Origin of the sequence: Branchiibius sp. NY16-3462-2 (genome assembly GCF_001594145.1) — a bacterium.
In the GTDB taxonomy this organism is placed as follows: domain Bacteria; phylum Actinomycetota; class Actinomycetes; order Actinomycetales; family Dermatophilaceae; genus Branchiibius.
Map to the genome: position 1 here is coordinate 1 of NZ_LVCF01000032.1, position 55,353 is coordinate 55,353.

64 protein-coding genes and 1 pseudogene (1 of these 65 only partly in view) are annotated in these 55,353 nt (G+C 65.4%); 34 read left to right on the forward strand and 31 right to left on the reverse strand.

The features are described from left to right. Positions 1-99: 99 nt before the first annotated feature. The 4 genes and pseudogenes from AZH51_RS08355 to AZH51_RS08370 form a co-directional block, all read left to right on the forward strand. Positions 100-573, forward strand: a pseudogene (locus AZH51_RS08355) (ImmA/IrrE family metallo-endopeptidase); the annotation flags it as partial. Then, complete coding sequence (locus AZH51_RS08360; protein ID WP_291523195.1) at positions 573-881, forward strand: bifunctional DNA primase/polymerase; 309 nt, start codon at positions 573-575, stop codon at positions 879-881. The pseudogene AZH51_RS08355 and the gene AZH51_RS08360, both read left to right, overlap by 1 nt. A gap of 716 nt (positions 882-1,597) precedes the next feature. Continuing rightward, positions 1,598-4,144, forward strand: coding sequence for a hypothetical protein (locus AZH51_RS08365; RefSeq protein WP_291523197.1), 2,547 nt, complete (start codon positions 1,598-1,600; stop codon positions 4,142-4,144). Then, a complete protein-coding gene (locus tag AZH51_RS08370; protein WP_291523199.1) occupies positions 4,144-5,679 on the forward strand; it encodes a hypothetical protein in 1,536 nt (511 codons plus the stop codon). Before AZH51_RS08365 ends, AZH51_RS08370 begins: the two co-directional genes overlap by 1 nt. Before the next feature lie 17 nt (positions 5,680-5,696). Here the strand turns inward: AZH51_RS08370 and AZH51_RS08375 are convergent, their stop codons facing one another. Continuing rightward, complete coding sequence (locus tag AZH51_RS08375; protein ID WP_291523201.1) at positions 5,697-6,662, reverse strand: toll/interleukin-1 receptor domain-containing protein; 966 nt, start codon at positions 6,660-6,662, stop codon at positions 5,697-5,699. Positions 6,663-6,815: 153 nt separating this feature from the next. On the opposite strand from AZH51_RS08375, the gene AZH51_RS08380 reads away from it, so the two are divergent. The 4 genes from AZH51_RS08380 (at position 6,816) to AZH51_RS08395 (ending at position 10,562) form a co-directional block, all read left to right on the forward strand. Beyond that, complete coding sequence (locus AZH51_RS08380; RefSeq protein ID WP_109685118.1) at positions 6,816-7,157, forward strand: WhiB family transcriptional regulator; 342 nt, start codon at positions 6,816-6,818, stop codon at positions 7,155-7,157. A 117-nt stretch (positions 7,158-7,274) separates the two neighbouring features. Beyond that, positions 7,275-8,363: a hypothetical protein gene (locus AZH51_RS08385; protein ID WP_109685116.1), complete on the forward strand. Its 1,089-nt coding sequence runs from the start codon at positions 7,275-7,277 to the stop codon at positions 8,361-8,363. 105 nt (positions 8,364-8,468) lie between these two features. Then, positions 8,469-9,005 carry a hypothetical protein gene (locus tag AZH51_RS08390; protein ID WP_291523204.1) on the forward strand — a complete coding sequence of 179 codons (537 nt, stop codon included), beginning with the start codon at positions 8,469-8,471 and terminating at the stop codon, positions 9,003-9,005. A gap of 474 nt (positions 9,006-9,479) precedes the next feature. Next, positions 9,480-10,562 (forward strand): hypothetical protein, encoded by a 1,083-nt coding sequence (locus AZH51_RS08395; RefSeq protein WP_291523207.1) that lies wholly within the window; start codon positions 9,480-9,482, stop codon positions 10,560-10,562. Positions 10,563-11,343: 781 nt separating this feature from the next. Here the strand turns inward: AZH51_RS08395 and AZH51_RS08400 are convergent. Beyond that, positions 11,344-12,165, reverse strand: coding sequence for a hypothetical protein (locus AZH51_RS08400; RefSeq protein WP_291523209.1), 822 nt, complete (start codon positions 12,163-12,165; stop codon positions 11,344-11,346). A 141-nt stretch (positions 12,166-12,306) separates the two neighbouring features. On the opposite strand from AZH51_RS08400, the gene AZH51_RS08405 reads away from it, so the two are divergent. From AZH51_RS08405 to AZH51_RS08460, 12 genes are all read left to right on the forward strand, one after another. Next, a complete protein-coding gene (locus AZH51_RS08405) occupies positions 12,307-14,091 on the forward strand; it encodes a cell division protein FtsK (RefSeq protein WP_291523211.1) in 1,785 nt (594 codons plus the stop codon). Next, entirely contained in the window at positions 14,085-14,498 is a 414-nt protein-coding gene (locus AZH51_RS08410; RefSeq protein ID WP_146202530.1) for a hypothetical protein, read from the forward strand. Before AZH51_RS08405 ends, AZH51_RS08410 begins: the two co-directional genes overlap by 7 nt. Next, a complete protein-coding gene (locus AZH51_RS08415; RefSeq protein ID WP_291523214.1) occupies positions 14,495-15,124 on the forward strand; it encodes a hypothetical protein in 630 nt (209 codons plus the stop codon). The genes AZH51_RS08410 and AZH51_RS08415 overlap by 4 nt, the downstream gene beginning before the upstream one ends. Positions 15,125-15,142: 18 nt before the next feature. Continuing rightward, a complete protein-coding gene (locus AZH51_RS08420; RefSeq protein WP_291523216.1) occupies positions 15,143-16,237 on the forward strand; it encodes a hypothetical protein in 1,095 nt (364 codons plus the stop codon). Between the two features lie 94 nt (positions 16,238-16,331). Further along, positions 16,332-17,288, forward strand: coding sequence for a hypothetical protein (locus tag AZH51_RS08425; protein ID WP_291523218.1), 957 nt, complete (start codon positions 16,332-16,334; stop codon positions 17,286-17,288). A gap of 33 nt (positions 17,289-17,321) precedes the next feature. Beyond that, complete coding sequence (locus AZH51_RS08430; RefSeq protein WP_109685097.1) at positions 17,322-18,155, forward strand: hypothetical protein; 834 nt, start codon at positions 17,322-17,324, stop codon at positions 18,153-18,155. A gap of 118 nt (positions 18,156-18,273) precedes the next feature. After that, the gene (locus AZH51_RS08435; protein ID WP_109685095.1) at positions 18,274-18,939 is read left to right on the forward strand and encodes a hypothetical protein; all 666 of its coding nucleotides are present in this window, start codon (positions 18,274-18,276) and stop codon (positions 18,937-18,939) included. Continuing rightward, positions 18,936-19,808 carry a hypothetical protein gene (locus tag AZH51_RS08440; protein WP_109685093.1) on the forward strand — a complete coding sequence of 291 codons (873 nt, stop codon included), beginning with the start codon at positions 18,936-18,938 and terminating at the stop codon, positions 19,806-19,808. The genes AZH51_RS08435 and AZH51_RS08440 overlap by 4 nt, the downstream gene beginning before the upstream one ends. 118 nt (positions 19,809-19,926) lie before the next feature. Further along, on the forward strand, positions 19,927-20,847 hold the full coding sequence (locus AZH51_RS08445; RefSeq protein ID WP_109685091.1) for a hypothetical protein: 921 nt from the start codon (positions 19,927-19,929) through the stop codon (positions 20,845-20,847). Between the two features lie 109 nt (positions 20,848-20,956). Next, complete coding sequence (locus AZH51_RS08450; protein WP_109685089.1) at positions 20,957-21,616, forward strand: hypothetical protein; 660 nt, start codon at positions 20,957-20,959, stop codon at positions 21,614-21,616. A gap of 19 nt (positions 21,617-21,635) precedes the next feature. Further along, a complete protein-coding gene (locus tag AZH51_RS08455; protein ID WP_291523223.1) occupies positions 21,636-22,514 on the forward strand; it encodes a hypothetical protein in 879 nt (292 codons plus the stop codon). Positions 22,515-22,541: 27 nt separating this feature from the next. Beyond that, a complete protein-coding gene (locus tag AZH51_RS08460; RefSeq protein ID WP_291523225.1) occupies positions 22,542-23,579 on the forward strand; it encodes an ImmA/IrrE family metallo-endopeptidase in 1,038 nt (345 codons plus the stop codon). A gap of 7 nt (positions 23,580-23,586) precedes the next feature. On the opposite strand, the gene AZH51_RS08465 is transcribed toward AZH51_RS08460, so the two are convergent. The 4 genes from AZH51_RS08465 to AZH51_RS08480 all read right to left on the reverse strand — a co-directional run bounded on the left by AZH51_RS08465 (position 23,587) and on the right by AZH51_RS08480 (position 26,807). Next, entirely contained in the window at positions 23,587-23,958 is a 372-nt protein-coding gene (locus tag AZH51_RS08465; RefSeq protein WP_291523227.1) for a hypothetical protein, read from the reverse strand. Between the two features lie 43 nt (positions 23,959-24,001). After that, entirely contained in the window at positions 24,002-24,463 is a 462-nt protein-coding gene (locus tag AZH51_RS08470) for a hypothetical protein (RefSeq protein WP_146202527.1), read from the reverse strand. Between the two features lie 111 nt (positions 24,464-24,574). After that, positions 24,575-25,384 carry a hypothetical protein gene (locus tag AZH51_RS08475; RefSeq protein WP_109685081.1) on the reverse strand — a complete coding sequence of 270 codons (810 nt, stop codon included), beginning with the start codon at positions 25,382-25,384 and terminating at the stop codon, positions 24,575-24,577. 124 nt (positions 25,385-25,508) lie between these two features. Further along, the gene (locus AZH51_RS08480) at positions 25,509-26,807 is read right to left on the reverse strand and encodes a hypothetical protein (RefSeq protein WP_109685079.1); all 1,299 of its coding nucleotides are present in this window, start codon (positions 26,805-26,807) and stop codon (positions 25,509-25,511) included. 683 nt (positions 26,808-27,490) lie between these two features. On the opposite strand from AZH51_RS08480, the gene AZH51_RS08485 reads away from it, so the two are divergent. Next, positions 27,491-28,858 (forward strand): transposase, encoded by a 1,368-nt coding sequence (locus tag AZH51_RS08485; protein WP_291523229.1) that lies wholly within the window; start codon positions 27,491-27,493, stop codon positions 28,856-28,858. A 34-nt stretch (positions 28,859-28,892) separates the two neighbouring features. On the opposite strand, the gene AZH51_RS08490 is transcribed toward AZH51_RS08485, so the two are convergent. Genes AZH51_RS08490 through AZH51_RS08500 form a run of 3 tightly spaced genes read right to left on the reverse strand, consistent with a single transcriptional unit; the run spans position 28,893 to position 29,849 of the window. Further along, complete coding sequence (locus AZH51_RS08490; protein WP_109685075.1) at positions 28,893-29,093, reverse strand: hypothetical protein; 201 nt, start codon at positions 29,091-29,093, stop codon at positions 28,893-28,895. Positions 29,094-29,125: 32 nt separating this feature from the next. Further along, positions 29,126-29,539, reverse strand: a complete 414-nt coding sequence (locus AZH51_RS08495) for a hypothetical protein (RefSeq protein WP_109685073.1) — start codon at positions 29,537-29,539, stop codon at positions 29,126-29,128. Beyond that, entirely contained in the window at positions 29,532-29,849 is a 318-nt protein-coding gene (locus AZH51_RS08500; RefSeq protein ID WP_109685071.1) for a hypothetical protein, read from the reverse strand. Before AZH51_RS08500 ends, AZH51_RS08495 begins: the two co-directional genes overlap by 8 nt. Before the next feature lie 250 nt (positions 29,850-30,099). Between AZH51_RS08500 and AZH51_RS08505 the strand changes: the two genes are divergently transcribed. After that, positions 30,100-30,825 (forward strand): M15 family metallopeptidase, encoded by a 726-nt coding sequence (locus AZH51_RS08505; protein WP_291523232.1) that lies wholly within the window; start codon positions 30,100-30,102, stop codon positions 30,823-30,825. A gap of 21 nt (positions 30,826-30,846) precedes the next feature. Here the strand turns inward: AZH51_RS08505 and AZH51_RS08510 are convergent, their stop codons facing one another. From AZH51_RS08510 to AZH51_RS08535, 6 genes are all read right to left on the reverse strand, one after another. Next, a complete protein-coding gene (locus AZH51_RS08510; protein WP_109685067.1) occupies positions 30,847-31,602 on the reverse strand; it encodes a nucleotidyltransferase domain-containing protein in 756 nt (251 codons plus the stop codon). Continuing rightward, a complete protein-coding gene (gene dprA, locus AZH51_RS08515) occupies positions 31,599-32,474 on the reverse strand; it encodes a DNA-processing protein DprA (protein WP_109685065.1) in 876 nt (291 codons plus the stop codon). Before dprA ends, AZH51_RS08510 begins: the two co-directional genes overlap by 4 nt. A 389-nt stretch (positions 32,475-32,863) precedes the next feature. After that, positions 32,864-33,103, reverse strand: coding sequence for a hypothetical protein (locus AZH51_RS08520; RefSeq protein WP_109685061.1), 240 nt, complete (start codon positions 33,101-33,103; stop codon positions 32,864-32,866). Positions 33,104-33,206: 103 nt separating this feature from the next. After that, positions 33,207-33,854 carry a hypothetical protein gene (locus tag AZH51_RS08525; RefSeq protein WP_291523237.1) on the reverse strand — a complete coding sequence of 216 codons (648 nt, stop codon included), beginning with the start codon at positions 33,852-33,854 and terminating at the stop codon, positions 33,207-33,209. Positions 33,855-33,856: 2 nt separating this feature from the next. Then, on the reverse strand, positions 33,857-34,111 hold the full coding sequence (locus AZH51_RS08530; protein WP_291523239.1) for a hypothetical protein: 255 nt from the start codon (positions 34,109-34,111) through the stop codon (positions 33,857-33,859). A gap of 29 nt (positions 34,112-34,140) precedes the next feature. Next, positions 34,141-34,887 (reverse strand): HNH endonuclease family protein, encoded by a 747-nt coding sequence (locus AZH51_RS08535; RefSeq protein ID WP_291523241.1) that lies wholly within the window; start codon positions 34,885-34,887, stop codon positions 34,141-34,143. 147 nt (positions 34,888-35,034) lie between these two features. Here AZH51_RS08535 and AZH51_RS08540 point away from each other — a divergent pair, with 147 nt between their 5' ends. Beyond that, the gene (locus AZH51_RS08540) at positions 35,035-39,948 is read left to right on the forward strand and encodes a type ISP restriction/modification enzyme (RefSeq protein ID WP_291523243.1); all 4,914 of its coding nucleotides are present in this window, start codon (positions 35,035-35,037) and stop codon (positions 39,946-39,948) included. Between the two features lie 431 nt (positions 39,949-40,379). Here AZH51_RS08540 and AZH51_RS08545 read toward each other — a convergent pair whose 3' ends face one another. Genes AZH51_RS08545 through AZH51_RS08555 form a run of 3 tightly spaced genes read right to left on the reverse strand, consistent with a single transcriptional unit; the run spans position 40,380 to position 42,814 of the window. Then, positions 40,380-42,206 carry a hypothetical protein gene (locus tag AZH51_RS08545; protein WP_291523244.1) on the reverse strand — a complete coding sequence of 609 codons (1,827 nt, stop codon included), beginning with the start codon at positions 42,204-42,206 and terminating at the stop codon, positions 40,380-40,382. A 45-nt stretch (positions 42,207-42,251) separates the two neighbouring features. After that, positions 42,252-42,635 (reverse strand): hypothetical protein, encoded by a 384-nt coding sequence (locus AZH51_RS08550; protein ID WP_291523245.1) that lies wholly within the window; start codon positions 42,633-42,635, stop codon positions 42,252-42,254. Further along, complete coding sequence (locus AZH51_RS08555) at positions 42,635-42,814, reverse strand: hypothetical protein (RefSeq protein WP_291523247.1); 180 nt, start codon at positions 42,812-42,814, stop codon at positions 42,635-42,637. The genes AZH51_RS08550 and AZH51_RS08555 overlap by 1 nt, the downstream gene beginning before the upstream one ends. A gap of 122 nt (positions 42,815-42,936) precedes the next feature. On the opposite strand from AZH51_RS08555, the gene AZH51_RS08560 reads away from it, so the two are divergent. From AZH51_RS08560 to AZH51_RS08600, 9 genes are all read left to right on the forward strand, one after another. Further along, positions 42,937-43,152, forward strand: coding sequence for a hypothetical protein (locus tag AZH51_RS08560; protein WP_291523249.1), 216 nt, complete (start codon positions 42,937-42,939; stop codon positions 43,150-43,152). A 4-nt stretch (positions 43,153-43,156) separates the two neighbouring features. Beyond that, complete coding sequence (locus AZH51_RS08565; protein ID WP_291523250.1) at positions 43,157-43,591, forward strand: hypothetical protein; 435 nt, start codon at positions 43,157-43,159, stop codon at positions 43,589-43,591. Next, positions 43,588-44,013 carry a hypothetical protein gene (locus AZH51_RS08570; RefSeq protein ID WP_291523252.1) on the forward strand — a complete coding sequence of 142 codons (426 nt, stop codon included), beginning with the start codon at positions 43,588-43,590 and terminating at the stop codon, positions 44,011-44,013. The genes AZH51_RS08565 and AZH51_RS08570 overlap by 4 nt, the downstream gene beginning before the upstream one ends. Positions 44,014-44,200: 187 nt before the next feature. Next, positions 44,201-44,560, forward strand: coding sequence for a hypothetical protein (locus AZH51_RS08575; protein ID WP_291523254.1), 360 nt, complete (start codon positions 44,201-44,203; stop codon positions 44,558-44,560). Continuing rightward, on the forward strand, positions 44,557-44,775 hold the full coding sequence (locus AZH51_RS08580; RefSeq protein ID WP_291523256.1) for a hypothetical protein: 219 nt from the start codon (positions 44,557-44,559) through the stop codon (positions 44,773-44,775). Before AZH51_RS08575 ends, AZH51_RS08580 begins: the two co-directional genes overlap by 4 nt. Positions 44,776-44,779: 4 nt before the next feature. Then, the gene (locus AZH51_RS08585; RefSeq protein ID WP_291523259.1) at positions 44,780-44,944 is read left to right on the forward strand and encodes a hypothetical protein; all 165 of its coding nucleotides are present in this window, start codon (positions 44,780-44,782) and stop codon (positions 44,942-44,944) included. Positions 44,945-45,888: 944 nt separating this feature from the next. Beyond that, a complete protein-coding gene (locus AZH51_RS08590; RefSeq protein WP_291523261.1) occupies positions 45,889-46,524 on the forward strand; it encodes a hypothetical protein in 636 nt (211 codons plus the stop codon). A gap of 433 nt (positions 46,525-46,957) precedes the next feature. Further along, on the forward strand, positions 46,958-47,539 hold the full coding sequence (locus AZH51_RS08595; protein ID WP_291523263.1) for a hypothetical protein: 582 nt from the start codon (positions 46,958-46,960) through the stop codon (positions 47,537-47,539). 187 nt (positions 47,540-47,726) lie between these two features. After that, positions 47,727-48,176: a hypothetical protein gene (locus tag AZH51_RS08600; RefSeq protein WP_291523265.1), complete on the forward strand. Its 450-nt coding sequence runs from the start codon at positions 47,727-47,729 to the stop codon at positions 48,174-48,176. A gap of 40 nt (positions 48,177-48,216) precedes the next feature. Here AZH51_RS08600 and AZH51_RS08605 read toward each other — a convergent pair whose 3' ends face one another. The 9 genes from AZH51_RS08605 to AZH51_RS08645 all read right to left on the reverse strand — a co-directional run bounded on the left by AZH51_RS08605 (position 48,217) and on the right by AZH51_RS08645 (position 53,109). Next, positions 48,217-48,660 (reverse strand): DUF4406 domain-containing protein, encoded by a 444-nt coding sequence (locus AZH51_RS08605; RefSeq protein WP_291523267.1) that lies wholly within the window; start codon positions 48,658-48,660, stop codon positions 48,217-48,219. Beyond that, positions 48,657-48,941 (reverse strand): hypothetical protein, encoded by a 285-nt coding sequence (locus AZH51_RS08610; protein ID WP_291523269.1) that lies wholly within the window; start codon positions 48,939-48,941, stop codon positions 48,657-48,659. The genes AZH51_RS08605 and AZH51_RS08610 overlap by 4 nt, the downstream gene beginning before the upstream one ends. An 18-nt stretch (positions 48,942-48,959) precedes the next feature. Continuing rightward, positions 48,960-49,487 carry a hypothetical protein gene (locus tag AZH51_RS08615; RefSeq protein WP_291523271.1) on the reverse strand — a complete coding sequence of 176 codons (528 nt, stop codon included), beginning with the start codon at positions 49,485-49,487 and terminating at the stop codon, positions 48,960-48,962. 4 nt (positions 49,488-49,491) lie between these two features. Beyond that, entirely contained in the window at positions 49,492-50,037 is a 546-nt protein-coding gene (locus AZH51_RS08620; protein WP_291523272.1) for a DUF1643 domain-containing protein, read from the reverse strand. A gap of 129 nt (positions 50,038-50,166) precedes the next feature. Then, positions 50,167-50,463, reverse strand: coding sequence for a hypothetical protein (locus tag AZH51_RS08625; protein ID WP_109685021.1), 297 nt, complete (start codon positions 50,461-50,463; stop codon positions 50,167-50,169). After that, positions 50,460-50,759 carry a hypothetical protein gene (locus AZH51_RS08630; RefSeq protein WP_291523274.1) on the reverse strand — a complete coding sequence of 100 codons (300 nt, stop codon included), beginning with the start codon at positions 50,757-50,759 and terminating at the stop codon, positions 50,460-50,462. The genes AZH51_RS08625 and AZH51_RS08630 overlap by 4 nt, the downstream gene beginning before the upstream one ends. After that, a complete protein-coding gene (locus AZH51_RS08635) occupies positions 50,756-51,736 on the reverse strand; it encodes an ATP-grasp domain-containing protein (protein WP_291523276.1) in 981 nt (326 codons plus the stop codon). Before AZH51_RS08635 ends, AZH51_RS08630 begins: the two co-directional genes overlap by 4 nt. Positions 51,737-51,741: 5 nt before the next feature. Further along, the gene (locus AZH51_RS08640) at positions 51,742-52,788 is read right to left on the reverse strand and encodes an RNA ligase (ATP) (RefSeq protein ID WP_291523278.1); all 1,047 of its coding nucleotides are present in this window, start codon (positions 52,786-52,788) and stop codon (positions 51,742-51,744) included. Between the two features lie 21 nt (positions 52,789-52,809). After that, positions 52,810-53,109: a hypothetical protein gene (locus AZH51_RS08645; RefSeq protein ID WP_291523280.1), complete on the reverse strand. Its 300-nt coding sequence runs from the start codon at positions 53,107-53,109 to the stop codon at positions 52,810-52,812. A 34-nt stretch (positions 53,110-53,143) separates the two neighbouring features. On the opposite strand from AZH51_RS08645, the gene AZH51_RS08650 reads away from it, so the two are divergent. Beyond that, positions 53,144-53,347 (forward strand): hypothetical protein, encoded by a 204-nt coding sequence (locus AZH51_RS08650; protein ID WP_291523281.1) that lies wholly within the window; start codon positions 53,144-53,146, stop codon positions 53,345-53,347. On the opposite strand, the gene AZH51_RS08655 is transcribed toward AZH51_RS08650, so the two are convergent. Further along, positions 53,328-53,834 carry a class F sortase gene (locus AZH51_RS08655; protein ID WP_291523283.1) on the reverse strand — a complete coding sequence of 169 codons (507 nt, stop codon included), beginning with the start codon at positions 53,832-53,834 and terminating at the stop codon, positions 53,328-53,330. The genes AZH51_RS08650 and AZH51_RS08655 overlap by 20 nt on opposite strands. 40 nt (positions 53,835-53,874) lie before the next feature. Between AZH51_RS08655 and AZH51_RS08660 the strand changes: the two genes are divergently transcribed. After that, the gene (locus AZH51_RS08660) at positions 53,875-54,195 is read left to right on the forward strand and encodes a hypothetical protein (protein WP_170119799.1); all 321 of its coding nucleotides are present in this window, start codon (positions 53,875-53,877) and stop codon (positions 54,193-54,195) included. Between the two features lie 4 nt (positions 54,196-54,199). Here AZH51_RS08660 and AZH51_RS08665 read toward each other — a convergent pair whose 3' ends face one another. The 3 genes from AZH51_RS08665 to AZH51_RS08675 form a co-directional block, all read right to left on the reverse strand. After that, entirely contained in the window at positions 54,200-54,532 is a 333-nt protein-coding gene (locus tag AZH51_RS08665) for a hypothetical protein (protein WP_109685007.1), read from the reverse strand. Positions 54,533-54,652: 120 nt separating this feature from the next. Further along, the gene (locus AZH51_RS08670) at positions 54,653-55,138 is read right to left on the reverse strand and encodes a RusA family crossover junction endodeoxyribonuclease (protein ID WP_291523288.1); all 486 of its coding nucleotides are present in this window, start codon (positions 55,136-55,138) and stop codon (positions 54,653-54,655) included. Beyond that, positions 55,131-55,353, reverse strand: the end of a protein-coding gene (locus tag AZH51_RS08675) for an N-6 DNA methylase (protein ID WP_291523289.1). 515 nt of this gene lie beyond the right edge of the window; 223 of the gene's 738 nt are visible here — the last part of the coding sequence; its start codon lies off the right edge, out of view; it ends in the stop codon at positions 55,131-55,133. The genes AZH51_RS08670 and AZH51_RS08675 overlap by 8 nt, the downstream gene beginning before the upstream one ends.

Consider the following 55,353-nt stretch of genomic DNA (forward strand, 5'->3'; position numbering starts at 1 on the left):
TTTGCACATGCTCAACGAGTACTGTTGAGTATGCAAACCCACCCTTGGGGTGGACTACATGAATGCCTTGCCGGTCGCGAAGGGAAGGGGGTCGCCGCCATGACCGACTATGAGGCGCGCTCGGTGGCGGTGCGGGAGAACATGGACCCTGCTGCGCAGGTCAAGACGCTCGCGCACGAGCTGGCGCATGTGCTGATGCACGATCCCGACGATGAGGAGGCGCGGCAGCATCGCGGCATCCGCGAGGTCGAGGCCGAGTCCGTGGCTCTGATGGTCGGTGCGGCGCACGGCATGGACACTGCCGGGTACACGATCCCGTACGTCTCGACCTGGGCCGTCCGCGTGGACGGCCAAGAGCCCGTCCAGGTGGTGCAGGCCACCGGCGAGCGGGTGCGGAAGACCGCGCTGGCGATCCTCGACCAGCTCGACACGCTCCAGGTCGGCGACGGCACCCCGACCGGCCTCGAACGCGACAACGCCAGTCCGCGCACCTCCCGCACGTCTGCGCCTGCGGTGGAGACCGATCGTCCGCGTGCTGCGCAGGTGCCAGCTCTGGCAGGGCGGGGGCTGTGATGACCGAAGCATTCGATGTCCTGGCGGCGCTCATTCGCGTGGATCGCTCACCACACCTCGGGGTAGCGGCTCGGAGCCTCGCGGGGGCTGGCGTGCACGTGTTTCCGTGCGTCGTCGAGGGGAAGCGTCCGCTGACCCGCCGCGGGTTCCTCGAGGCGAGTAGCGACCCGGAGCAGGTTGCCGCATGGTGGTCGCGCACACCGAACGCGAACATCGGCATCCCGACCGGCGCTGCATCGGGCGTTGTCGTCGTAGACGTCGATGTCCAGCCCACGCCAACAACGTTGGCGTCCGTCGGTAGGCGGTAGCAACAGCCGACCGACCTGGCCAGCCGGCAGCAACTGACCGCTGTGAGCCTTCGGCCTTCGGCCTCGGCGGTCTTTTCGTGTGGCTGGTTGGTTCGCTGCTTGTTCGTCTGCTGTTCGGAGTTCTTGTTGTTGTTCTGTTCGGTGCCCTGGTTTTCCCTGGGTCTGCTGCTGGGTTGTCTCGTTGCGCTTGGTTTGCCGGTGTTCTTCTCGTGGGTCTGTTCGGTGTTCTGCCTGGTTGCTTCTCGGTGTTCTAGTCGTTGTTCTTCTCGGTGTTCTGCTTCCTGCCTGCTCTGGTTGTTCGGTACTGTCAACACGTCGTCCCCGAGCCTGTCAACTTTTCTACGTTTGCTGCGACCTGGTACGTCTGAAACTCGTGAGGCGTCTGTTTGATACTTCCAATGACGCTTACTGTCGTTTAGTACCTTTCGATGCCATCCACTGCTTGTAACTGTTCCCTGGTTGCACGTTCACTCATCCCTTACCCACCTGCTGCACACCCCACCAACTCCGCCGCAACCACCACCACAACCGTTCAACACCCACCAACGCCACCACCAACACCCTCCTGCCGGAGGCACGCGGGGTCGAGCGTGGTTGCGCCGTTTCCCGGGGACTCACTGCTGCCGCTCGGAAAATTGACCGAAAAATTGCGCGTTGTTGCTGGTCAGAGCGTTCCTTAACCCTGGTCGCCGCCAACCTGGCCCATGTAGAGATGCGTGAACGTCTCCGCCTTCAAGGTCCGCCCGACAGCTTCCAAGCAGGTTGACCCTGGGATTTACGTGCAGCGTGCCAAAGCGTTCGAGTCGTCGCTGCGTTCGGTCAAACAGGCGACGTTGCTGGCTGTGACCGGCGACGACGGCACGCTTGACGCCTTCCTGGTGACGCCGCCAACCAGTAAGAGAGCGGGGCGCGGTGCTGCGTCGTTGGCGGCGAACTTGGCCGCGACGATCGACGCTGTGGTCGAGCCGTGCGATGACGTTCCGGACCTGTTGGCGGGGTTGGGGGATCGCCCCTGTTTGGTGTCGGCGCGGGTGCGGTTGGAGTCGGTCGCTGGACGTGACACTGCTGCCGGTGCGGACCCTGCGGAAGTTGCCAAGGTGATCTGGCGGGCGAACGTTCGCCGGGCGTGGGTGGCGTTCACGATGCGCACGCCTCGCCCGGCCGAAGTGTCGGCGTATCGGAGTTGGGTCAGTTCCCGCGGCGGCAACGAGTCGCACTATTCGCGCGGTGGGGAACTCCTGGCGACCAGCATCCTGGTGGGCGCCCCGGACCGGTCGACCGCTGACGACTTGCTGCGCCAGGTGGTCGCGGCGATGCCTGGGTTGGACATCACCGCGGACCCGGTCGTGGTGGGCTCGGGCACGCTGCCGTGGTTGCTGGGCGCTGGCAGCGCGGGTGTTTACGGTGCGCAGGTTGCTGGTGTTGTCCCTGCTCTGGGCTCGGTGTCTGACACTTGGCCGTTGGCGCTGGGGTTGAGTGTTCCTGCCGCGCTGGGAGCACACGCGGCGTTGCGTCTGGCTGGGCGTAACCGGCTGCTGTCGCGGCTGGACGGCCTGGACTTTCCGGCGCCGCGCCGGTCGGCCGCTAAGCACCAGCGTCGACCAGCCACTGACTCTGGTGGCGTGCCGCGTACCGCCCGGGTGGTCTACCCGTTGGATCGCAGTGTGCTGCTGTGTGCGCCGCACATGCTGACGGGGTTGGCGGTGCCGCCGGGAGGTTCGGCTTCGGGTCCGGCGACGGCGTCGTCGCGACTGGTCCCGGCAAGTTTGCGGGCTCCGATCGGTCCGATGCTGGGCGCTGACGCCGACGGTAACCCTGCCCATTTGTCCGCCGATGACCTGTACGGCGGAGTTGGACTGCTGGGCGTGCCCGGTTTCGGCAAGTCCGTGGCGATGCGCGTGTGCTTGGGCTGGGTTCTGGCACGGCGCATCGTGGATGACCGGTCGTGCGTGATCGTGTTCGAGAACAAGGGCGACGGCGCGACCGCGTGCCGGCGGATGGCACAGAGCGTGACCGGTGATCCGGATTCGATGCTGTTGATCGACCTGGCGGACGCTTCGACCCCGGCGATCGACGTGTTCGCTTTTCCGGGAACTGCGAGCCAGAAGGCGGCACGGTTTATCGAGGCTGCCCGGTACGCGTTCGGCGAAGGCACTCTGGAGAACGCCAGCATCGAAGCGTTGAACGCTGTCCTTCCGGCGGCTCTGTGGTTGTCCGATCACGGGCACGGCAACCCGATCGCGTTGACGCACCGCCTGCTGGGTGGGTTCGGTGACACCTCGGCGACGGAACTGTCGTCGGTGGTGCGGGCGGCTGCCGTCACGGACGAGTCTGCGGTGGAGGCGGCGCAGTACACCGAGATCCTGTTCGGTGCGAACGTGTCAGCTTCGACCCGCCGCACCCAGTCCCAAGCTGCCCGCAACAAGTTGGCGCAGTTGGCCGAGATCGAGACGTGGTGGGACGCCGGTAGGTCGCGAGTCAGTTGGGAGGACGTCCTGGCCAACCATGACGCGGTCGTGGTGAACCTGGGCACGGCCGCCGACGGCACCCAGGTCAGTGACCGGCAGACCCAGTTACTGAGCAGTCTGCTGTTGTTCCAGCTGCGCGAGGCGATCGGGCGTGTGTGTGTCGGCTGGCAGGACCAGGGCCGCCAGGTGAACATTTTTGCTGACGAGCTGTCGGTGCTGGCCGGGTCCAGCCCAGAGACCGTGACGTGGCTGCGCGACCAAGGTCGCAGTTACGGGGTGCGCCCGTTTTTCGCCACACAGTACCCGCAGCAGTTGCACGAGCGTGTGCGTGATTCGCTCCTCGGGTTCGCCACGATGTTGTGGTTCGGGCAGAACAACCCGGAGATCGTTAAGAGTGCCGTGTCGGACCTGACGCTGGACGGCTCGGACTTCACCGGCGCTGACATCGCCGCCATCCCGCGCTACTTCGCGGTGCTGCGCACGACCGTCGCTGGCGTGCGTCAGACTCCGTGCCTGATCGGTATTGGCGACTGGGAGATGCGAGGCGATTGGGCCCGGTTCCTGACCGATCAGCAAGCGGCCACTGGCGAGAGCTACGGCGATGTGGTTGAGCGCGTCCCGGAGCACCGGGGCTGGGTGAAGCCTGGTGTGCAGCCGGCAGGTTCGGCGGGCGATGCGTATGACGACTCGACTGTCGCTGCGCCGGTGCAGGCTATGGCGGTGCCGAACGATCCGGACCGGTTCAGCCCTGACCGATTCAACCGGCCGATCCCGAACGATCCGCAGGACTGGTGATGGCAGGCTGGTGGCGGCCCCAGCCGCACGGGTTCAAGGACGTGTACGCGCCGGCCGACGACGACCCGAGCATCACTCGGTTCGAGCCGCGGGCAAACAAGCATCTGACCGAGCGCGGCATGCCTGGTCAGTTCGGCCCGTACGTGCCGTTGACCTCTATGCGTAGCCGCGCACCGAAGGCTCACCGGTCGGCGTATCGCACGGAGCCGCTGTGGTCGGGCATGTGGAACGGCCCCGCGACGGCGGCTTGGGCGCAGCGGCGCGAAATCACCCGGCTCATCCAGGACGGCCGGATGCACCGGACGACCGTCGACCCGGCGCTGTTGAAGCCGCCGCAGCCGCACTCGTTGTTTTCGCCGAGCGCACCGAACGGGTTGCTGCGCGCCCGGATGGTGGCGGCGACCATGATGTGGCGCACCTTGACGACGGAACAGTTGGCGGCCTTCACCGGCGACCCTGACGCGACCGGGCACCGCGGCGACTACCTGCCGAAGCGGGTGAAGAACCTGATTGCGGCGGACCTGCTGCAGTACGGGGTGCTGGCCCGGTTGCTGGATCCGGTTCCGGCGCTGGTCCGCCGTACCGACATGCCGCGCTGGGATTCTCAAAGCCGGTACTTGAGTTTCGGTGACTGGTTGAGCGTCACCGCGGGGCGGCGCGTCGCGGACGGCGGCGCCAGGTTCGAGAGGCACGCGGTGATGCTGAACGAGTTGTCATTGCGGGCCGCTGAGTTCACCGACCTGCAAGCGGTGCTGGGGGAGTCGCTGTGCAAAGTGGGTGAGTTCATGCCGGTGGAGTCGACCCGTACCGCCGACGCTCTATGGGTGCGTCGTGACGGGTTCCAGATCGCCATTGAGATGACGACCGGACTGAACGCGAACGTCGACGAGAAGGTTGACGCCTGGGCGAAGGCCCTGGCGGCAGACCCGACGCGCGGCACTGCGGTGGTGTTCGTATGTGCCCGACAGAACACCGCCAAGGACCGCATCGTGCCGCGCGTGCAGTCGGCGATTGCCCGCGCGGCCACGGCCAGCATGGACCGGATGACTGCGAAGGTGGCGCAACGCATGTTCTACGTGGACTGGTCCGACTGGTTCCCACGCGGCGGGTTGGTGTCCAGTCGGTTCCCGTCTTTGCCGGTGTTCGCGCTGAACAAGCACGTCACGTCACCCACCGACAGCGACTTGTGGCGCACGCTGCGGATCGGTGATCCGACTGCGACGCCGTGGGCTCCCGCCACCAAGGAGCACGCTGAGCAGGTCGCTCACCAGATGCTGGCGTTCAACCAGTTGTGGGGGCAGCCGTACTGGATGCGCGACCACCTCCTTGCTGCGGAACTGAATCGCCGCCTGGACTTGTGGACGATCCGCAAAGCGGCTGGATTGACCCAGCCGGTGTCGATGCCGTTCGCCCGTCCGGATCGTTACGGCGACGGGCAGGCTGTGGTCCCGCCGGAGATTGCCTACGCCCGTTGGCATCCGGGTCCGGTGGACGTGCAGAAGGTTGAGAGTAGGCGGCGCCGCACCGCCGGGTGAGTGGGGTCGTGTGGACGTCAACCGAGCAGAGCTCGCCTGGCGAGAGGACTCACATCAGTCACGACCAGCTCGCTATCGCGGACGACTGAGAACCGCAGCACTCGTTGAGCCTGCAGGATCTGCAGCACGGCCTGAACTGTCCGGAATGAGGCTCCGTACGTGGCCGGTTCGATCTTGCGGATGTCCTGGTTCACAACGTCAGAAAGGATCTTGGTGCGCAGTCCCTCAACGTCCACCCCTTTCGAGGCTTCGAGGTTGAGCCACGTGCCGTTAGGGATTCCGTTGATGATGAATCGAGTGCTCCCGGTCATGAAGGTCACGCTCACCTGGCCGGCGGACGCGAGGGCATGCACGCTCTCGATGAAGGAGGGTTCGGTCAGACCTAGCTCCATCGCACGATCCCTGACGGCATCGGAGAAGAGGACAGCATTCGCGCTGTCGTGCGCTTGCAGGTGCTTGAACAGCAACCGCAGTACGGTCTCGTCGGCAGGCGTCTGTGTCTGATGAACGGGCTCGGCGGCGAAGGCCGGTGGTGCGCCGAGCGGCGGCTTTTGATCCACCCCGTACAGATTGTTGACCACTTGCTGGACGGCCCCATCGAGTCCCACACGAGGGACTGACACCCAGAGAAGGTGTTTCAGCGCGCTTGGCACGTCGACATCCTCGTCGAGCACGATCGGGATGAGCTTGGTCTCCCGCTCGGTCGTAATCCGCCTGACGACGCTCGCGTGGAGTTCTTCGGTCACCCACGGCTTGCCAACGCTGACATGTGACAAGACGACCACGATCGCGTCGGCCCGAGGAATGCCCTCATCGAAGATCCGATGAACGAGGCTGTCGCCCGCCCTGATCTCCCACTTATCGACCCAGGCGTCGATCCCCTTCTCGCGCAGCGCGGTCGCGAAGGGCTCGACGAATCGCTCCTTGTCCTCAGTGGCGTGGCTGATGAACGCCTTGATCGGGGGCCGAGCTTCGGTGGTCACGGTCCAACTGTCTCAGCCATTGCGCCGCTGGGACGAGTTTGAGCGGTGCGGCGGCGTCGGCGCGTCGCAACGGTACGTGACGGAAGCTTGCTCGTGTCGTGAGGCCTGGGCGGTGCTCCGAGCACCAGCGAAAGGGCGTCGCACCGTGCACTCATGGACATTGTTTTGGACGCGACCGCCGAGCCTGCTCTGTCGCCGGACGACATTCCGTTGCGGCGTGAGATTGCCTGTCGGGGAATCCTCGATGACACGTTCCAGCCGAACCGGCCGGATGAGTTCTTGCGGGCGAAAGCCATCTGCGACACCTGCCTGTCGACGAAGTCGTGCTTGCGGCAGGGCGTGGAGATCGACGGCTACGGCGTGTGGGGTGGGGTGATGCTGCGCGCCGGCAAAGAGGTCGACTGGTCCAGCATGGGCGCTAAGAAGGGCAGAAAGGCTGGGCGTAAGCCAGGGGCTACCAACAAGCGCAAGAAGCGCGTCGACGCTGCAGCCTGACGCTTCGGCTGTGTCGCCGCCAACCAACACTGGCATGAGCACCTTCTGCCTGCCTACGCCGTCGGTCGAGCGCGGCCCCTTTGCCTACCGCGCAGCATCTGTTGTCGGTGGTGTCCGATGAGCACGGTCGATGCGTCGGGTGCGATCCACGGCGCCGACGGGAAGTTCGCTGGGCACGTCGCCGGGGAGGCCGCTGAGGTATCCCTGCGCGGCCCGGATGGCAGTGACACTGTTGCTGCGCCGGTCAGTAGTGACTGGCGGGAGCTGCGTGCCCGGCAACTGGATTCCCTGGGGTATGTCGCGCCGATCGCCACCAGCACCCGGATTGACCCGAAGACCACCGAGGGCATTGATCAGTGGTGGAGTACGACGTTCGTGGACGCCGAGTACGGCCATGGCGGCGGCGACTACCCGTTGATGCCGGACGACAACACCCCGAACATGACTGCGGGCAAGTCGATCTCGGGGAACCGTCGCACGCACCGCATGTCCTACTCGGGTCACGGTATGACGTTGCGGATGCCGTCCAAGACCGCGATCCATCGGTTCAGCGCTGCCCAGCACGACCGCACGTTTGACGTGCCGGTTTCGGCGTCGCTTCCTGACGGTCGGATGGTGCACGGCACTGTGCGTGTCACGAAAGGTTCTGACGGTCAGTGGGAGACGAAAGGCTTGGGGTTCGCGCCCGAGCACGAGGTGTTCGTCGCCGAGGGTGTCAGTGCTGTCTTGGAAGGTCAGCGGGCTCGTACGTCATTGGCGGCGGCCGGCGACTTGGTGGCACGCCGCCGCGAGCGGTTGGCGAACACCGGCGCGAAGGCGATGCCGGTGCAGTCCACCTGGATCCGGTCGGTTGGCTACGGTTCGACCGATTCCGGTGAGGGCATGATGACGTTGACCACGAAGGGCTACACCCGCAAGGACGGCAGCGTGGCGCCGCCGAAAACGTACGGCTACAAGGTTGATCCGGCCACGTACGCCGCGATGGCGAACAGTGACGCGCCGGGCAAGGTGTTCAACCGATTCGTTCGAGGTGAGCGCGGCGTCACCGTCGACACCTGCGGCAAGTGCGGGTTGATGACTGCCAGCGGCGCGGACCATCACTGCCCGACGCGGGAGAAGCCGCGGTCAGTGGAGGACGCGGCGATCCGGGAGCGGCAGCGTGAGCGTGCTGCGTTGGTGTCGCGAATCTTCCGCCGGCGAAACTAGCAGTGCCCGGACGTGGCCCACGCACTGGCGACAGTCGTCGCACCGTAAGGGTGTGGGCCGGGCGTTTGATCCGACCGCGACGATCGACCACTTGGAGACTTGGATATGGCTTTGCTGACTTCGCAGATCGACGGCGACGGCGATCCGATGCTGCCTGTGCACCCTGACGGGGCACGTTGGCAGTTCGTGATGTTGTTCGGCGACCGGATGCAGGCGGTGGCGGACACCGCAACGGAGTTGCTGCCGTTGGTGGTGGCCGGTTACGACCACATCGCGGCCGACGACATCGAGAGTGCGTTCCTTGCCCGTTTCGACCACGCGGCGGGAGTCGCTGCGTTCGTGCAGCATTCGGCGTTGCAGGCAGCCATTGACAGTGGCTACCAGTTGGACGATGACGTGGCGACCACGGCGATGATGTCACCCAAGACGGACCCGTTGCCGGGGCCGGTGCTGGGACGAGCCGGTGTGTGGGACGAGCCGGTGCCGTTGGTTCTGGTTGCCAGCCACTACGCGCCGTACACCGAACTGGCTGCGCCGTCCGGTGACGGTGTGATCCTGGTCGACCCGTACACCGAGAAGGGCTACCTGGCAGGACTGGATCAGTTGGGGCTGGTGACGTTCCGGGAGTTGTCGCTGGTCTGAGCGGCCGGATGCCGTGAGCCCCGGCGTCGTCGCACCGCAGGGGCATGGCTAGTCCTGTTTGCTCGATTGACGGTTGCGACGCAGCAGTGGATGCCCGTGGGCTGTGCGCAGGCCACTACCGACGCCTGAGGCGTTACGGAAACCCGTCAGGCCGCGCGGGGGATGCGAAGGTTGGGCCGCCGTGTGCCGTCGAGGGCTGCACCGTTACCACATTCACCCGCGGTTTCTGCGTGAAGCACTACCAACGCCTGAGGCGTTACGGCGACCCACTGGGTGGAGGACCAGCCTATGGGCCGCGACGGACGGGTTGTTCCATCGAAGGGTGCGATGGCAAGCACTATGGCCGCGGTTACTGCCGCAAGCACTACCAACGGTGGTGGCTTCGTCGCGGTGGTCCCTCATCGCCGACGACGGGCTATCAGTAGATCCCGGCTAACGCCGGCTCCTGTCCGGAGGCGACGCAACAATGGGCCGGTGACAACCCCGACACGTCCGTCGCCAGGCCAGTCGGAGCTCGCCCGGATCGTCGAGTCGACCTGGGCTGAGTCGACGCGCCGCGCCTACCGCAGCCAATGGGTTCAGGTGCAGTCGTGGTGTGACCGCAACGGCGCCCAGTCGCTGCCCCTGGAACCGGAGGATCTGGCTCGCCACCTGCGATTCAGCGCCCAGATCGCTCGGGCCGATGGTTCGCCGGCGGCAGCCACGTCGACATTGGCGTTGCGGGTGGCCGCCGCCAATGCGGTGCATCGGATCGCTGGCTTACCAGAGCCTGGCGGTCACCCGGTCGTGGTTGCGGCGTTGGCGAGCATCCGGCGACAGCGTAAGCGTCCGCCGAAGCAGGCGGCGGCCTTCGATGTTGAGATGCTGCGAACCACCCTGAGCCACTTCGACTTTCGGCACTGGCCTCGCAGCGTGGCGGCGCGGCGGGATGCAGCGTTGCTGTTGTTGGGCTTCGCGGGCGCGTTGCGCCGTAGCGAGTTGGTTGGACTACGAACCGGGGATGTGTCATTCCAGGCTGGCGCCGATTCCGAACCGCACCTGCGAGTCGTCATCAGGGCCAGCAAGACTGACCAGTTCGGTGACGGGGAGGTCATTGCGGTGCCGGTCGGCCAGCACCCACTGACCTGCGTACCATGCGCGGTGCGTGCTTGGTTGGTGCTGTCCAGCATTGAGGGGCGGCCGCAAACGATGGCCGCAGCGCGGAACCTCTCCGCAGTCAGCAACACCCATCATTGCGACCAGCCGTGGCCGGACAGCCAAGCCGACCAACCACTGCTGCGTCGGGTGTACCGATCCGGTGCCATCGGTGATGGGGCGCTGTCCGGATCCAGCGTGGGTGCGGTGCTGGAGCGCAGGATGAGCGCGGCGGGGATGGACCCGGAGCCGTTCAGCGCACATAGTCTTCGGGCCGGGTTCGTCACGACGGCAGACGCGGGTGGAGCTTTGTTGACGGCGATCATGCGCCAGACCCGCCACCGCAAACCGGAGACGGTGGTGCGCTACATCCGCCACGCTAACCCGATGGCTGGCAACGCGGTGAAAAGCGTTGGCCTGTAGATGGATTCGCTGCTCGCCGATTGGCTCACCAGCCGCGGGCTGTCCGTCGGCGATGGTGACCCGCCACGGCTGGCTTTGTTGATCGAGTTCGCCGCCGAGTGTCCCCAGGCGCCGTCGACGCTGCGCCGCAGCCTTGCCGGCTGGTTGCCGAGCACCGTTGCTACGGGTTGGCGGCCGCCGCCGTGGCTGACTGGCTCTGGCACGGTACGTCAGGCTCGGGACCAGGTCATCGGGTTGTTCGCCGGAGCTGGAATGACCCGGGCACAGATCAGTGAACTCACCACCGACGACGTGGTGCTGGTGGGTGCGTCATGGCGCGTCGGTCCACTGCTGCTGGAAGCGATCACCGACCCGGCGACATGCTCGTGCTGCGTCGTGGCCCGGTGGGCGGCGGTGCTCGATGGGTATGCGGGCGCGCACAGCCCTGTTGACGCCGAACTGGGCCTACGCCGAATCGACCTGCCCGATCAGCACGCATGCCGGTTCGCCGGGGCGCTGACGCAGTGGAACCGGCGGCGTGCGCCGTTGCTGGTAGGCATCGACCGGCGCGGTTACCTCGCCGATGATGCGTTGGGGACGAGATCGGTGACAGCGGCGATCTCGTCGACCCGCCGACATGATCGCGGTGTCATGGTAGTTCCGGCGACCCGGAGAGATCCGCCCCCGCAGGGGGTTCGTCGCATCCCGACGGATATCGGTGTGTGGCTGGACAGGCTGGAGCTGGCCGTCCAGGTTGCGCTAGAGCGTTCGGAGCATGTGCTAGCCGGGGATGAACTGGAGATCAGTCGGTCCGAGTGCACCGGCGAAGCAGCAAACGCGCAGCGCCGAGGAGGCCGAGACCGGCTACGGCCCCAGCAATCTGAATCGAAGAATCAGTGGGAGTCATGTGCACCTCCACTCCGCCCTGGACCTTTGCGGTGACTTTTCTATCCGAGCCGAGGACGCCTGGCCAGGACTTGCCGTGCTGGAACGCCGAAAGTCTTCGCCATTCCGCCGCGGTGATCCGGGGCCAGTCATCTCCGAACACGGTTGCCAACCAGCCGAGTTTGGGTATCTCAGTGGTGAGGTTTACGCGTTCTCCACGCAGAGCGCGGGCCGTCGTGCCGAATGTCCTCGCCTCTTCGTCGTAGTCGGGTCCGAGTGACGCCCGGGTCTGCGCGGCGGCATCGCGATACTCGCGACTGTCAGCCATCATGCCGAGTTCGTCGAGATAGGCGGCTTTGGCGGCTACGACCTGAATCTCGAACCAGAGGCCACGCCTCCTTCGGGTCTTCCCATCATCTGGTTGGAGTAGCCATAGGCACCACATTGACGATTCGAGCACAGGCCGGAGCAAGTTGAACGATGCCGTCGGACCGATCCCGTGTGCCTGGATCAGCGACAAGTACGCAAGGTGGTTCTCGTGGGCGACGCGAAGTAGTCGGTTCGCCGAGATGTAGACCCGATGACCAGCGGGTTGTGCTCGGTCTATTGCCGCCGCGTTGAGCACCATCGTCTTGGACGACTCCCGCTCTGCAGCCAACGCGACCGGCACATCGCGGTCTATCGCCTCCCACACGGCCGGAAGCGCGCCCAAGTCAGTGTCCCGTGGTTCGTCTGTCATGGCAGGCAGTGTGGCAGCCGCTGAGGATCGGAGGGCCGTGTCTAGCGGCAGCTGAATATGGCACTCGACCGGCCGCACTACCCGACTAACTGGACCCTGGCATCGCAGATTTGGCCCATGTAGAAGGGTGTGCTGGAGCAGATGAAGGTGCCGTTGCCGGCCGGGTTCGACCCGGACCGTCATTCCGGTGCAGTCGTGAGCAAGGTCCGCCAGGCCAAAGGCCCCGAGTGGAGCCTCGCGAACATCGACACCGAAGCGAACGTGGCAGTGTTTCGTCGGCACGTCGCTGAAACGACGGTGACTGCTGCGACCAAAGCCAGTGGCAGCGTGAAGGCCCCGGAGAGCTTCCAGGTGTCTTTGTCGGCGGCCGACGCTAAGCCGACCATGGGAGAGAAGGTCGCAGCGACGCTGCAGGACACCTACCCGGGGTTCTACCTGACTGACTTCGACCCACACCTTGCCCGCGCGACCCTGACGAAACTGGACGACGACACCGCGCGCTGCCGCGGCGCGGTCGCGACGGCGCTCGGGGTGAAGCCGTGGGACGTGCAGGCCGCCCCGCGCCCCGGTGGTGGCTACCTGTTGGGTCTGCCGAAGTCCTACATGCCGTCCAAGCACGACGAGAAGCTGGACGAGGTCGCCACCAGCGTCGTCGGGCAGTTCGGCTGGTACGTCGTCGCGGACGCGAACAAGCTGACGGCTCAGGTCATCCCGAGCGATCCGCCGACTTTTCCACCGACTATCCGATTGAATCTGGCTGGTCTCGGAGCTGATCTGCACCGGACCCCGATCGGCGACATCTTGCCGCCGCCGGGACAGAAGAAGTACGACACCGTGAGCATCGACTGGCGAGCTCACGCGTTCGGATTGGTCAGTGGCACCGCGGGCGCGGGCAAGACGAACACGTTGAACAGCATCATCGCCGACCAGGTCGCCGGGGGCGCTGCGCTGGTCATCGTGGACGAGCCGTCCAAAGCGATCGACTACTCCTGGTGCAAGAAGTACGTGCGCGACGGCGGCTGGGGCTGTGACGGTTTGCGTTCGGCGGTGACGGCGTTGGCGTTGGTCTACGAGGAGGGCAACCGCCGCGCCAAGGTGCTGGAGCAGGCCGGCGTGACCAACTGGTTCGACCTGCCCGACGACCAGCGGTTCCCGCCGATCCTGTGCATCGTGGACGAGGTGGCCGGGTTGCTGGTGGGGGAGAAGCTTCCGCCTGGAGTGGACCGGAAGATGCCCGAAGTGCAAGAGGTTATCGAGGAGAACCGACTGAAGTTCAAGCTGCAACGCGTCATCACGAAGATTGCCGCGGAGAAGCGGTTCGTCGGTATCCGCATGTTGCTGAGCAGTCAGGTGTCGAACCAGAACTCAGGACTGCCGCCGTCGTTGAAGACGCTGCTTGGTCAGCGTGTTCTGATGGGGCCGAACCCCTCGAAGATACAACGTGATCAGGCGTTCAGTGTTGCCGACCGCGTACCGACGGTGCCGGACAACGTCGCAAACGGCGGCATGGTCTCCAAGGGCGTCGGCGGGGCCGAGCTCGAAGGGCAAGCGCCGGTGGTGTTCAAGTCGTTCTTCGCGACCTCTGGCCAGCTCGACGCCGAACTTGCCAGCCGTGGCGTGCCCACCACGTCCCGGCCGGAGCCGACACAGGCGGAGATGGACGAATACTGTCCCGTGTCGGAGGAAGACCTTGACGACGAAGGCCCAGCCTTCGACCCGCGCCGCGACGCTCCGGAGACGTTCAGCGACAACGGTGAGCAACTGTTCGGCGCGGCAGCGGCAGCGGCAGCTAGTAGGCGCCTAGAGGCGCAGGCCAAGGCTCAGCGTGCCGCTAAAGATGCGGGTGCTGGGACGTCAGGCGCCGATGGCCCACGGTGCCCGTCGTGCCGAGCACCCATTCGTAGCGACGGGACTTGCGAATGCTGAGGATGTTCGAGTGGCGGTTCGCGGAGAACATCCTGCTTCGCGCTGTCGGGAAGCTGGTGTACCTGATCGCGTGGATCGTTGGCTTGGCTGTGGCCGGCGCCATTGTGTTGTGGGCGCTCAAAGCGTTCGGCGTCATCGACGTTTTCGCCACGATCAGTCAGTTGCGCGCCAGGATCGGCCTGACCGATTGGAAGAAGACTGCCGGTAGCGCGGTCGGGGTGATCTTCCTCGCCTGGCTGGCGTGGTCGGTCATCGACAGCCCGCCGTCCGGCTCCGGCAACTACAGCAACAGCCAGCAGAACTACTACAACCGGCGCAACGTCACCTACGTCGACCGCCGCGAGATGCGCCGCATGGAACGCCAGCAGGACCGTCGTGATCGACGGGACCGTCAGGACGGCCTGTGATGCGAGCAATTCCGCAGACGTACGCCGGTGTCCGGTTCCGCTCCACCCTCGAAGCCGACTGGGCGGTCAACCTTGATGCGCTGCGGATGGTGTGGCAGTACGAACCAGAGGGGGTCGTCATGCCCAGTGGCACCTACTACCGCTGTGACATGTATCTGCCGCGGCTGAGCACTTTCGTCGAAGTGAAGGGACCCCACAACGAACGGCTCTGGAAACCGGGCGAATTGGCCACTGCAACCATGCACGCGCCGGGCTGTGCGCAGAGCCGACCGGTTGAGGTGTCCGGACTGCATGAAGATTGCGCGTGCGGGTTCGGTCCGTCCTTCCCCTGGCGGTTCGTCGTGGTCGCGCGCCCGGGGGAGCGGGGGCGGATGGTGTTCCATGCAGCACTTGATGAAGCCAAGGCAGTGATCGCATTGTGTTCGGTCTGTATGCAGTACAGCTTCGCCGACGTCAACGCACCATGGCACTGCCGACGGTGCCGTGGCAGCGGTGCAGTGAAGGTGCTTCGTTCCGGCGACGTCACATTCCGCCAGATCGACCACGAGGCGGGCAAGCATCGAGCAAGACGCCAAGCCGCCACGAGAGGGACCCGCGCGCAGTCGTCCCGACGCAAAGCGGGCTGAGCCGCCAACCAACATGGCGTGACCACAGTTGACGCATCAGGCGCGATTCACGGCAACGACGGGCGGTTCGCCGGCCACATTGCCGGTGAACCGGACGACGGACTCGAACTAGCCCAGCCGGGCGCCACCGGCGACGACCTGCCGAACGACCCGGATATCCGCGCCAGAGATGCTGCGACGCAGCGGCGACTGCGCCAGGTGACGATCGAGCCCGGCACCGGTGGCTGCCCGCCGGTCATGGTGGGCGACGTCGACATCGCCAACACCTATATCGGCAACATGCCGCTGCGCGCCCGAGCCTACCTTGCTCTGTATGCCGAGCACATCGAGCAAAACCCGGGCCACCAGGTACCTGAGAGCCTGCGGGATGCGCTGACGGCTAGCCGCGAAAAGGCATTGGCGGCAAGGGGACTGCACGAACAGTTCGGGGGGAACGTCAGCGTCGAGGATGAGCACTTCGGTTCTGACCCGCGCAACACGCAGCGGGTCACGTCGTGGACGAACGCCGACGGCGAGCTGGGCGTGGCCGCGCGGGAATGGGACGCCGCTAGCTTCCGCTACGAAGACGCTCACGGAACGCCGGTCGAGTTCACCGAGACGCAGGACTTCGACGCCCATGACGGCATGGGCCCGGCGGTGGAGAAGCGGTTCGTCTCGGCGATCCGGTTGCCTGACGGCGAACTACTGCGCCCGCAACGGGCCGAATGGGGCGACGGTGACTACCGGTTGCATTTCGAGCGGCAACTACCGGACGGCGGCGCCCACACCTGGTCTGCCGACCCCGACGACCAGTCTGAGGCGTACCACGACAAAATCGGTCTGGTTCACCGCGACGACGGTCCAGCAATGATCGACGAACGCTGCATCGAGTACCGCCGGCACGGCATCACACATCGCGACCGCAATCAGGGGCCGGCGGTGATCGGGTCAGACGGTAAGGCGCACTTCATCGAGAACGGCTGCAACGTCGACGACCAGATCTTCCCTGGCCAGGCGCGGGCTGCCGGTTTGGAACCTGACCCGGCTGGCGGCTGGCGGGTGCCCGGAGCCGGTCCACGATTCAACCCGGCGGACGCCTACTACGAGGGCCGATTCGACGGGGAACCGGCATGACGGCTCGTGACGCATCGGGGCTCCTCGGGCTCGCTGGGCACACCGGGCTCCGCTCGACGCACGGTGCGGCCAGACACAACCAGGAGGGGTCCGAATGAGCACGGTCGATGCGTCGGGTGCGATCCACGGGTCCGACGGCAAGTTCGCGGGCCACGTTGCGGGAGAGGCGGATTCGTCGGTGACCTTGGGCGACCCCGTGCCGGATCAACCGGATGCGGCGGTCGACCCCGGGGGCACCAGCCACGACCATGTGGTGCTGACTCAGCGTTGCCGTACAGCACAGCGTGTGCTGCGCGACGCCCGCATGGATCCTCGGACCGGCGGCACGCCACCGCACATCGTGGGCGGCGTCGACATCGCGAACACACCGGTCGAAGACTGGCCGGACAGTGTGCGGTCCGGGGTTGGCAATCTCGGGTTGGGGCTGAGCCTCACGACACAGCGACCGGCTTCGGAAGCCATGCTCAGGGACGTTGAAGCGCACGAAGCGGCAGGCGGCCGCATCGAGGTCATCACCGACAAGCGTTCCCGGCAAGTAGTCAGATGGACTCGCGACGGCCGACCTTGGCGCGACACCAGCGGGTGTCGGCAGATGGGCGTGCCGGTGGAGTTCACCGACCGCACGCCGACCGCCGTCTTGACCCCCGACGGGAACCTGGTGAAGGCAGCCTTGCGCGACCAAGGCATGCTCTCCCATACCGACCCTGACGGGACGATAACCAGCTTCTACCCGCTGACAGGGACGCAATGGTCCGTCGATGAGGAACGTCGTCCGCACCGCACCGACGGTCCGGCGTACCTGGGCGACCGAACAATCGAATACCTACGCCGAGGCATCACCCATCGCGAGGCCGACCAAGGACCGGCCATCGTCGGCTATGACGGTCGGGTCGACTACGTGGAGTTTGGTGCGGGTGTTCAGCCAACCGAAGACCAGATGGCACGGCACAATGTGGTCCGCGCTGAGGATGGCTCGCTACGGCTGAACGGGTTCCATCACGATGAGGGCGACCGGCTTTTGAGTTGGTACAACCGTGGTTTCATCGTCTGACCCGAAACGGAAGCCGCCGCCAACCAACAAGGCATGAGCACTGTTGACTCCAGTGGCGCGATTCACGCCGCCGACGGTAGGTTCGCCGGTCACGTTGCGGGAGAGGCGGATGCGGCGGTGGCATTGGCAGGGGTAACACAGGCAAGTCCCGACTTGGATCAGATCAACGCCGCCAATCTGGACATGGCTGAGCAGATCATCCAGATCCAGCAAGACCTGGATGAAAAGGTCGCTGAACTGCAGGCCCGGCAGATGGCCGCTGCGCTGGTCGCTGACGGTGGGCTGCCGGATGGCGCGTTCGCCGAGATCTCCTTCGACGAAGACGACGGCGACCTGACAGCGACCATCTGGTCGCAGGGCGACTACAACCTTTTGGCCTGCAGCGACCCGATGACCGGTGACCAGGCTGTTGCATTCCAGCAGCGATACGGCGACGGCACCGATGTCGGGCTCGACGTGGACAAGATCCGCAGAAGCGTGTTGAGCCCGATGGAACGGGTGCTCGGAGCGCAGCCGTCTCAGGCTGTCGGAACACTGACTGCCGCACGGTGGCAGTCGAGCCGGGACGACCTCGCCCGGGCCGAGCTGACCACGGTTCGCGACCGGGTCCGCGAGCAGTGCCCCACCGCACGCTACGTCGGCGTGATCGACTCCGACGGCAGCTACGAACTGGACGCAGTCACCGATGTTCAGGGCAACACTCTGCCGTTCGAGGACCCGGGTGACGGGGAGATCTTCGACGCTCTGCAAACACCCGGCGAGTCCGGCTACGGCAACATCGACGGCACTGGTCTGGCACCGCGCTGGTCGCGAGGGAAGTACCACCGCCTGTACGACCTCGACAACATCTCCGGAGTAGCGCTATGACCACGGTCGACGCCGCTGGATTCCTGCGGCTCGCTCCGCATCGCCTTCGCCATCACACCTTGCGCATCGGGCTTCGCTCGGTGCACGAGGCAACCCGACGCAACCTGGAGGTTCTGATATGAGCACGGTCGATGCGTCGGGCGCGATCCACGCCGCGGATGGCAAGTTCGCCGGCCACATCAGTTCCGAATCGACCGTGACGTTAGCGTCGGCGCCTGCGGTCCTCGGCGTCCCGCAGAACGCGGAGCAGATGGAAGTTGGCGACAACCTGGCCGCCGACGTGTTGGACACCAATCTGGCGCTGCAACACTTCGACTTCCCCGAGCGGGGAGCGCTGACCCGCGAGGCTCACGGTGCATCCCTTCGCTCGATCCGCCACGAACTCAGTTCGCGCTACCCAGGCTCGACAGCGGTCGTCTTGGAGTACGACCACGACAGCCGCGACTGGTTTCCCGACCGCGTGTTGGACGGCTCGGGCGAGCCGATGGTCCTGGACGCCGGCGGAAATACCTACCTGGATCTGGTTGACGCCGGAGAACTGACTGACCGGCTGTGGAACGCGCGAGTGAACCTGGCCAACTACCACCCCGAAGGCGCTGACCGCACCGGGTCAGTGACGTTGAGCTTCGACCAGATCGACCAGGACTACCCACCCCGAACCCCGCAGGAAGCGGCAGCCGACCTGGACTCCGCGATCGACGCGCATCTCGCCGAGTTGCAGCGTCGAACGGGAGAACTGCGCAGCGAGCTCGCCACCCGACGCAGCAACGGAGAACCAGCATGAGCACGATTGACCCCAGCGGCGCGATCCACGGAAGCGATGGCAAGTTCACTGGTCACGTCGCGGGAGAAGCGGACGACTCCGTCAGCCTCACCTCTGGATCCTCCGGCCCGGGCAACCCACTGGACGACGACGCGACCCTCGAAGCGGTTGAGCGACGCAATCTCGCCCTGGCGCGGTCACTCGACGCGATCGAGGATCAGATCAACAATGCCGACGCCGACCTGGCAGTCAAAGACTTCGCGGCACAGTTGGCTCGGGCGGAGCGCGACACTCCCTCCATCCGTGACGCCCAGGTCGCGACCGTGTTCGTCGACCGCAGTGATGTGGACGGCCGGATCGTGCTGACGCTGTGCCCGGACGACGACGACATGCACCCGATCTACCGCACGATGCGGGACGGCTCGACGTTGGCGTTCAAGGAACGCTTCGGGGTGGCCGGCCGCGAAGACGACTTGGTCGACCTGACCAAGTTGCGCGCCGAAGCAAGGAAGCCGGCAGCGACTGGACTGTGGGAAGTCAGGGATGCCGCGGAGCGTGCGACCGCGAAGCAGGCGCACGCCACGATCCGTGACGAGGTCCGGGACGTGGTGCCGGCAGGCCGGTTCGTGGCGTACTTCGATGACGCCGACGGGCCGCAGATGGAAGGCGTGTACGACGCCGACGGCAGCCAGGTGTACGGCGACCAGTCCGACCCCAGTTGGCACACCGACTTCGCCGCGCGTGACGACGACTTCGAGATGGACGTCAACGACGACCTGAACGCACTCGGGGACCGCGCCGAGTATTACTGGCCCGACGCCCATGCGGAGTGGGTGCCGCGCGGGTGCAACGTCATCGACCTCGACGCCGACCCGGAGTATCTGCGATGAGCACGGTCGACGCCTCCGGGCTCCTGCGGTTCGCTTCGCGACGCCTTCGTCGCCACGCCCCGCACACCCAGCTTCGCTCGGCGCACGAGGCAACCCGACCGGGCCTGGAGGTTCTGGCATGAGCACGGTCGACGCCTCCGGCGCTATCCACGGGTCCGACGGCAGGTTCGCTGGCCACGTCAGCTCCGAGTCGGACGTGACCCTGGAGCAGCCCGTCGGGCCGCCAGCAGGGAGCCGCTACGTGACGGCGCAGCGTTCCGGGGAGACCGTGTACCTGACGGCCAAGCAGTACGGCGACAAGACGATGCTGTCCTGTTCGATCGAGCCGACGCCGGTCGCCCCAGGGGGCATTGACGACGTGCTGGGACGCGCCGCGGAAGACCCCACGCTGTCAGAGGTGGGCGTGACCGACCCGGAGCCAGATCAGCAGATGCTGCAGCGGGCGGCGTCCAGTGCCCGGCGGGCTTTCGACCTGGGCAATGCTGCTTGGGCGGTTCAGCGGCAGCAGCATGAGAAGTCTGCGATCGCCGCAGCACAGTATGTGCGGGCGTACTACCCGGACGCTGCCACGGTGACGTTCCGCGACAGCGACGAGTACGCCGACGACCGGTGGCATCCGCGGGAGGTGGTCGCCGCCGACGGCACAGTCTTGGAGGACGACCTGTGGGACACCGCCGCATACTCGGACATCGAAGGGGTGTCCGGCGGACTGGTCTACACCGAGGCGTCCATGTCGCCGCACTTCAAGGCCAGCGTCGGTTTCGGCGACGTGCGGCTGTTGACGATGAACATCGACGGAGTGCTCAGGCCGGACGGCTCGGAGTACAACCGCGACACTAGCGTGCGGCGGATCAGCCCGTTCGTCGGCGGATACCTGGCCGCCCACGGCGAGGAGGCCGACAAGCAAACGGCCGTCAAAGACATGCTCACCGACCTACATCACTGGGCGAAAGCCAGCGACGTCGACCTCGACGCGGCCATGGCCGGCGCTTCCTGGATGGCCGATGAGGAAGACGCCGAATGGGGCGAAACCACATGAGCACGGTCGTTACCGCCGGATTCCTGCGGCTCGCGACGCGTGTCCGCGCCCCGCACACCGAGCTGCGCTTGGCGCACGGGGCAACCCGACCTGGCCTGGAGGAGTCTGCATGAGCACGGTCGATGCGTCGGGTGCGGTCCACGGGTCCGACGGCAAGTTTGCGGGTCACGTTGCGGCAGAGTCTGATTCGTCTGTGATGCTGACATCGGCGGCAGAGGCGCAGCCGGATCACGACCAGTACGGGCCGTTGCGGGGCGACCTCGACCGCGTCATCGCTCAGCAGTTCGCTCACCTGTCGACAGCGCAGTTGCGCGCCAAGATTGAACAGATCAAGACCGCCAACAGTGACGACCCCACCTACGAGTTGAACCGCAGACTCGCGACCACTGGCCAGTCGTTCCGGTGGGTTCGAGAGGGTCGTCGAGAGAAGATCGAGATCTACACACAGGGGGAGCCGGGCAAGCCGTACTACGTGCCCGCTGGCCAGCCGGTTCCCACAGAACGCACTGAGGTGGTGCGCCGCTTCAATGAAGCCGCCAGCAAGGCTGCGCGCGGCGAGTCGTTCACCGATTCCGACGCCGCCGACGTCGCGAGGTATCACGCGACGTACGGTCTGCGCGACTTCGCCGACGGCAAGCCGGTCCTGTCAGCCGAGCTCAAACACGCCACTCGTTGGCTGCGCAACCACCGAGTCGAGCAGCCTGAACTCGATGCTTTCGACGCCTGGGTCGACTCTAAGAATCCACACCCTCAAGTACCTCAGACCTAAGAGAAGGGACAGTCACGCGATGACCACAGTTGACGCTTCGGGCGCGATCCACGCAAGCGATGGCAAGTTCACGGGACACATTGCAGGAGAGGCGGATTCGACGGTCAGCCTGTCGACCCCTGGTGGCGCGCAGCTCACCGACCGGCTTTCGCGTGCGGGTGAGGCGACCCTCGAAATGGAGTCGTATCTGCTTGCGATGAGGGAGCAGATCAACGAGGAGATGGCTCGTCTCGCGGGCCGCCACCTGGCCCTGGAACGCGCAGAGGTTTCCTCGGCCAGTGGGCAACCGGATGAGGCAACTCAGGCCGAGGTGACATACGAGTTCGACGGTGACGACTCGGTGGTTTGGATCGAACCAGAAGAGGATGGCGACCGAATCTCGCAACAGTTTTCGATGCCTGCAGACGAAGTAGGCGCGTTCCTGGATCGTTTTGCAGTGCCCGGCACGATGAACCACGACGCCGCCAGCGCACGCATTGACCTGGAGAAACTTCGGCGCGAGCTGGACACACCCGGCAGGCCGATCGACGTGGTGCACCGAGCCTCCAACGCGGGCACCGACATCGCCTCAAAGCGTGACCTGGAGAGCCTGCGGGACATGGTTCGGGCCGAGTGCCCCAGCGGCAGGTTCGTTGCTCTCCGCCGCCCGGACGGTTCCGACTACTGGCAGATCGACGCCGTGCTGGATTCTGACGGGGCTGACGTGGACTTCGACCCCTGCCGGATGATCGGAAACGAACATCCTGAGTCCCTGGTGCAAGGGGCTGCCGAAACCGGGTTCGCGACAGCCTGGACGCAGTTCGGTGGCCGGGACGCCAGCCTCGAACCGGACATGGCGGACACTTGGGACAGCCTGTACGAAGCGGTCATTGATCTGGATGACCTTTCACGTCGCTGACGGGAGTGCGCCGCCAACCAACAAGGCATGACCACGGTTGACATCACAGGCGCAATCCACGGTGCTGACGGGAAGTTCGCTGGGCACATTGCGGGGGAACCTGACGACGGACTGAGCTTGGAGCACCCGGTCGTTGCTGCCAGCCCGTACGCCGACCTCAAAGGCAAAGATCGGGTCGAGGCGATGAAGGCCGACCTGGAGAAGGCGGTCGGCGACCTGGTCGAGTCCGGGCAACTGGGTGCCTACCTGGACGCACGACGCGCCAACGGCATGTCTCGGTGGTCGACCAACAACCAGATGCTGGCGGCGTTGCAAGTCGCGCAACGCGAAGGGTTGACCGAGCCCGATCAGATCTTCACCCGGATGGGGACCATCGACGCGCGCGGGTTCCGCCAGTGGGAGAAGGCTGGACGCGAAGTCACCAAGGGTCAGAAGGCTCTCTACATCCTGGGGCCGAACAAGAAGTGGATCACCGAGGAGGATCCGGACCGCCCAGGCAAAACCCGCAAGAAGCAGATCACGGCGGGGTTCTCCGCGGTCGCGGTCTTCGAGGCCAGCCAGACCGAAGGCGAACCGATCGCCCAGCACCCTGCGAAGCCGTTCACCGGCGAGGTGGAGTCAGGCACCAGCAAGGCACTGCAGGACTTCGTTGCCTCGCGTGGGTTCAGCTACCACGAGGAGGAGATCGCCGGCTGCGACCCGGTCAACCTGACCGGCACCCTCGCGTACGTGAGCCCGACCAGCAAGAAGCTGGTCGTCGACTCGCGGTTGTCGGACACCCAGAAAGCGCAGGCGTTGGCGCACGAAGCAGGGCACATCGCGTGCGGACACTGTGACGGTGACGCACCGGACTACGCCTCGCACCGCGGGCAGATGGAGTCTGAGGCGGAGTCGTTCAGCTACATGGTGCTGCGGGAGCGAGGCATCGACGCCGCCCAACCGAACAGTTTCAGCCCGGGTTACGTTGCCGGCTGGTCCAAGGGTGACCCGAAGGCGGTCACGCAGGCCCTGGACAAGGCGGGTAAGGCGTTCAACGCGCTGCGTGACGAAGCGGGCTGGGAGTAGTCCGCAGCTAGGACTCGGCCCCGCCGAGGTCGATCAGGTTGATGTCCCGCGACGCCCAGTCCGGCGTCGTGTCCGGCCAGTGGTCGCGGGCGATGTCTCCCATGTCCTGGATCAGTCCAGCCGTCTCGCTCTCGAAATCGTCGTCGCGAACGGAGGAGTCGGTGTGCCAACTCGGGTCGGCTTTGTCGCCGTACACCTGGTTCCCATCGGCGTCGTACAGTCCGTCCAGCACCGGGCCATCAGCATCGTTGAAGTACGCCACGAACCGGGCACGCGGGCACTTGTCTCGCACGTCGGTTCTCATCCGGGAAAACGACAACGTCCGTCGCTGCTGGTTGGCCGCATCGGCAACCTGCCACACGCCATCGGGCTGTTCCAAAGCACCCTCGCGACGCAGCTTTGCGACGTCTAGCTCCCACTCCTCATCCCACACGTCCCCGTCGTCTGGGTCGACGGCGAACCGCTCGTAGAACCCGCTGAGTATGCGGCTGTTGGCCCAGACTTTCAGCACGGTTCGGCGGCCGACGGGCGACGTAGACCGCGCGTTCGCCGTCTTCTTCATCGTCGGTGATCGATACCGCTGCGGTGTCGACCCGGGTGAGGTTCAGGTCGATTATTTCCGCGGCCGCCCACTCAGCAGTCATTTCCCGCACGAACAGTTGCGCATCCAGGCGGTCCATCTGTTCTTGGATCGCATTGCGCGCAGCACCGACCTCGCTGGTGTAGGCCCGGTGAGCGGCCAAGGCTGCCTGGTCGCTCAGCGGAATCGCCTGCGGTGTAAACAGACTGGACGAAGTCAGGGATATGTCGGGCTCTAAACCTACGTGGCCGGTGAACCGTCCGTCACTGCCGTGAATCGCGCCCGACGCATCAACGGTAGTCATCCGAATCCTCCCTTGTTGCCTCGGGCGCCGCGCTGAGCTCGATGTGCGAGGTGTGATGACGGAGGCGATGCGGAGCGAGCCGGAGGAGTCCGGAAGCGTCGACGGTGCTCATCACAGATCCCCCTCGGCGTACATGTTCATCAAGTCGCAATCGGGGTCGTCGGCGACAGCTTCGACGTACAGGTTGCCATCTTGAGGGTCCAGTCGAACACCGTGGCGCGCCAGCAGGTCGGGGGCGAGCTCCGAGGCTGGAATGTAATGGCCCAACTCGTAGTAGCTGCACTGGCCATCGGCGTCGATCTGTTGGGGTCCATCGCTGCGGTCGCGGTGGGAAACGCCGTGTTCGTACCACTCGACGCTGTCGGCGCTGATCCACGCAGCCTTTCCGCCGCTGCGGTGGAACTTCCCGTCGGAGTCGGTGAACTCGTCGGCGTTGCTCGCCAAGTAGCGGGTGTGCGTACCGCCTTCTGCGGCGTTGGTGATGAACGGCATCAGGGCGCCGGTGCGTGGGTCGGTCTCCTGCCGGACGACAGCGCCGTCACGCATGATCCATGCGGTCGGTTGCCGGTCGAAGGTTTCCACCGGCAGCCCGATGTCGTAGTCATCGAACGCGTCCGGGTCGGCCGGCGTTGTCTGTCGCCACAGGTTGCCGTCGGTGTCGGTCCAGCGGACGTGCTCCTCACCTCGGACCGTGTCGATGTCGACGCGCCCGCCGGCCGCTTCGTGCGCGGCGTACAGCGACTGGACGCGCGCCTGAACGGTGGTGTGGACCCGTTCCAACACGGTCTTGATTTCGGCTTCGCGCGCATTGGGTGCCAGTGGCTCGGCCAGGGCAACCGACGAGGCTGGTTCGCTGGCGATGTGCCCCGCGAACTTGCCGTCGCTGCCGTGAATCGCACCCGACGCATCAACCGTGCTCATGCTGACTCCTCTCGGCCCGGTCGGGTTGCCTCGTGCGCCGAGCGAAGCTCGATGCGCGAGGTGTGATGACGAAGGAGTCCTGAGTCGTCAACAGTGGTCATGCCCTATTGGTTGGCGGCGGAGCTCAGTTGCCGAGACTGGCGAACTGGACGGTTGTGTTGACCGTGACAGGGATCGTGACTGTGCCTGGGATGACCGGTGTGAGCGTGAAGGTTTGCGGCGTGGGCACGGCGCTGCTGGTGGTCCCAGGGGTGGGCGTCGCCGTGCTGGTCGGCGCTTCCGGAGTCGTGGAAGTGGCAGCACTGGTCGAGGGCGTCGGGGCGCTGGTCGGCGCCGCAGGTGTGACTGTGATCGTTGGAGAGGCGGTCCGGGGGTCAGTCGTGGTTCCGGTGTAGGTGACTTGCATCGACAGGGCGAGCGAAGCGTGCCGCGCCGGAGCAGCGAATACCAGCGTTGTCTGTTGACCGGTGACGGTCGCCGACCATGCTTTCGTGCCGCCCAGTCCGGCAGCGGTCACCTTCGGGGTGAGCTTGTACACCGCTGGATCGACGCCACTGAGCCGGTACGTTGCCGTGGTGGTTGGCAAGATGGTGACAACCGTCACCCACACGGTTCCCGTTGGGGCCCAGCCGCTTTCCGGGTTATAAGCGGACCGCGTGACCGACACGATGCCGCACGTCGCGTTGATCTGGACCCCGGTGCTGGAGTCGAACCCGGACTTGATGGGCGGGCAACTGCCTGTGCCGACATTCGACAGGTTGTCGTAAAGGCCAGCCGCAACACCTGTAGTCAGCAGCCGGCCGGTGAACGGATCGTATTTCTGGACCAGGCCCGCGTACGTCACTTGCACGACAGCACTGGAGACGGCGCTGGCCGGGATCGCTACTACCGCTTTGCCGCCGCCGTTGAGGTTGCCCGCCAACGATATTGCGCGGCCACCGGCCAGCAAGGCGATCTTTGTGCGGGATGCGCTGGACGAGGCTGGTGCGTCGACGCCGGCGGTCGGTGCAGGCGCGGTGAACGTCCACCCGATAGGTAGCAGCGTGAAGTCCGACTGGCTGGGTGCGGCGCGCGTGGTCGAGGGGGTGCTCGTCGCGTCAGCCGCCGTGTACGTCCCGTTGGAGACGAAGTACGCCTTGGTGTCGCCTGTCAGGTAACTCGAAACGTTGCTGCGGTCGGCATAGAACGACCAGGACCCGTCCGGCGTGGACAGCTTCCCACCCGCGCCAGCGTCCGCAAAAGATCCCTGGTAGGGCTCAGAAGACCACGCAGCCACCTGGATGGAGCCGTGCACGTTGGCGCCCGAAGTTTGGGTGACCGTCGCGGTGACGGTGCGCGTGGCGTCTGGTGCGCCGGAGCATCCAGCAACCAACGTTGCCGAAGCAATCAGAACCGCGGTGGTGGTCAGGAGGCGACTGCGCATGTTGGTACGGTGCGACGTCCGTCCGCTGGCGCAGCCGTCCGTCGACAAGTTTCGCCCGCCCGCGTTGCGCGCGAACAGACGAAACCGACTGCGACGTCCGTCCGCCCTGCAGCGGTCAGCCGGCGTTGCGTAACAGCGCCGCTTCGGCTGCCGCTCGGCTCGAACCCCGCCAACGGGCATGTTTCCAACGGTCTGCGCGGTGAGTGTGCGCGTCCAAGAGGCTGAGCGTGTCCGCAACCCACAAACGGCCAGAGCCAGTGATCGGGCTGGTCGGTGCCTGCTCGAAGCCCACCGGTCGGCCGTCGCGCTCAACAATGACGACGCCTGGAGCGTTCACCTGGACACGCCCCTGCGCGAAAAGACCGATCGAACCTTGGACGCCAGCCAACACGTACCAATGAACGCGCCGGCCACGGCAAATGCTAGGAGGAAGGTTGCTCCGTTCGGGGCACCACTAGCGGGAAGCATCGCACTGTTCATGTCGCTACGGTGCGACGGGTGTGGACGCCGAGCTACCGTTCAACGCCTCGCCAGTACCTGCGTAGCCACCAAGCGGAAGCGAGGGTGCCCCGTCCTTTAGGGCGGGGGTGAATCGCGTCCGTGACGCGGACACTTCGGATCATCCGTCGCACCGTGTGGGGTATGAGGGTGATGTTGTCGGTGCCTGGTGATGTGGTGGAGTCGTGAAGGTTCGTTACACCTACCGGTTGCGCCCGGGCGCTCAGGCCCGCGCGTACTTGGGGCGGGAGTGGGATGCGTGCCGGTTCGTGTGGAACCAGTTGGTCGAGGCGTCGCAGACCCGGTTCCGGCAGGCTCGTGCGACCGGGGATCTGGCGGCGACGTTCGGTTACAAGGATCAGGCGGCGCTTGTGACGCAGTTGCGGCACAACGTTTCTGGTCCCGGCGTCGATGCCGAGGGGGCCAACTGGTTGGCGCTGTCGGCGCAGGATCCGCAGCAGCAGACCTGCCGCGCGTTCGCGAAATCGCGCACGAAGGCGTTGCTGGACCGTAAGAACAAGGTCCGGGTCACGAGGCGGGCTGGGTTGCCTCGGTTCAAGTCCCGGCACCACTCGTTGGCGACGTTGTCGTATGCCGGGCACAACTTCGGGCTTACCACTCACCCGGCCACCGGGCGGGATGCCCTGCGGCTACCGGGTGGGGTGTTGATCCCGGTGGTGTGGTTACGGCCGTTGCCGGGCAAGCCGAGTTCGGTGACGGTGTTCCAGGACGCGGTCGGGCACTGGTACGCCTCGTTCGTGGTGCAGGCACCGGATGAGACGTTGCCGGCGGTGGGTGATGGTCGGGTGGTCGGAATCGACTGGGGCATCAAGCAACTGGCGACCACGGTCACCGCGCATGTTGATGACGCCGGTGTGGTCACGCAGGTGGACGAGTCCGGCACCTTCGACTTGCTGTACCCAGGGCACGGCAAAACAGCCGCGCAGAAGCTGGCGCGGTATCAGCGGATGATGGCCCGACGCTCCTACCAAGCGCACGGCAACCCCAGGGGCACCCCGCCAACCAAGGGTTACCGGCGGGCCAAGAAGTTGACGGCCAAGGCGCACCAGAAGATCGCGAACCAGCGCAGCGACACCGCCCACAAATGGGCTAAAGCCCTAGTGGCTCAGCATGATCGGGTCGCGGTCGAAGACTTCCGACCCAAGTTCATGTCCAAGAACCGGTCCCTGGCGCGCAAGGCCGCGGACGCCGCGTGCGGGGCGACCAAAGCGGCCATGGTCTGGCAAGCGGCCAAAGCCGGCCGTGATCTGAAACTGGTGAACCCGGCGTTCACCACGATGGATTGTTTCCACTGTGGCGCGAGAGCCAAGCACCGCATCCCCCTGGACCAGCGCACCTACACCTGCACTTCGTGCGGTGTCGCCAGCGACCGGGACAAGAACGCTGCAGCCGTCGTGGTTGCCCGCGCCTTCGGGCGGGGCAGCACGACCCACGGTTCACCCGTGGACAAGGCTGCCGGGGCTGGTCAACGCCCCGCAGGTGTTGAGGGCGTAAGACCGGAACCCGCCGCAGCGCGGGCACCGGCAGCCTGAGTCTGGAATCCCCGCCCTTTAGGGCGGGGAGGTGTCAAACCAGAAAACTGATGTACGCCAAGGTGATTCGGTGCGGCTGAAGGTCGATGTAAATAGCGAGGCAGGTCATGGCGATGTTGACGCCTAGGAGGATCACGGACAGTAACGACGGGGTGTCCGCGGCCAGCCATGGTGCGAATACAAGGGCGGCCAACAGGACGTCGAGGGCGACGTAGAACCAGATTCGTCGCCGCACCCTTGCATTCGGCGAAGGGGTGTACGTGGACTTCATCGCGCGGCCGGTCGCAACGCTGAGCCGGCCCAGGCTTCCACGCCTGCGCGTAGAGCATCGGCGGCGGCGGCGTTCGAGGGATCGGCGTGGATGGCTAGTGCTGCGGCACCGGCCACTGAGAAGTTGATCGCCTGCTCGATTTTGGCGCGTTCGATGTCGGCGAGCGGGTCGCCGGGCAGGAACAGGCGAACGGTGGCGACACCGCCGGGGAACCGGACCTGGCGACGTGGCGCAATACCGCGCTGGCAGTCGAACCGGGCACCGTTGTTCAGGATCACCTGGCCGCCGACGCTGGACAGGATGTGCCGCGTCAGCAGCACTGGATGCCCGTCGCGTGCGAACACCGACACGACGGCGGTGGTGGGGGTGGCCCAATCGGGCGCCGGGTGCAAGTCGATGACCTCAGCCATGGCGCACCACTGGCATCGACTCAACTGGTGAGTGGGTGTTCACGTCGCTGACGGTGCGACGTCGTGTGCGGTGTTGCCGACGTCGACGAGTCTCGGTGAGCGCGACCAGACCAAGGGTTACGAGGACGATCAGGGTCGTTGGTGCTGCGACGTATACGGCCACCGTTCGCCAAAACCCAGCGTCCAAGACGACAGCGGCGAGGGCGGCCAGATCGGCTGCCGCCGCGACGAACACGCCGAGGATGAGGACAAATCCGGTGCGGCTGTTCGGCGGGCAATCTCTCGGCCACGCCAGCGGTTCGAGTTCCACGCATGCACGGTGCGACGCCTGCGCCAGTCGGCGCGCAGAACGGGTCTCCGGGTTGCTGCTTCGACGTGGGGACTCCGGCGCGACCTCGAACTTGCGCTGCCCGTGATCCGCCGGAGTTGCCCTCACGGTGCGACGAAGGGATTCGGCCTTCTGATCGTCGCACCGTTCGTACGACGGCAACGCGACCCTGCGCGGCCGCGGCAAACAACGACCGGGCGTGCCATCGGCACGTCCGCCATGAGGAGCACGAATGAACATCGTCAAGAAGACTGTGACTAGCGCTGCTGTCGCAGTAGCAGCCCTGTCCGTCGCCCAGGTCGCACCGGCGAACGCCGGGACCAGCATTCGCGGCTGGGTAGCAGGTGATCGGTCGGCAAATGTCCGGTCGGCGCCGTCCACCACAGCCCGTGTCGTCGGTCATCGCGGATCGCACTCGTTCGTCAGCGGCACTCTGGTCAACGGCAGTTGGATCAAGGTCCCCGGCGGGTACATCAACAGGGGTGTGATCGAGTCGCAGTCGACCCGTTTCCGAACTGTCAACGGCCGGTTGTCGACGTCAACCCTGTGCCCGGTGAACAAGCAGTTCAACAGCCCGGGCAGCGTTGGTTACGGCTACACCAAGAACACCCAGCGATACCTGAACTGCTACGCCAACCAGCAACTGAACTCGCTCGAAGCGGCATACAAGAAGCAGTTCGGTCACTATGCCCTGATCGACCTGACCTACCGTCCGGTCGCCGAGAAGCGGTACTGGTTCCGCGTGTTCGGTGCCCCGCGTGCAGCCGTGCCGGGCACGTCCAATCATGGAATGGCAGTGGCGATTGACTTCCGCGAGACCGACTGTCGCGGTGAGGAGTTCGGCTGGGGAGGCGCCGGCAACCGCTGGTTGCGCATCAACGGCGGACGCTACGGGTTCGTCAATCCGTTCCGGTACGGCACCGCCGGCGAGTCCTACCATTTCAACTTCGTGGGCTGAGCCTGGGGAAGGAGCCAGCGCTCATCCCCATCCCCAGCAGTCCCGGTGGGCGTCGATCAGCCAACGATCGACTGACGCGATGTCGGGGCGTTCCGGTACGGCGCAGCGCCCGGAGTTCAGTACCTTCCGGGTGGCGTCGGCGTAGGCGTCGAAGCGCGACAGGACCCCGGACAGTGCCACCTGCCCGGCCCGCACGGCGCGGACCAGGTCGCGGTCGCCGGCATACATCGGCAACTGCAGGTCGCCGGTGGTGGCGACCTCGTGGGCTTGGATCCCCAACCGCAGAATGTGTCCGGCGTATTTGGTGTCGTAGCCGTGCATCTCGATCAGCTCGCGGCGCTTCGGCATTCGAGACTGACGGGTGCCGCGCCCCAGTAGAAGCTGCTTCTGGCTTTCGGCGTACCCGAGGCACCGGTGGACGGTGCGCACCGACAGGAACGCGTGCCGCATCTGGCGCAGTTGCCGGCCGAGATCGGTGACTTCGAGCACCATGTCGGGTGCGGCGAACAGGGGGTCCAACAGGTGCGGATTGCCCTGGCTGGCCAGTTGGACGAAGTGCCGCAACCGATACGTGGTGGTCTCGGTGTCGCCGGCCCGTGACCGCTCGCCGTGACCGGCGTCCCGCTGCACGGTGGCTTTGGTGCGGCTGCCCAGGCCGATTAGGTGCTGGGGTGAGTCCACGGTAATCGCGATGATGTCGGTGTCGGACTGATCGGTCGCGACGCCGTAAGCCTGCGACCCGACGATCACCCGCAGCACAGCGGGATTCGGGCTCACGGCAGATCTCCGGCGTCCGTGACGGCAGCGGCGAGCCCTTGCGAGAGCAGGTTGTTGGTTCCGGTCGACTGGTCGCTACTGACCGGACCTGGCACCGCGAAGATCGGTCGGCCGATTTCGCGGGCCTGGCGGGCAGCGTTCAGGGATCCGGACCGGTGGCTTGCTTCGACCACCAGCATCGAGCCGGACAGGGCGCCGATGATCCGGTTGCGATCCAGGAACGACTGGCGGGCCGGCGCAGCGCCGGGGGCGTACTCGGAGATGACCAGACCGTCGGTGGCGATGCGTTCGATCAGCGGGGCATAGGCCACCGGGTAGGGCCGGTCCACGCCGGATGGCAGAACTGCGACCGTGACGCCGCCCGCGTCGATGGCTCCACGGTGCGCCGCGGCGTCGATGCCGTACGCGGCGCCGGAGACAACCCGGCGGCCCGCCCGGGCCAGGTCGAAGGCGAAACGGTGCGCGGTTTCCCTACCGCCGGCCGTGCAGGCGCGGGAGCCGACGACCGCTACCGCGTCGACGAAGCCGCTCATGGGCAGGTCGGTGCGGCCACGAACCCACAGGCCGATCGGCGGGACGGGTAGGTCGGCCAGTTGGAGCAGCCGGTCGCCAGGGATGAAGCGAGCACCGACGGCATCCGCGGCGTCGAGCACGGCGTCCACGTCGACCCGTGACAGCCGCTGAGCGAGCGGGCCCGGTTTCAAGGACGCCTCGCGCACCACCTCGGCGGCGAAACTGTTGCGCAACCGCTGCACCAGCGCAGCGTTCGGGCCGCCCGCAGCAACCGACAGGGCCACCAGTGCCCGGATGCTGTCGTGCTTGCCGTCCAAGATGCCGGCAGCCGAGTAGGAGATGTCGGTGAGGGTTGTCATGCCGTCACGGTGCGACGGTAGATCTGTCTAGTCGTCGAGCTCGACCCCGCATCGTTGGCATCTGACACTGCGCACAGCAGCCCTGGTGCCGTCCGAGCGGACAATAGTCAAAGTCCCGAGCACGAATCGGTGCCCCTGCGCGCGGCAGAAGCGTCCGTGCCAACCCGGCGGGGGAGAGGCAGTTTCGCGTGGTTCTGCCTGCAAGATGCCGAACCAGCCCGCGAGCCCTGCGTTGGCCAGCACCAGCGGCGCAACGAACCATGCCCACGGGTTGACCGGCCAGCCGGTCCCTGGGTCGATGCAGGTAGCGGCCAATGCGGTGACGAACAGCGACAGGCAGGCCACCACGACGGACGCGGCGGCAAGTACGCGCTTCTCGTGCTGGTCCATTAGCCCGCTGGGATTAGCCGGGGAACGCCACGGTGACGGGGCGCCAACTGGTAGTGCTTGCCGGCGATCACCAAGTGATCGGCCTGCAGGTCGAGAGGGATCGAGGGCAACGTGCGCCCGGACACCTGGTAGACGAACGGACTACCAGAGTCTCGGATCCCGAACTTGTAGTACGCGGCTCCGTCAGAGGTGGAAACAGCGACCCCGGTGTGTCGGGGAGTTACGGCGATAACTCTCATGCCTCCACGGTGCGACGCAGAGGCGCTGCGCTTGTTCCGTCACCAGCCTTCGCACCGCGAGTACGCTTACGTCACGAAACCGCCTGCGACGCAGCAGTGTCGCCTACTCGCGCAGCCCGAGAAACGCGGCGGCTTCTTCGACCAGATCCCACTGCGCCCGGACGCCGTTGTTGATATCGGGGTGAGTGTTGCGCCGCGCCGCCCGGTGCAGCTTGATCAGTTCAGCGCCGGAGGGAGTCTGGGTGACGGCCGTGCCGGAGGCGTTGACCAGAACCTGGATTGCGGTGGGACGGTCCATCACCGAGGCGCCTCTGGCCTCGATCTGCTTGAACCCGGCGTACTGCTCGCCGGATCCGGTCACGCCGTAGCGGTCCACGGCGCGCAGGGCTTCGAGGGTCTTGGCGATCGCTCGAACGTTCTGCTGCCAGTCTTTTGGACCCGAGTAGTACGGGTTGAACAGACGGTCTGCGCGGAAGGCAAGGGGACCGCTCTTGGTCTCGACGTACAAGGCGACCGCGCCGGATCGGAACGTTGCGCGGGCCCGCAGATCACCGTCCAACCGGAAGTCCGCCGGGTCGATGTCGACCTCGATGATAGGGCGGCCAGCTCCCCGCTTGGCGATGTGGGAGATCTCCGTTTTCAGCAGGGCCTTGGTGTCGGTCCACGTCGCCCGAAACTGGCTGGGGCGTTTGCCGTGTTGACCGATCCACGTCCGGTCGGTCATGGGTTTCAGGTCGAAGAAGCCGGCCACGGTTACCCTTCCTTAGCGAAGTGATCGGTGAGTTCCGTCGGCAGCATGATGACGGGCGGGACGTGCTTATCGGCGGCCTCGGCGGCGTTGCGCAGTGCCCGTGGCACGGTCGTCAGTGCCAAGTCGGTGACGCGGGGGTCGGGAATGTCGACCGCGACCTCGGTCCGGATCGGGTTGTCGCCTGGTTGGAGGCGCACGGTGACCGTCGCGACGACGAGTACGTCGGTGGTTTCCGGCTCGGTGGTGTCGGAGGGCATGGTGTCTACGTCCTGTTCTCTGGGTGGCGTCAGCAGGTGGCGAACGCGCGGATGAGAGCCGCTTTGTCGGCGGCCGGTACTGGGAGTTGGTACTTGACTAGGACCGCGGTGAACTTCGTGGCATAGGTGCAAGCGAACGCCTTGTTGGCGGGCATCCACTGCGAGGGGCCGGAGTCGCCTTTGGCTTCATTGGCTGGGCCGTCGACGGCCAACAGCACCGTGGCGGTGTCGTTGGCGTAGGCATTGCGCTGAGCCTGGGTCCAGGTGTTGGCGCCCAGCCGCCACACGTACGCCAGCGGCGCGATGTGGTCGATCTGCACCGCGGAGGCGTCGGCTTTGGCGAAATGGATCGTCTTGCCCGTGTACGGGTCGTTCAATGCGCCTGCGACCACAATGCACCGGCTGCCGGACTTGAGCTTGACGTCCGACATCTGTTCGCGCAGCACGTCGTCACGGGTGCCACACCCGTTGTGCCCGTCCGGGGCGCTGGTGTTGTCGCTCCAGGCCGCGCCGAAGCTGCACGCCTGACCGGCTCCGCATCCACGCTGGTAGCCGGGAGTGTTCGGTTCGCTGGAGAGAGTCTTCAACGCGTTCAGCTTCGCCAGCATCGCCTTGGCGTCGGGCGTAGTCGCTGACGGGACCGACGAGGCGGTCGGGGTGGCGATGACGCTGCCAACGTGCGACTTCAACGCGTTGATGGCCCCGAGCGCCAGGATGGTGACCAGGACGATGGAAGCTACGTCCCAGTTGCCGGAGTTGCGGCGGTTTCTACTCATACGGTCACGGTGCGACGTCTGCCCGGTGACGCCAGCACCCGTCCGGCTGGCAGCGTTCAGGCCGGACGCAGTGGTGTCGTCGCTGCGTCCGGACTTGTCCCGCCCTAGCCGGCCAGGTTCGGGCCAGGGTGCGACATGATGTCGCCCATGCCGTCACCGTTGCCTGCAGCCACCACCGTCACCATCTATGACGTTCTGGATGAGATCCGGGCGTCGGCGACGTCGGAGTACGACAAGGGTGACCGCTTCGAGCGTTTGATGGCCACGTTCCTGCGGACGGACCCGACGTACGCTGACCAGTTCGAGCAGGTGTGGCGGTGGAAGGACTGGCCGGGCCGGGACGGGAAGGTGGACACCGGGATCGACTTGGTTGCGGTGGACCGGCTGACCGGTGGGAACGTGGCGATCCAGTGGAAGTTCTACGCGCAGAATCACCACGTCTCCAAGGCTGACCTGGATGGGTTCCTGGCGGCCTCCGGGACGGCGCAGTTCACGCGGCGGATCATCGTGTCGACCGGTGCCGACTGGGGATCGAACGCCGAAGCGGTGATGCACAACCAGACCATCCCGGTGACCCGGATCGGGATGGCCGAGTTGGCCAGTTCCAGCGTTGACTGGTCGGCGTATGAGATCTCCACCCCGGAGACGATGCCGACCCTGGGTAAGAACACGGTCCGTACACACCAGCGCAAAGCGATCGACGACGTGCTGGCCGGGTTCGAGGAGCACGACCGGGGCAAGCTCATCATGGCGTGCGGCACCGGCAAGACGTACACCTCGCTGCGCCTGGCGGAGGAACTCGTCGGTGCCGGCGGGCGGGTGTTGTTCCTCGTGCCGTCGATTTCGCTGCTGTCGCAGACGGTCCCAGCGTGGGCGAACAACGCGCAGGTGCCGCTGCGGATGCTCGGGGTGTGCTCGGACCCCAAAGCATCCAAGGCGAATGCCAGCACCGAGGACATTTCGTCGGTGGACATGCCGCTGCCGGCCACCACCAACGTCGACACGGTCGCGGTCCGGTTGCGGGATGCTGCGGCTGAGACCGATCGGATGACGGTGGTGTTCTCCACCTACCAGTCGATTCAGGTGGTCTCCGATGCGATCAAAGCCAGCGAGCTGGACGGGTTCGATCTGATCGTGTGCGACGAAGCGCACCGCACCACCGGTGTCACGTTGGCCGGGGTGGATGAGTCGGCGTTCGTGAAGGTCCACGACAACACGTTCCTGCCGGCTTCTAAGCGGCTCTACATGACGGCGACGCCTCGGATCTTCGGGGAGGCGTCCAAGGGCAAGGCGAAACTGAAAGATGCCGTGTTGGCCTCGATGGATGATGAGGCGCTGTTCGGTCCGGAGTTGCACCGGCTCGGGTTCGGTGAAGCGGTCAGCAAGAACCTGTTGACCGACTACCGGGTGCTGATCCTGACCGTGGACGAACGGTACGTGTCGGGCAACTTCCAAACCGAGCTTGCCGAAGACGGCGAGATCCAACTGTCCGACGCCGCCAAGATCATCGGGTGTTGGAACGGGCTGGCCAAGCACTTCGACACGATGCCGACCGAGCCGCTGGCACCGATGCAGCGCGCTGTTGCGTTCCTGCCCACCATCAAGACCAGCAAGGCGATCGCTGCGGCGTTCCCGTCGGTTGTGCAACGCCACATCGAGACCATCGAACGCCCCACCGCGTTGGACGACGACTCCGAGGATGACTTCGAGGAGGCCGCTGACGGCTCGACTGGTCGGGGGTACGCCGGTGATGCCCCGTCACTGGACCTGCGGGTCGAGTGCGAGCACGTCGACGGCACGTTCAACGCGCTGGAACGCAACCAGCGGCTGGACTGGTTGAAAGCTCCTGCGACGGAGGGGGTTTGCCGGGTGCTGACCAACGCCCGGTGCCTGTCCGAAGGGGTCGACGTCCCGGCATTGGATGCGGTGATGTTCCTGACGCCGCGCGGCTCCGAGGTGGACATCGTGCAGTCGGTGGGCCGGGTGATGCGCCGGGCGCCGGGCAAGGACTACGGGTACATCATTCTGCCGGTGGCCGTCCCGGCCGAGGAGGCCCCCGAGAAGGCGTTGGCGGACAACAAGCGGTACTCGGTGATCTGGCAGGTGTTGAACGCGCTGCGGTCGCATGATGACCGGTTCAACGCCGAGATCAACAAGATCGACCTGAATAAGAAGAAGACCTCGCCCCGGATCGGGTTCGGCGGCATCGACAAGGACGGCAACACCACCGACGGGTCCGCTACCCAGGAGGGGTTGGACCTGGACTTCGGGGAATGGCGGGATGCGATCTACGCCAAGATCGTGCAGAAAGTCGGCGACCGCAAATACTGGGAGAACTGGGCCGGTGACGTCGCGGTCATCGCCCAGCAACTGATTGAACGTCTCACCGGCCTGCTGGGTGATGAGTCGAACACGGCTGGATCAAACACTGCTGCAGCACAGTTCGATGACTTCCTCGACGGGTTGCGCGGCAACCTCAACGACAGCATCACCCGTGACGATGCGATCGCGATGCTGGCGCAGCACCTCATCACCCGCCCCATCTTCCAGTCGCTGTTCGGTAGCTACGACTTCGCCAAGTCCAACCCGGTCGCGCAGATCATGGAGCGGATGCTGGAGGTTCTTGACGAGCACGCCCTGGACACCGAAACCGCGAGCCTGGAGCAGTTCTATGAGTCGGTGGCGTTGCGCCTGGATGACATCGACAACACCGAGGGTCGGCAGAAGATCCTGGTGGAGTTGTACGACAACTTCTTCGCCAAAGCGTTCAAGAAGATGGTCGACAAGAACGGCATGGTCTACACACCCATCGAGATCGTCGACTTCATCCTGCGCTCGGCCGATGACCTCCTGCGCGAACACTTCGACCAGGGTTTGACTTCTGAAGGTGTGCACATCCTGGACGGGTTCACCGGCACCGGCACGTTCATCGTGCGGCTGCTGCAACTGGGGCTGATCGAACGTGAAGACCTGATCCGTAAGTACCGCAACGAGATTCACGCCAACGAGTTGTTGCTGCTGGCGTACTACATCGCCGCGGTCAACATCGAGTCGGCCTACCTGGACGCCCGCCGCGAAACCGCCCAGGTCCCGGATGACGTTGAGTACGAACCGTTCCCTGGCCTGGTACTCACCGACACCTTCCAGTCCTACGAGGACGGCGACACCCTCGATGAGAGCGTGTTCGTCACCAACAACGACCGCATCGTCAAACAACGCGCACTGCCGATCACCGTCATCATCGGCAACCCGCCCTACTCCTCCGGGCAGGACTCCGCCAACGACAACAACGCCAACGAGTCCTACCCCGGCCTGGACGCCTCCATCCGCGACACCTACGCCGCCCTGTCCACTGCCACCAACAAGAACTCCCTGTACGACAGCTACATCCGGGCATTCCGCTGGGCCACACTCCGTCTGGGCGACCGTGGCGTCATCGCGTTCGTCACCAACGGCGGATGGATCGACTCCAACACCGCCGACGGCATGCGCCTAACGCTCGGCACTGAGTTCAGCGACATCTACGTCTACAACCTTCGCGGCAATCAACGCACTGCTGGTGAACAATCACGCAGGGAAGGCGGCAAAGTCTTCGGTGCTGGATCTCGGGCCACCGTCGCCATCACCGTGTTGGTCCGCGACCCCGAATGTTCGGGTGTGGCTCGCATTCACTACACCGACATCGGCGACTACCTGACCCGCGAAGACAAGCTGGCCGCAGTCGCGGACGCAGGCTCCGTGGTCGAGCTTGCTGCCTCCGAAATCACCCCGAACGAGTTCGGTGACTGGCTCAACCAACGCCGAGACGACTTCGAGCAGTTCCTGCAGATCGGAGACAAAGAGTCGGCTCAAGGGGTCTTCGGGCTCTACTCCGGAGGACTCAAAACCAACCGAGACCCTTGGTGCTACAACTTCTCTGCGAGAGCCGTCGCCGCGAACATGAACCGGCTGGTGGACACCTACCTATCTGATCTGGCAGCAGGACGCACCAGCGCAACCGCCACCAGAGATGACACCCGAATGAGTTGGAACCGCGGACTACTCGCCGACCTGGACAGGCGGCGTACACGAAATTTCACACCTTCTTTCGTCCGGCCGTCTTCTTACCGGCCTTTCATGCGCGAACACGTCTACTTCGACCGCGCGCTGAACGACATGGTCTACCGGCTTAACGACCTCTATCCAGGCAACTCAACCTCGAATCTTGCACTCGTGATGCCGGGACCCGGGGCGATGGCCCCTTCCTTCTTCACGCTGGTAACTGATGGGCTACCCGACAATGGATACGTCGGAAGTGGATACTCCAACACCTTCGCTCGCTGGCGATACGAGAAGGCCGACGCCGACGACGGCACCCTGGCGATTGACACCGGCGCCGGGGGCGGCGAAGTCGTCGACGGCTACCGGCGGATCGACAACATCACCGACGAGGCGCTGGCCAAGTTCACTGCGGCGTACGGCGATTCGTTCACCAAAGACGATGTCTTCCACTACGTCTACGGTTTGTTGCACTCACCGGACTACCGCGCAACGTACGCGGCTGACTTGAAGAAGATGCTGCCGCGAATACCTCTGGTGACCGATGCCGCCCCGTACGTCGAAGCAGGCCGCGCCTTGATGGATCTGCACCTCGGTTACGAGGAGGCAGACGTGTACCCGCTGGTCGGTATCGACGCCGAACCCGCCTCTGGCGCAGACCCGTTCGACTTCTACCGGGTGCAGAAGATGGCATTCGCCAAGACCCGCGACCCGGAGACCAACAAGCAGATCGCGGACCGCTCAACCATCGTCTACAACGATCGGATCACCCTGTCCGGGATCCCCAAGGACGCCTACCGGTACATGCTGGGGTCGCGCTCGGCGATCGAGTGGATCATCGACCGCTACCAGCTGAAGACCGACAAGCCTTCGGGCATCGTCAACGACCCGAACGACTGGTCGCGCGAAGTGAACGACCCGCGCTACATCATCGACCTGGTGGGCCGCATCGTCACGGTCAGCTTGAAGACGATGCAGATCGTCGACGGACTGCCCTCCCTCGCCATCCGAAACGAACAGTGACCGTGAGCGTGAATCCCGTCGAACGCGGCGTCGTCGACGTCAACGCCATTGGCACCTGCTGGGGTACCCCGGCCCCGACAACGACCTGTGGACAGCGAAGTTCGGCTTCTGAGCTAGGCCACAATGGTGGCCGTGCCAATACCTGTCTCATGGAGCGTCCTGGTCAGCGCGGACGATCAGCCCGTCGACAGTGAACGCCACCTGTGGGAGCCGGACTCGCCGACCGCGTTATGCGGTGCGGCTGTCCCGGAGGTGGTCCGCCGGGAAGTGCTCGGGCGACCGTTTCGGCTTGACGAGCAGACTGAGTTCGCACATAGTGTGCATCAGTTGGCGGGTGCCCAACCGTGCCAGGCTTGCCGCAACGCGGTCACTGGGTCTGTCTAACGGAGGGAGCCGCGGGGGTCCGCGACCTGCGCGAATGCCGTGGCCTCTCAGCCCGCGTATGTGGCCTGTTTGACGGCTACTGAGGAAGGTCTCGCCGTCCCGTATGCAAGGTCGGCGGTCCACACTGGACTGGTTTTGTTGAAGTAGTGGCTCTGGGTGGCCTCATCTGTGAGTAGAAGGCCACCGCCAGAGCAGTAGAGCCACCCCTGACGCCCGTCGTAATGCTCCGCCTGGTCGTGACTGGCAACGTCACAGACCGAGCCATTCGTCAACGTGACCTGCAGCGGGCTGGGGTCGCTTTGGACGTCAAAGTGCAACGGGATTGTCACGCTCGTCGTGAAGCGGATCAGCGTGTTTCCAGCGCCCTGAATGCACGAGACGGTTTGCCCGTCCGCCTTGCAAGCGAGGAGTGCCGAAGCCATAGAACCGCATGTGAAGGTGTCGGTAGATGTCGCGAAACCGGTTGATTCGGCACCGAAGCCGTCTGCGCAGGGGTCTACGTCCCAGGTGGTCACGGTGGCGTGGCTGTTCGGCCACTGCTTCACGACCTTTGTGGCGCCGACGCCGCCATCTGAGCCATCTGCTGTGCCGGTCACGGTGAAGCTCACCGTCTTAGCTCCGGTGATTTCGTTGACTGCCCCCTGGATCGCGCCGGCGAACAACCCGGGCGCGGACCCTGCGATGGCGGCCAGGATGGACAGACTTCGGGTGCCGAAGTTGTCTCCGAGTATTTCGCTGGCCAGCTTCCCGCTGCAAGTGAAGCCAGCAGATAGGTAGTCAGCCAGGTCGGCACTGTTCTTCGATGCTGGGATCGCCGCGCCGAAGCACCTGGCCCACTCGTACATGTCCTGGACCTCGCCGAGGTCAACTCCAGCCATCGTGAACAACATCTCCGACCCCAGAACGGCGATGGGTACTAGGGAGAGAGGCGGATCGGCTTGGGCTTGGCCGTACGCGGAGGTGGCGCCTTTGGCTACCTGCATGGTGGAGTAGGTATCGCTGCTGCCGCTGGGCAGCACCCCCTCGTCCTTGCCGTAGAAGGCGTCGTGTAATGCGGGGACGATGATCAGGCTAGGTTCGACGGACGCCGGGTGAACTGATCCGACGGTCATAGACGGCTTCTGACCTCTGATCCGGAACACCTGTCCGGAGTTCGGATAGACCTTGACGACCGCTTGCCCGTTGTCATTCGCGACGCAGGCGTACACGCTGTCCTTGTCGGTCTTGACGGTGTACTTCAAGCTCCCCACCGTGGCGGACTTCCCGGAGCATGCTGGCTTTGAGTAGCCAATGTTGAGGAACTTCTTCACCTGGGCGACGAAGTCGTCGACCATCTTCTTGATGTCCCCGAACCACCCCCAACTGAAATGGGTGAGCGTCGCAGTTGCAGTGTTTCCGGTCACGGTGACTGGAAGTGACAGCCACTGCCGGCTATTCGAAGGAAGCGTGGCTGCGCCTGGCGCGCCACCCGGCCCGATGGACCATGACACTCTGACAGGCTTCGCGGGTTGGCTGCCGTCCGACATCTTGAAGTCCACAACTCCAGCCGGGCCACCCGCGACGGCTGGGGCGGGGTTCACTTTGACCGGTGTGACGATGAGATGGGTTCCCTCTGCCGCCACCCCGGCGGGTGCGTCGATAGTGAGTAACCCGATCGAGCCATGGACACCATCCGCCGTGACCGTGAGGTCGCCGGCCGCCGCTGTGGTTGTGGGCGAGGCTGTTGTAGATGTGGTGCGGCCAGACGTGGAGTTGGATGATGGAGACGGCGATGGTGTGCATGCGGCAAGCCAGCACGCGAGAACGACAATCGTGGCGACGATTCGACCGCGGGAGAGCACCCGCCCAAGAGTGCCAGAGACAGGTAGGTCCATGCTCGGATGTTGCTCGTTTCGCCAGGGCACGCAACAAGCAGACAGTTAGGGATTCTGTTCGTCACCACCATGCACCGCCTGCTCAGCGCGTAGGTCGTCGATCACGCCCTCGGGAATCCGGAACCCCTGTAGCGCAAGACCTTCCAGTCTGTCGGCGCACTCACCCGGGGTGTCGTCGATGAACGACTTCCCAGCATCCGGGTGCTCGATCGGCACCGACGCAGCGGCTTCGAGGATCTGCTGCCACGCCTCGTTGGCGGCCACCCACTCTCCGGCCTTGCCGTCGATCAACAGTTGCAGTGACGGTGCGTGCGCATCGTCTGCAAGCACGCGCTTGTTCCCGGCGACGTGCGTGATGAAACCTGCGTCGCTGCCGTACACGTAGACGTCCGACCGAAACGAGTCGGTGGACCAGCGGCAGTACGACATCAGTACCGCAGATCTTCGGCTTCGCTGCGAGCCGCCTCGATGTCGCGGCGCATCGTCGCCGGTAGCCACGCGATCGTCGCTTCGAGCGCTTTGCGCAGAGCAGCGATTTCGCCGTCGTTGGAGCCGTCGTGCGCCGCCTGGTCGGAGGCGATGATGGACTCGATCAGCTTCTTACTCATGCCCCGACGGTGCGACGTATCGTCCGCGGCGCGTCCGGCTAAGGACACCCCGTAGCTTCCTCACCCACCCCAGTGGGTTCGGTTCGTTTACCCCTGTCGGACCTTCGCGCAACGATCGGGGGATGCAGCACACCAGTTTGCTCGATCCGGACAGCCCTCAACACATTTGGGCGTACACGCGCGGCCGGCTCGACGACGAAATGCAGATCGCGTACCCAGGGTGCCGGTTCGTCGCTGAGCGCATCGAGCCGGCCGAGCACAACATGGTGCGGATCGTGAGGGAGTACGAGGCTGGCACCCCTGAGCAAATTGGTGCTGGCTCTTCCGTCGCACCGTGAGGTCATGACCGACCTTGCAACCATCATCGCGGCAGCCGGAGACGCAACCGCTGGGCCGTGGACGCACGAGGCTCTCGGAAACCGCCACGTCGTCAGCGCCCCGAGCGGGATGATGGTCGCGAGCACCGGCTACGGTCCGGGCGGCGGAACTGCCTGTGCCGACGCAAAGTTCATCGCGAACGCCCGCACCGAGGTGCTCGCTCTGGTGTCGGCGATCCAGCGGGTGCTGTCGTTGGCGCAGGCGTGGGAGAATCGAGGCCGCAGCGACATCGAGTTTGCAGGTACCCTCCCCGATCCCGACATGGCGGACCGGTTGAGGGGCACAGGGCAGGACTTCATCATGCGGGCAGACCAGATGCGAAAGGCGGTCGACGGCAGCTTGGCGATGATGCCGGACTCGGCGTTCTACAACAGCAACCTGCCCGGCGGTGCGCGATGAGCGCTGATCCTCGCGCCGAGACCGTGCGCCAAGCAATCGCCGAACAGTCGTCGGGTCTGACCGGTCTGTCAGCCGGTCACGGTGACCGCGGCAACCTGCTGACGGAACTGTTGGGGGCATATCCGGCTGATGCGACCGGCGAGGAGATCATCGAGACGCTGACGCGGTTCGTCGCGGACGCCGGACAGGACATGCTGGCGATTGTCGCCGAGCATCTGCCGGGCAGTGACCGCTACGTCTGGCAACGGGATTGGGTGTACGGGTGCCTTGAAGCCCTGATGGTCGCCGACCGATCCATGGCCTGCCCGAGCAAGCTGCGCGCCGTACTGGCGCACTCCGACCACGAGGCAGTCATCGCCCCGATGGTCGAGGTGTTCGCGCAGATGGGTGCCGAGTGTGCACTGGCCCAGGTGACGAAGTAGCGGGACCGTGCCTAGGCCCGGGCGCACCAGTTTGAGCACGGGCTGAACTTGGTCGGGGACGGGTTCGAGGTCGCCGACCTGCGCACCGAGATGGTCCGGTTGCAAGAGGGTCTGCGACTGGCGACCTCGCGTTCCATCATGCCTCTAGCAGAGATCGCGGCAGGCAACCCCGTCGCACCGTAGGTGCATGACCAAAATCACCAGCCCCCAGATCGTCCGCGTCGGCCCCGACACCCGCTTGGCGTGCGCCACCAAGCACGGCGGGAGCTACACCCACCTGAAGGTCGGCAGCGACAAGGAAACCGGCGAGCCGTTCGCATACGCCGTCGGTGTGATGATCGCCGCTGGTCCGCGGCTGCACCCGGACCCCATCCCGTTCAACTTCGCGTTCGACGTGGTCGAGTTCGACCGGAAGTTCTACGCGCTGGTCGACGACCGACGCCTGGACTACCCGCGCATGGTGCGCCTTTCCGGCGGCCGCGTGCAGATCGAGCAGCACTTGCTGTCCGGCGGCACCGTCGCTGAACTCGTGGCGTGGGCCGCGTGATGGCGCTGATCGAGCGGGCCTCGGGCCGGCACCGTGACGGCTCGCAAACCATTCGCGTCTGGTCCGAGGACGACTTGAACCCGGTCGAGCTCTGGCAGATAACGGTGAGCGACGACGGTGGGGTGTTGACCGTGCGCTCCGCTGGGGGCAGGTCGGTGCAGATAGACCTTGCCAGCGACGGATCGGTCTTCGTGTCGGCGCCCGTCGCACCGTGAGCGCATGAATACTCGGCGCGCCGTGCTGATCGGAAACATCTTCGCCGACTACATGATCTCGATGGTCGGGATGGCCACTAACGCATTTTGGCTTGCCAGTCTTGGTGGTGCCGCATTCGGCACCTGCCTCGGACTCCTGACGCTGGACCTGACACGCGACCCCGGGTGAATGATCTTGCCTCTGAGTTGCTGGCCATGTGCCTCGCCGCGGATTCGGCCTCGTAGCGACCGGGCAGCACGCAAGCTGACTTCCTGCACTACAAGACCGTGCAGAGGCGGCGTCCTGCGCGTTCGCGACACGCCGATGGGTGGATGAATCTTTGGGCGGGTCCGTGAGGGGCGCGGGCCGGGCTCGGTACTGAAAGACCAACAGCTTCAGCATCTTTCGGACCCTTGAAGAACCGGTACGGGCCGTACGAGTCAACCGACGTGTCAGGCCCGCGGTGCTCTCATGGAGTGAGCACGCGACGGATTCCAGACGATGAGGAGAGGCAGAGATGTTGATCGCCGATGCACCTACCTGCGCGCGGTGGGAGCTTTGCTCCTCGCGGCGGCTGATGAGCGGCCGGACCGTTCATTTTGCCCGCACCCTCGGCCGCGATAGCTATAGCCCTTGTGTCGTGGCACTGGCCGCCGAAGTCGACCCGCGGGACATCGGAGTCATCGAATCAGCCCCGTGGCTCTACCGCAACGCGGTCGGCGACCTCCAGTGGCATCGAGACCTGGAGGTGATCCAATGGGTGGGCGTCGTCGACGGGGACGACCCCCAGCGCCCTTGGATGCTGAACTGGGGCCGCCAGGGGGTCGCTACCGAGATGCTTCGCCTCGCAAGGGAGATCACGCCCCGGCTGCGGCACGCGCCATGCTGGCAGCGGAGCCATGACGGCGAAGCTTTCGTGCGCGCTACCGACCCGGCGCAAGCGTGTCGTGGTCTGTGCGGGGCGGCTTGTAGGAATCCGCTCCCTGACGTCGTGGCGATCTTGCCGGAGCCTCCGAAGCGGTCGACCATCCTTGGCCGGCGTCGCTTGGTGATACCCGGTCGCCGCTAGCGGTCGAATCGCAACCGTCCCCGCGAAGATGGGTCGCGGGGACGGTTCGTCGCACCGTAAAGCCATGAACGTCCCAATTCCATACGTGCTGACCGCGCCTGGTGACGGTCTGTGGATCCAGTCGAACAATCTGACGAAGCCGATTCCGTGGCTCATACTCGCTGCGGCGGTACTGGCCGTGACGCTCATCGTTCGGCGGATCGCCACAGCGGTGGCCGGCGATCGTCGCAATGGCTGGTTCCATGGGGTTGCGCTGGGGTGCATCGCCGCCGCCGTGCTCTCAATGGTGCTGGCCAATAGCAACGGTGCAGTTGCCCAGAAACCGTTGACCGAGTCACCGTTCACATTCAAGACCGACCGGCATGTCCTAAGCCTTACCGATGAGCAGTTGCACCGGTTCGTGAACGACACCTACCCGATGTCGGTGGGATTCCTCTTTGGTGTCGGCGAACGCGGCCGAATCGACGATCGGGAAGCGATGTCGCTGCAGGATCAGATCGTTAGAACCTACGACCTGAGCATCATCACGACCGCACCGATCGTGTCCGGCGACTCGTTCGTTGCGACGGTGCACGGCGTGACTCGGCAGTGCGAGGCGCAGGTCACCGGGACCGTTGGCCGCGACATCTTCCACCGCCCAGTCTGCGAGCACATCGTGGTGCTGTGCGGCGGCATCGAACCCGGCAAGCGGGCAGCCTGAGGGTCGCACGGAGTTCTTCCAACAAGTACGTGCGCCTCCTGGCCGTCGCACCGTGCTCGGAACGACCAAGCGAACAGCCTTTGCCCTGGCTGATGAAGACGCCTTCTACCGCGCCGCTATCGAGCGGTAGCGGTTCCTGCGGAGTGAGTTTCGGCGTGAGCTCACCGAGGCGACCGCCACGGAGCAGCTACTCGCCAAACTTGCGACGAAAGCGCAACGCGCACAGTGTGTTTCGGGCTTTTCGACAGCAGTCGTGGGTGACCCTGCCGGCTGACTGCGACGTGAGGACCCTCCGGTCCGCTGGGTGCGTTTGCTTCGTCGGGCGTTCGCATTGGCTTTTGCTCGGGGGAACTAGCTACGCTCGTTTCACTCGCTCACGCAGGTCGAAGGACAGGCCTTCGTCGCTCGCCGTGGGGGGTAGGAAGAACGATCAATGTTCGATTTGACGACGCTTTCGACGTTGCGCGGCATCGCCGCGGTTCCCGCGATCCGCTTCGACGCGGTGGTCGAGTTGACCGGCCTGGATTGGCGCGAAGCCACTGAAACGGGCGAGATCCCCAAGACCCCAGGAGTTTACGCCTGGGTCGACCACGCTGGGCTGGTGATCTACCACGGCAGCGGCATGGGATCTCACGGACTGCGAGGACGGCTCGGCCGCGAAATGGGGTGGGGCGAGAACCAGCGCCGCAGGATCCGGGAGTACGACTCCACAGATCCGGACGATGGTGCGTGGATCCTGGGTGAGTCTCCCGTGATCCGGATGATCGCCGAACAGCGGCCGCAACTGTGGGTCGCGCAGGCCGCTCCTGCGAGCTGGACAATCCCGGACCACCCGGGACTGGCTATGCCGGCCACCGCCGTCGGCTGGGAGATCTTCATCTACGCCTGCAGCCTGTATGTCGCCGGACGCCGGTCGCTGCTGGGCGGCGGTGCCTGGGAAGCCAAGAAGGGCTCGCTCGGGGCCGATATGGAGTGGACGGCCTGGTACCGGCTGCGACAAGTCATGGGGATGTAGCAAACCGGGGCACCGCACAACCCTGCACAGGTGGACCGCCGCACGGCGGTCCACCTCATCCCGGCTCAAGCCCACGTTCAGCGACCTGGATTGCCGCGAACCCATGTGGTCCGACACCGCGGTTCCTCGGTGCGGAGCGACGAACCAGGCTGTGACCTAACGGTTTCGGCCGTCGCACCGTGCAGGCATGAACGAACTGCACATCTACCCCGACGAGCAGCGCGGGCACATCGCCTACCGCCAGGAGCACGACGGCAACGACTGGCGGGACATGAACGGCGTCGATGTGGGCTCGGCGAGTCCGACGCTGCACTTCGGCGGCGGCTGGCTGCACCTGTCTCCGGCGCAAGCGCGCGAGGTTGCTGATTCGCTGCACTGGTGGGCTGATCGGTACGAGCCGAAGGCCATGGAGCCGCGGCCCCAACCCGAGCGGTGTTCTCGCTGCGGCGGGCGGGGCGGTCGCCACGGGTCGGTGCATGTCCGGCACGGCAACGGTGGCGGGCATAAAGGAAGGATGGTCGCCTCGAAGGTCAGGGAGTCTTCACCGTCGCGCAGGTTGCGGGCGCCAACGGACATGAGAACGCCTAGCCCGATGCGTTTGCGGATGCCGTGCTGCGTGGAAGCTGTCATGCCATGACGGTGCGACGGTACACGTCGCCCGCGAGTGGGTGCGTCGGTCATTCAATGCCGCCCGGGCCGATGTTGCCGACGCGGCGCGAGTTCCTCATGCCGGGACGAACCACCGGCGGTGCGTCGCGGTACCGGGAGCTGCGATGCTGTTGCGGCCCAATCGACTGCGACAGCCACGAGGCCATGTCGCGCACGTCCATCTGCAAGGCCACCGCGATGGAGCGTTCGAGGGTGGCGCCTTTACTGGACTCCCAACCGGGCAGCAACGCCACCGCTTCGGCCTCCACCAAGAGCCGAATCCCGTTGCGCATGTAGTAAGCCCAAGGCTTCACTTCCCCGGAATGAAGCTGATCCTCGCTCGGCGGATCAATCTCGGCAGGGTTGAACACCGTGTGCCCCAGGGCACGGAGCCGCCGCGCGGCCTCGTTGAACACCGGGTAGTTGAACTGCGGCAACCCGGTCATCGGGCCAGCGATGTAGAGGCGGCTCACGGCAGCAACGCCTCCTGCCGGATGCCGTGGGCACGGAGCTGGTGGTCGGCGAAATCGGGCAGGAACTGCACCGATCCATAGCTGCGGACGTAGTCATCACAGGTAGGGCATCGCGACAGGAACACGCCGCCACCGATATGCCAGGTTTGGCCGGGCGGGATGCTGTCCGGATCGAAGACCGGCGTCGCCTGATACGCGATCGCAGCGCGGGCCGCGTTGCGCTCGTTGAGGATTCGATCAGCGATGTCACGGCCGCGGTCTGGCGTGGTGGTGGTTGTCATGCGTTCACGGTGCGACGTTCAGACGGTCGCGGTGACCCGCGAGCTGGTGATCAACACCCCGTCCCAGCGTTCCTCGAAGCTGAACTGGACCGGCATTCCTTCACCGTCCCAGCGCCACTCTCCGTCATCGTGGGTGAGCACTCCGCGCTGGAACCTGGTGAGTGGGACGCTGCGTCCCGGCTGCCCATCCGGCCCCAGCCAGGTGGTGACGGTGACCGAGCAGCCGGACTCGCCCCGGGTTGTCTCGACCCGGACGCGACCGCCGCCGGCCTCGTGCTGCTCGACGGCTTCCACGGCGCGGATCCGTGCGCGCTGCAATGCTTCCCGCTGCGTTTTCGGCCAACGCCCCGTGTCGAACTGGTTCCGGCACGCCGCGTCGAACGCCGCCTGGGCCAGTGACCCGAGCACCGCATCCGGTAGCTCCTGCAACGGCGTTGTCGCCAGGTCGTGCCCGTCGAGGAGGAACGGCGGGCAGCCGCCGGTCACCGGGTCGATGCACTCCTGGCGCAACGACCGTTGTAATACCGCGTAATCCTTGGCGCTCATGCGCTCACGGTGCGACGGGCCACGGCACCAGTGGCGCGTCCCCGCGCACATACAGCGGGTGCCTCGGGCGGCCGTCCTTGGTGACGCCGAGAGCGCGAAGCCGCTCACCGGCCAGTCTGACGACAGCTTCGGCCAGGTCGCCGGGGCCGTGCATGCCCCACGCGGCGATGACCAACCCGTTGCCGGAGAGAGTCGTTCGCAGCCACGAATCGTTCTCGGGCCCGACCGGATCTACGACTTGGGACAACTCGGACGGCTTGGTCGCGCGGTAGGCGAATAGGTTCACCACGGCCAACCCGCCGCAGTTCTCGCGCTTGGCGAATGCGATGCAACGCCGGATGGTCGGGTCGTCCTGCGCAGCGTCCGCGGTCGATGGGTTGAGCATGACGAACGTCGCGACTGGCCCGTCCGCCCAGCGACGAGTCAGCAGGTACCGGTATCGACCGTCCGGCGACAACACCGCATCCGTCACCCGCACATCATGCCGTCCACATAGCGCAGCGGCCCGCGGGCTTCCGACGATGTGCAGCGGGTGATCGGAATGGGTCATACCTTCACGGTGCGACGGGCGGGCTGGGCGGCGCAGGTACGCCGCTACAGGGCGTAGAAAGGCTTGCGCCCCAGTCGTCCTTGCCGGCGACAACCTCCAAATCTCCGGCTTGACGCCGCCCAGCCAGGTTCATGGTGCGACGGGACCGCCCAGGCTGGCAGGCTGGTCGAACTCCACCAGGCGCAGGGCACGAGCCAGCCGCAGCGGGGTCGTGTCGTAGCGGTCGAAGAATCCACGGCAGACGGCGTTCTGGCCACCTAAGGAGCTGTGGCAGATGATCGCCGAGTCCTGCGACACCGCGGCGTTCACCATGTCCTTGACCCGGCCAGGTGCCAGGCGCATCGGGTCGCCCGGCCGGAAGATGCACGTACCGCACCTGTCGGCGACGACGTGGACCTTGCCTTCGCGGAACGCGTTGCCGGTCATGGCTCGATGCTCGCAGACCGGTAGTTGCGCTCAACAAGTCTCGGCCGGCGTCGTGTCCGCGGCGACTCCTCCAGGATCGTCAGCATCGCATCGGCGGCCACGCTGTGGGCGACACCAGCCCAGCGGCCAGTGCCGTCGAGAGCCAGAAGTTCCGTCCGCTGGACACCCTCGAACTCCCAGCGCCGGATCCCAATGAGGACGATGTCGCGGTGCCCGGTCCAACCGCCGTGCGGGATCCGGATGAGTCGCCCGTGGTGCTGGCGTCCAAGCTGGCTAGCCGTCAGAGTCGTTGTCATTTGCTGACGGTGCGACGGGTCAGTCTCGGACCTGCGTATGCAAGCACTGCTCTACGTTCATCGGGGCTGGCTCCCCTGGCAGGAGTGGCCTCGCATGCGACTGGCTCGTCTGTCCTGATCGACAACGGAGTCTGTCGTCCTGCGATCTTTCGCAGCCACGGATCAGGTGTCCACAGACTCTGTGGCGCGGGCGAGTTCGCGTCGAGCACGGAGCGCCAGGCGGCGTCGATCGAGGTGCCGTAGACCGCCGAACACCATGCCGGGTTCACCTCGATCACGGACCAACCACTGTCGGGCGACCAGCCGACGTCCAACGTGCATGCGTTCAGCGATGGGCGCGCCACAGGGTCGACCAGTACCTGCTCGCCGAAGTCGATGGCTTCGGCGAGCTCGCCCTGTGGCGCCGGGACCTGGTCGAGCTCCTCGGACCACAACGTCGGTTCGCCGGTCGCCGGGTCGCGCACTAGGTACCGACTCGCGCCAACTGCGTGTCCGCCTGCTACGAATAGCCGGTACTCCGCCAACCAGTGCATCCGATCCCAGCACAACGACACCATCGTTGACTCCGAAGCGCCAAGTTTCTGCGCAGCGCAGCGGAACTCACCGACATCGGCGTACCACTGAGCCGGTAGACCCTCGTGTTTCATCATTGCCAGCTTGGCGAACACTGGCCGCTTCGCGGTCATCCGTTCCGTCACACGCAGAGTCATCGTTACGAGAGGCCGTTTGAGGTGGTGCGGGGCGATCAGGTCGGCCAGGAGGGGAGTCGGCGCAGCCAGCGGGTGGCTCATCCCGGACCGGTAAGCTCGCGCAACCCAGGCCATGGGAGCCCACAAAGCGTCACCCGGACCCACGGCTGGGACGTCGAGCCCGTTGCTGTGGCGCACCTGCCAGCCGTCCGGGGGCGCGGCAGCGAAGTCGTCCGCGATCCAGCGTTGGTGCGTGACGACGTGCAATGTCCTCGTGTCTTTTGCCATTTCGGCTACCCGCCATGCTTCAGCAGGTAGCGGTTGTTGATCGCCTTCCAGCAGTCCCGTCCATCTAGCACCGTCAGGCCCTGGCCGTCGGCGGTGTGCCATACGACTCCCTCGGCAGCACGGTCGCGGCCGACAACCGACCGCAACCCGTCCACCTGGGCCACCGCTTCTTCGGTGCCGGCCGGGAACGGTAGGTCCAGTAGCGGCGCAGCGTGATTGAGCGCCACTTGCGGCCACGCCGACCGGGGCAGGAACCGGCGATGAGCGTCCAGAACGTTGAAGACGAACAGCCGTAGGTCGGGCAGCCGTAACGGATTGCCTTGGATCCCGGGTCCGGCGATCTCCGCCTGCACCACCATGCCCGGTTCGAGCGCCGCACTTAGGCCGATCCGCTCGTCCACGATCTGGCTGGACAACTCCGGCGTCGGACGCAGTTCGAGGTTGCGCGAGCAGTAACGAATGCGACCGTCTGCCGGGTCGCGAACGATTGTCACGGAACTACCGTCGACCTTCTCGGTCGCGATCCAGCCCGCCGGATGCGCAGTCAACACAGCCCAGTGAGCGTGCAGGTTCTGTACGCGCTCAGCATCAGTTCTCGGGGCGAATTGCGCCGGGAATGGTCCGACCACTTGACCTGCCAGATGGGCCGGAATCGGCGGCTCGTACTTGACGATGCCGAGCGAGTCGGTCAGATCAGAACCGACAGGGGACTCGTCCAGGTTGATTCCGGCCTCGTGCTCCGACAGCACAAGACCCTGCGATACCTGGCCTCGTAGTTTCACCGTGCGCAGTACATGCCCTTCCAGGCCCGAACCATCTCGCAGTGCAACGGTTTTCGTTCCGCGCGCAGCCAGGAACGCGAAACGCGGGTCGCTGATCGGCAGCAGCGCATCGACCTCGATGTAGATGACCCGCTGTCCGGCGGCTAACTGGCCCTTACGGACAACGACGTGCCACCCACGGACGGTCGCTCGTTCGATCTGATCGGCGCCGGGAATGGGCTGCAGGTCACCGATGACGGCAACTGTGGCAAGTGCGCGGGAGTCGTTCACGAGTTGACGGTGCGACGCTCGTCACTCGGCGAAACAGACATGATGCCCGTCCACCTCCAGCGGTGCGTCGATCGCGCCGTGGCGAGCCATGACGGCGCACAACTCGATGGCGTCATTGTCGAAGTGCACTGCCTCAGTGACCATTCGGAAACTACTCGCGCCGGCGTACACCAGGCCGACAACCAGGTCCGACGTGGCGGTGGTGGTCTCGGCAACAGCACTTCGCCGACCCGGAACGAACCATTTCACGCCACCACCGGGAACTGGGCGTAAGCCGGTGCTGCGGTGGGCCTTACGTGCCGTGTGCCGGGTTGCGTTCATACCTGGACGGTGCGACGCGTCGCACCGTCCAGGTATGACAACGGTGAGCCTGGATGTCGCGCAGGTCCGCATCGCGGCTTTGACCGTGGAACTAGACATTGCCCAAAGTGACCTACGCCGCCTCGACAACGCAGGGTCCGACTTGGATAACGACTACCGGGGCCACCTGTCGGCCCGGATCGCCGCGATCCAAGCAGACCTGGACATGTGGAGGATGCTTAGAACCGCACAGCCGTGACCACCACGTTGTCTTTGTGGTGCCCGCCTCGCAGGATGACTCCGCCGCAGGTAACCAGTTCCAACTTCATCGAGTCGCGGCCATAGAACACGTCCGCCGGTAGAGCAGACTTCGTCATCTCGGCGCGAACGGTCACACGGAAGCGGTAGACCCTTCCGGCAGAATCGCTGACGTAGATGACCGTGCCCTTGGTCGCACGGGCAATCGGGGCCAGCGCGCCCTTGTACCGGCCGTAAGACAGGGTGTGTCCCGCGATGACAGCCCGTCCGGTCTTTGCGCCATAACCAACCGAGCCGGTCCACCGACCCACCTTCGTCGCGCCGGGGACGACCAGTGCTCCAGCCTTGACCGGTGCCGCGACAATCGACGTGTTGATCCCCAACTTCGGCACGTAGAGCCGGTTGGCACCGAGCCTGGGCAGTTCGGAGGTGACGTTCATGACGGCGAAGCCGCCGCTGCTCCCGGCTGGGGCGCTACCGATAGCCACGACCGATGTCTCCGCGGTGGGCGCCTGAGTCGCTGCCCCAGTGGGATTGCTCGGAACCGGGGGTTCTTTCACGCTGCTGGGCACAGGAGTGGACACCTCGCTCGGCTCGGCCTGCGATGTCAACCTGGGTGTCGGTGTCAGGACGCGCGTGACCGTGGTCGCTGAGCTCGTTGGGTCGGCAGTCATTGGGGTCGTGTCCCCGGCAGTCGTGCGGGCCGAGCTCGAAACCACCACAGGCGAGGAGGTGCTGTGCGACGCGGTGGTGACGACCGGCCGCGAGCTGATGTTGCTGGTGGGTCCGCAGGCGGACAGTGCCGCGACCGAACACACTCCTACTGCACCTCCCAGAATGGACTGGTAGCGCTTCATCGGGAGACCTTCATACTTTCGGACTCGGAGGTACGTTCGTTGGGCACCAAGGCGCGGAACGCGTTGCGTAGCGCGCCGTCCCAGGTGTCGAGTGCTTGGTCAGGTGCCAGGCCGGCGTCGGTGAGTCGCTTGATCGCGTCGTCACGGGCGGCGTTCAAGTCAACGTTCAGGTCACCGGCCGCATCAAGAGCGCAACGTTCGACCTCCGCTGTCGCTGCGTCGATTTCAGGAACGTCGACCAGGCAAATATCGTCCGCCTCGCCAGCAACGTGGCCAGCGAACCGCCCGTCGGCGGCGTGGATCGCGCCAGTGGCATCAACTTTGTTCATCGCGGCTCACCAGCCCAGGGCATGGGTGGGATTCCGGCAGGTGGCCGCATTAAGCGGTGGGGCGAACCATGGGTCATGCCGGTTTGGTTGGCGGGCGTCGCAGTTTTGCGCCACTGCGTTTCAAGCCGCGCCATCAACCTGTATCGGAATGTTGCGCTGGTCGGCCGCTTCCAGCGGGGTGACGGTGATGGATGCGCCTTCCCTGACCGAGCGGTCGCACCAGCCCTTATCGGCGATGATGCGGACGACCTGGGAGTCATCGATATACACCCTGGCTGCGGTCAGGGCGTCGAGAACGGCTCGCCCGAGCTTGTCGGCGTCGCCGAGAGCACGACTGGTGCAGTAGTCAGGCGCGGACGGTCTCAAACGATTCTGGTTGCGGCCTGTCCCGTAGTGCGATTTTGGCCGGCAGAAGCTGAACCTCGCCGTGACGATGACGGCGCCGGTGAACGGCTCCGCCCCGGCCAGTGCTTCGACGGCGGCGTCAACGACAGTGCTGCGCCACGTTTTGACGTCGGACGACTCCACCAGGATCCCTTTGCCAACGTGTCGTTTGGAACCCTGCGGTCGCGGGTGCCCGATTGCTCGGAACGCCAGTTCAACCATCGACGCCCCCTAACCGCAGGCCGTCACCGCAAGCGAGGACAACTCGCGGGCCGAGGCTGTGCACCACGGCGTTGATTCCCGCCAAGGTCACGGCGACCGGGTCGATGTCGTTCAACACCCAGGTGACTGTTGCCGGGTTCAGCCCGCGGCGGCGCATTGCGATCGCTGCAGCCACCGGCAACACCCCGGCGCCGCAGGTCGGGTCAGCGAAGGTT

Coding starts and splice junctions, on each gene's coding strand:
- AZH51_RS08360 (WP_291523195.1), top strand. CDS start 573: ATGACCGAAGCATTCGATGTCCTGGCGGCGCTCATTCGCGTGGATCGC.
- AZH51_RS08370 (WP_291523199.1), top strand. CDS start 4,144: ATGGCAGGCTGGTGGCGGCCCCAGCCGCACGGGTTCAAGGACGTGTAC.
- AZH51_RS08380 (WP_109685118.1), top strand. CDS start 6,816: ATGGACATTGTTTTGGACGCGACCGCCGAGCCTGCTCTGTCGCCGGAC.
- AZH51_RS08385 (WP_109685116.1), top strand. CDS start 7,275: ATGAGCACGGTCGATGCGTCGGGTGCGATCCACGGCGCCGACGGGAAG.
- AZH51_RS08390 (WP_291523204.1), top strand. CDS start 8,469: ATGGCTTTGCTGACTTCGCAGATCGACGGCGACGGCGATCCGATGCTG.
- AZH51_RS08400 (WP_291523209.1), bottom strand. CDS start 12,165: ATGACAGACGAACCACGGGACACTGACTTGGGCGCGCTTCCGGCCGTG.
- AZH51_RS08405 (WP_291523211.1), top strand. CDS start 12,307: ATGAAGGTGCCGTTGCCGGCCGGGTTCGACCCGGACCGTCATTCCGGT.
- AZH51_RS08410 (WP_146202530.1), top strand. CDS start 14,085: ATGCTGAGGATGTTCGAGTGGCGGTTCGCGGAGAACATCCTGCTTCGC.
- AZH51_RS08425 (WP_291523218.1), top strand. CDS start 16,332: ATGAGCACGGTCGATGCGTCGGGTGCGATCCACGGGTCCGACGGCAAG.
- AZH51_RS08430 (WP_109685097.1), top strand. CDS start 17,322: ATGAGCACTGTTGACTCCAGTGGCGCGATTCACGCCGCCGACGGTAGG.
- AZH51_RS08435 (WP_109685095.1), top strand. CDS start 18,274: ATGAGCACGGTCGATGCGTCGGGCGCGATCCACGCCGCGGATGGCAAG.
- AZH51_RS08440 (WP_109685093.1), top strand. CDS start 18,936: ATGAGCACGATTGACCCCAGCGGCGCGATCCACGGAAGCGATGGCAAG.
- AZH51_RS08445 (WP_109685091.1), top strand. CDS start 19,927: ATGAGCACGGTCGACGCCTCCGGCGCTATCCACGGGTCCGACGGCAGG.
- AZH51_RS08450 (WP_109685089.1), top strand. CDS start 20,957: ATGAGCACGGTCGATGCGTCGGGTGCGGTCCACGGGTCCGACGGCAAG.
- AZH51_RS08455 (WP_291523223.1), top strand. CDS start 21,636: ATGACCACAGTTGACGCTTCGGGCGCGATCCACGCAAGCGATGGCAAG.
- AZH51_RS08460 (WP_291523225.1), top strand. CDS start 22,542: ATGACCACGGTTGACATCACAGGCGCAATCCACGGTGCTGACGGGAAG.
- AZH51_RS08470 (WP_146202527.1), bottom strand. CDS start 24,463: ATGACTACCGTTGATGCGTCGGGCGCGATTCACGGCAGTGACGGACGG.
- AZH51_RS08475 (WP_109685081.1), bottom strand. CDS start 25,384: ATGAGCACGGTTGATGCGTCGGGTGCGATTCACGGCAGCGACGGCAAG.
- AZH51_RS08480 (WP_109685079.1), bottom strand. CDS start 26,807: ATGCGCAGTCGCCTCCTGACCACCACCGCGGTTCTGATTGCTTCGGCA.
- AZH51_RS08495 (WP_109685073.1), bottom strand. CDS start 29,539: ATGGCTGAGGTCATCGACTTGCACCCGGCGCCCGATTGGGCCACCCCC.
- AZH51_RS08505 (WP_291523232.1), top strand. CDS start 30,100: ATGAACATCGTCAAGAAGACTGTGACTAGCGCTGCTGTCGCAGTAGCA.
- dprA (WP_109685065.1), bottom strand. CDS start 32,474: ATGACAACCCTCACCGACATCTCCTACTCGGCTGCCGGCATCTTGGAC.
- AZH51_RS08520 (WP_109685061.1), bottom strand. CDS start 33,103: ATGAGAGTTATCGCCGTAACTCCCCGACACACCGGGGTCGCTGTTTCC.
- AZH51_RS08530 (WP_291523239.1), bottom strand. CDS start 34,111: ATGCCCTCCGACACCACCGAGCCGGAAACCACCGACGTACTCGTCGTC.
- AZH51_RS08535 (WP_291523241.1), bottom strand. CDS start 34,887: ATGAGTAGAAACCGCCGCAACTCCGGCAACTGGGACGTAGCTTCCATC.
- AZH51_RS08540 (WP_291523243.1), top strand. CDS start 35,035: ATGCCGTCACCGTTGCCTGCAGCCACCACCGTCACCATCTATGACGTT.
- AZH51_RS08545 (WP_291523244.1), bottom strand. CDS start 42,206: ATGGACCTACCTGTCTCTGGCACTCTTGGGCGGGTGCTCTCCCGCGGT.
- AZH51_RS08550 (WP_291523245.1), bottom strand. CDS start 42,635: ATGTCGTACTGCCGCTGGTCCACCGACTCGTTTCGGTCGGACGTCTAC.
- AZH51_RS08555 (WP_291523247.1), bottom strand. CDS start 42,814: ATGAGTAAGAAGCTGATCGAGTCCATCATCGCCTCCGACCAGGCGGCG.
- AZH51_RS08560 (WP_291523249.1), top strand. CDS start 42,937: ATGCAGCACACCAGTTTGCTCGATCCGGACAGCCCTCAACACATTTGG.
- AZH51_RS08565 (WP_291523250.1), top strand. CDS start 43,157: ATGACCGACCTTGCAACCATCATCGCGGCAGCCGGAGACGCAACCGCT.
- AZH51_RS08570 (WP_291523252.1), top strand. CDS start 43,588: ATGAGCGCTGATCCTCGCGCCGAGACCGTGCGCCAAGCAATCGCCGAA.
- AZH51_RS08575 (WP_291523254.1), top strand. CDS start 44,201: ATGACCAAAATCACCAGCCCCCAGATCGTCCGCGTCGGCCCCGACACC.
- AZH51_RS08585 (WP_291523259.1), top strand. CDS start 44,780: ATGAATACTCGGCGCGCCGTGCTGATCGGAAACATCTTCGCCGACTAC.
- AZH51_RS08590 (WP_291523261.1), top strand. CDS start 45,889: ATGAACGTCCCAATTCCATACGTGCTGACCGCGCCTGGTGACGGTCTG.
- AZH51_RS08595 (WP_291523263.1), top strand. CDS start 46,958: ATGTTCGATTTGACGACGCTTTCGACGTTGCGCGGCATCGCCGCGGTT.
- AZH51_RS08600 (WP_291523265.1), top strand. CDS start 47,727: ATGAACGAACTGCACATCTACCCCGACGAGCAGCGCGGGCACATCGCC.
- AZH51_RS08610 (WP_291523269.1), bottom strand. CDS start 48,941: ATGACAACCACCACCACGCCAGACCGCGGCCGTGACATCGCTGATCGA.
- AZH51_RS08615 (WP_291523271.1), bottom strand. CDS start 49,487: ATGAGCGCCAAGGATTACGCGGTATTACAACGGTCGTTGCGCCAGGAG.
- AZH51_RS08620 (WP_291523272.1), bottom strand. CDS start 50,037: ATGACCCATTCCGATCACCCGCTGCACATCGTCGGAAGCCCGCGGGCC.
- AZH51_RS08625 (WP_109685021.1), bottom strand. CDS start 50,463: ATGACCGGCAACGCGTTCCGCGAAGGCAAGGTCCACGTCGTCGCCGAC.
- AZH51_RS08630 (WP_291523274.1), bottom strand. CDS start 50,759: ATGACAACGACTCTGACGGCTAGCCAGCTTGGACGCCAGCACCACGGG.
- AZH51_RS08635 (WP_291523276.1), bottom strand. CDS start 51,736: ATGGCAAAAGACACGAGGACATTGCACGTCGTCACGCACCAACGCTGG.
- AZH51_RS08645 (WP_291523280.1), bottom strand. CDS start 53,109: ATGAACGCAACCCGGCACACGGCACGTAAGGCCCACCGCAGCACCGGC.
- AZH51_RS08650 (WP_291523281.1), top strand. CDS start 53,144: ATGACAACGGTGAGCCTGGATGTCGCGCAGGTCCGCATCGCGGCTTTG.
- AZH51_RS08665 (WP_109685007.1), bottom strand. CDS start 54,532: ATGAACAAAGTTGATGCCACTGGCGCGATCCACGCCGCCGACGGGCGG.
- AZH51_RS08670 (WP_291523288.1), bottom strand. CDS start 55,138: ATGGTTGAACTGGCGTTCCGAGCAATCGGGCACCCGCGACCGCAGGGT.